53 protein-coding genes, 3 tRNA genes, 3 rRNA genes, 1 other RNA gene, 2 pseudogenes and 1 other annotated feature (2 of these 63 only partly in view) are annotated in these 57,671 nt (G+C 41.8%); of the genes and pseudogenes, 55 read left to right on the forward strand and 7 right to left on the reverse strand.

The genetic code is table 11. The annotated features are described in order from the left end of the window. On the reverse strand, window positions 1-530 hold the 5' portion of the coding sequence (locus NST57_RS00065; protein ID WP_046342789.1) for a YaaC family protein. 439 nt of this gene lie to the left of the window's left edge; only the first 530 of its 969 coding nucleotides appear in the window; the start codon lies at window positions 528-530; its stop codon lies off the left edge, out of view. A gap of 121 nt (window positions 531-651) precedes the next feature. Between NST57_RS00065 and guaB the strand changes: the two genes are divergently transcribed. Continuing rightward, window positions 652-2,118 carry an IMP dehydrogenase gene (guaB, locus tag NST57_RS00070; protein ID WP_142153513.1) on the forward strand — a complete coding sequence of 489 codons (1,467 nt, stop codon included), beginning with the start codon at window positions 652-654 and terminating at the stop codon, window positions 2,116-2,118. A gap of 160 nt (window positions 2,119-2,278) precedes the next feature. Next, window positions 2,279-3,604 carry a serine hydrolase gene (locus NST57_RS00075; protein WP_142153515.1) on the forward strand — a complete coding sequence of 442 codons (1,326 nt, stop codon included), beginning with the start codon at window positions 2,279-2,281 and terminating at the stop codon, window positions 3,602-3,604. Window positions 3,605-3,839: 235 nt separating this feature from the next. Here NST57_RS00075 and pdxR read toward each other — a convergent pair whose 3' ends face one another. Continuing rightward, on the reverse strand, window positions 3,840-5,318 hold the full coding sequence (gene pdxR, locus NST57_RS00080; protein WP_017359016.1) for a MocR-like pyridoxine biosynthesis transcription factor PdxR: 1,479 nt from the start codon (window positions 5,316-5,318) through the stop codon (window positions 3,840-3,842). Window positions 5,319-5,564: 246 nt separating this feature from the next. Here pdxR and pdxS point away from each other — a divergent pair, with 246 nt between their 5' ends. The 6 genes and pseudogenes from pdxS to NST57_RS00110 all read left to right on the forward strand — a co-directional run bounded on the left by pdxS (window position 5,565) and on the right by NST57_RS00110 (window position 11,543). After that, window positions 5,565-6,449 carry a pyridoxal 5'-phosphate synthase lyase subunit PdxS gene (pdxS, locus tag NST57_RS00085; protein WP_025206589.1) on the forward strand — a complete coding sequence of 295 codons (885 nt, stop codon included), beginning with the start codon at window positions 5,565-5,567 and terminating at the stop codon, window positions 6,447-6,449. A gap of 19 nt (window positions 6,450-6,468) precedes the next feature. Further along, window positions 6,469-7,059 carry a pyridoxal 5'-phosphate synthase glutaminase subunit PdxT gene (gene pdxT / locus NST57_RS00090; RefSeq protein ID WP_008342030.1) on the forward strand — a complete coding sequence of 197 codons (591 nt, stop codon included), beginning with the start codon at window positions 6,469-6,471 and terminating at the stop codon, window positions 7,057-7,059. A 53-nt stretch (window positions 7,060-7,112) separates the two neighbouring features. Further along, window positions 7,113-7,328: a binding site (T-box leader), on the forward strand. 48 nt (window positions 7,329-7,376) lie between these two features. Further along, entirely contained in the window at window positions 7,377-8,651 is a 1,275-nt protein-coding gene (gene serS, locus NST57_RS00095) for a serine--tRNA ligase (RefSeq protein ID WP_135227207.1), read from the forward strand. A 596-nt stretch (window positions 8,652-9,247) separates the two neighbouring features. After that, a pseudogene (locus NST57_RS20325) lies at window positions 9,248-9,583 on the forward strand (methyl-accepting chemotaxis protein); the annotation flags it as partial. A 262-nt stretch (window positions 9,584-9,845) separates the two neighbouring features. Then, window positions 9,846-11,203: pseudogene (locus tag NST57_RS00105) on the forward strand (IS1182 family transposase). Between the two features lie 247 nt (window positions 11,204-11,450). After that, a tRNA-Ser gene (locus NST57_RS00110) sits at window positions 11,451-11,543 on the forward strand. Window positions 11,544-11,626: 83 nt separating this feature from the next. Here the strand turns inward: NST57_RS00110 and NST57_RS00115 are convergent. From NST57_RS00115 to NST57_RS00130, 4 genes are all read right to left on the reverse strand, one after another. After that, on the reverse strand, window positions 11,627-12,286 hold the full coding sequence (locus tag NST57_RS00115; RefSeq protein WP_024719578.1) for a deoxynucleoside kinase: 660 nt from the start codon (window positions 12,284-12,286) through the stop codon (window positions 11,627-11,629). After that, window positions 12,283-12,906 (reverse strand): deoxynucleoside kinase, encoded by a 624-nt coding sequence (locus tag NST57_RS00120; RefSeq protein ID WP_341297812.1) that lies wholly within the window; start codon window positions 12,904-12,906, stop codon window positions 12,283-12,285. Before NST57_RS00120 ends, NST57_RS00115 begins: the two co-directional genes overlap by 4 nt. 79 nt (window positions 12,907-12,985) lie before the next feature. Next, entirely contained in the window at window positions 12,986-14,233 is a 1,248-nt protein-coding gene (locus tag NST57_RS00125) for a glycoside hydrolase family 18 protein (RefSeq protein ID WP_445818807.1), read from the reverse strand. 99 nt (window positions 14,234-14,332) lie between these two features. Then, window positions 14,333-14,887 carry an isochorismatase family cysteine hydrolase gene (locus tag NST57_RS00130; RefSeq protein WP_080987767.1) on the reverse strand — a complete coding sequence of 185 codons (555 nt, stop codon included), beginning with the start codon at window positions 14,885-14,887 and terminating at the stop codon, window positions 14,333-14,335. A gap of 79 nt (window positions 14,888-14,966) precedes the next feature. On the opposite strand from NST57_RS00130, the gene tadA reads away from it, so the two are divergent. The 25 genes from tadA (at window position 14,967) to rsmI (ending at window position 34,010) form a co-directional block, all read left to right on the forward strand. After that, window positions 14,967-15,443, forward strand: coding sequence for a tRNA adenosine(34) deaminase TadA (tadA, locus tag NST57_RS00135; RefSeq protein ID WP_142153522.1), 477 nt, complete (start codon window positions 14,967-14,969; stop codon window positions 15,441-15,443). Between the two features lie 76 nt (window positions 15,444-15,519). Next, window positions 15,520-15,784, forward strand: an RNA gene (ffs, locus tag NST57_RS00140) — signal recognition particle sRNA large type. A 330-nt stretch (window positions 15,785-16,114) separates the two neighbouring features. Then, entirely contained in the window at window positions 16,115-17,827 is a 1,713-nt protein-coding gene (dnaX, locus tag NST57_RS00145; protein WP_341297813.1) for a DNA polymerase III subunit gamma/tau, read from the forward strand. A 25-nt stretch (window positions 17,828-17,852) separates the two neighbouring features. Next, window positions 17,853-18,176 (forward strand): YbaB/EbfC family nucleoid-associated protein, encoded by a 324-nt coding sequence (locus NST57_RS00150; protein WP_008342011.1) that lies wholly within the window; start codon window positions 17,853-17,855, stop codon window positions 18,174-18,176. A gap of 15 nt (window positions 18,177-18,191) precedes the next feature. Continuing rightward, complete coding sequence (recR, locus tag NST57_RS00155) at window positions 18,192-18,788, forward strand: recombination protein RecR (protein WP_341297814.1); 597 nt, start codon at window positions 18,192-18,194, stop codon at window positions 18,786-18,788. 18 nt (window positions 18,789-18,806) lie between these two features. Beyond that, window positions 18,807-19,031 (forward strand): YaaL family protein, encoded by a 225-nt coding sequence (locus NST57_RS00160; RefSeq protein ID WP_008342008.1) that lies wholly within the window; start codon window positions 18,807-18,809, stop codon window positions 19,029-19,031. Window positions 19,032-19,097: 66 nt separating this feature from the next. After that, window positions 19,098-19,361 carry a pro-sigmaK processing inhibitor BofA family protein gene (locus NST57_RS00165; protein WP_341297815.1) on the forward strand — a complete coding sequence of 88 codons (264 nt, stop codon included), beginning with the start codon at window positions 19,098-19,100 and terminating at the stop codon, window positions 19,359-19,361. 319 nt (window positions 19,362-19,680) lie between these two features. After that, window positions 19,681-21,229 (forward strand): 16S ribosomal RNA (locus NST57_RS00170). A 96-nt stretch (window positions 21,230-21,325) separates the two neighbouring features. Next, window positions 21,326-21,402: transfer RNA gene (locus NST57_RS00175), tRNA-Ile, on the forward strand. A 14-nt stretch (window positions 21,403-21,416) separates the two neighbouring features. Continuing rightward, window positions 21,417-21,492: transfer RNA gene (locus tag NST57_RS00180), tRNA-Ala, on the forward strand. A 98-nt stretch (window positions 21,493-21,590) separates the two neighbouring features. Beyond that, window positions 21,591-24,521: ribosomal RNA gene (locus NST57_RS00185) — 23S ribosomal RNA — on the forward strand. Window positions 24,522-24,582: 61 nt separating this feature from the next. Beyond that, window positions 24,583-24,698, forward strand: a 5S ribosomal RNA gene (rrf, locus tag NST57_RS00190). The 16S, 23S and 5S rRNA genes sit together here with 2 tRNA genes alongside, the layout of an rRNA operon. Window positions 24,699-24,868: 170 nt before the next feature. Continuing rightward, window positions 24,869-25,060, forward strand: a complete 192-nt coding sequence (locus NST57_RS00195; RefSeq protein WP_017359334.1) for a sigma factor G inhibitor Gin — start codon at window positions 24,869-24,871, stop codon at window positions 25,058-25,060. A 128-nt stretch (window positions 25,061-25,188) separates the two neighbouring features. After that, complete coding sequence (locus NST57_RS00200; protein ID WP_142153527.1) at window positions 25,189-25,803, forward strand: 5-bromo-4-chloroindolyl phosphate hydrolysis family protein; 615 nt, start codon at window positions 25,189-25,191, stop codon at window positions 25,801-25,803. A gap of 21 nt (window positions 25,804-25,824) precedes the next feature. Next, window positions 25,825-26,889, forward strand: a complete 1,065-nt coding sequence (locus tag NST57_RS00205) for a toxic anion resistance protein (RefSeq protein WP_341297816.1) — start codon at window positions 25,825-25,827, stop codon at window positions 26,887-26,889. Between the two features lie 77 nt (window positions 26,890-26,966). Beyond that, on the forward strand, window positions 26,967-28,373 hold the full coding sequence (locus NST57_RS00210) for an aminotransferase class I/II-fold pyridoxal phosphate-dependent enzyme (protein WP_341297817.1): 1,407 nt from the start codon (window positions 26,967-26,969) through the stop codon (window positions 28,371-28,373). After that, window positions 28,370-29,008, forward strand: coding sequence for a dTMP kinase (gene tmk, locus NST57_RS00215; RefSeq protein WP_341297818.1), 639 nt, complete (start codon window positions 28,370-28,372; stop codon window positions 29,006-29,008). Before NST57_RS00210 ends, tmk begins: the two co-directional genes overlap by 4 nt. A gap of 79 nt (window positions 29,009-29,087) precedes the next feature. Next, window positions 29,088-29,417, forward strand: a complete 330-nt coding sequence (locus tag NST57_RS00220) for a cyclic-di-AMP receptor (protein WP_012008640.1) — start codon at window positions 29,088-29,090, stop codon at window positions 29,415-29,417. A gap of 12 nt (window positions 29,418-29,429) precedes the next feature. Further along, window positions 29,430-29,870 carry a YaaR family protein gene (locus tag NST57_RS00225; RefSeq protein WP_008341898.1) on the forward strand — a complete coding sequence of 147 codons (441 nt, stop codon included), beginning with the start codon at window positions 29,430-29,432 and terminating at the stop codon, window positions 29,868-29,870. A gap of 11 nt (window positions 29,871-29,881) precedes the next feature. Continuing rightward, window positions 29,882-30,871, forward strand: coding sequence for a DNA polymerase III subunit delta' (holB, locus tag NST57_RS00230; RefSeq protein ID WP_024719351.1), 990 nt, complete (start codon window positions 29,882-29,884; stop codon window positions 30,869-30,871). Window positions 30,872-30,873: 2 nt separating this feature from the next. Then, window positions 30,874-31,701 carry a PSP1 domain-containing protein gene (locus tag NST57_RS00235; protein ID WP_007496230.1) on the forward strand — a complete coding sequence of 276 codons (828 nt, stop codon included), beginning with the start codon at window positions 30,874-30,876 and terminating at the stop codon, window positions 31,699-31,701. A 14-nt stretch (window positions 31,702-31,715) separates the two neighbouring features. Further along, window positions 31,716-32,069 carry a DNA replication initiation control protein YabA gene (gene yabA, locus NST57_RS00240; protein ID WP_007496228.1) on the forward strand — a complete coding sequence of 118 codons (354 nt, stop codon included), beginning with the start codon at window positions 31,716-31,718 and terminating at the stop codon, window positions 32,067-32,069. A gap of 55 nt (window positions 32,070-32,124) precedes the next feature. After that, window positions 32,125-32,868, forward strand: a complete 744-nt coding sequence (locus tag NST57_RS00245) for a tRNA1(Val) (adenine(37)-N6)-methyltransferase (RefSeq protein WP_142153533.1) — start codon at window positions 32,125-32,127, stop codon at window positions 32,866-32,868. Continuing rightward, complete coding sequence (locus NST57_RS00250) at window positions 32,855-33,154, forward strand: GIY-YIG nuclease family protein (protein ID WP_148944817.1); 300 nt, start codon at window positions 32,855-32,857, stop codon at window positions 33,152-33,154. Before NST57_RS00245 ends, NST57_RS00250 begins: the two co-directional genes overlap by 14 nt. Then, window positions 33,129-34,010: a 16S rRNA (cytidine(1402)-2'-O)-methyltransferase gene (rsmI, locus tag NST57_RS00255; protein ID WP_142153538.1), complete on the forward strand. Its 882-nt coding sequence runs from the start codon at window positions 33,129-33,131 to the stop codon at window positions 34,008-34,010. Before NST57_RS00250 ends, rsmI begins: the two co-directional genes overlap by 26 nt. 44 nt (window positions 34,011-34,054) lie before the next feature. On the opposite strand, the gene NST57_RS00260 is transcribed toward rsmI, so the two are convergent. Next, window positions 34,055-34,345, reverse strand: a complete 291-nt coding sequence (locus NST57_RS00260; protein ID WP_087975202.1) for an AbrB/MazE/SpoVT family DNA-binding domain-containing protein — start codon at window positions 34,343-34,345, stop codon at window positions 34,055-34,057. A 515-nt stretch (window positions 34,346-34,860) separates the two neighbouring features. Between NST57_RS00260 and metG the strand changes: the two genes are divergently transcribed. The 22 genes from metG to NST57_RS00370 all read left to right on the forward strand — a co-directional run. After that, window positions 34,861-36,861, forward strand: coding sequence for a methionine--tRNA ligase (gene metG, locus NST57_RS00265; protein WP_341297819.1), 2,001 nt, complete (start codon window positions 34,861-34,863; stop codon window positions 36,859-36,861). 81 nt (window positions 36,862-36,942) lie between these two features. Continuing rightward, the gene (locus NST57_RS00270; protein WP_007496220.1) at window positions 36,943-37,710 is read left to right on the forward strand and encodes a TatD family hydrolase; all 768 of its coding nucleotides are present in this window, start codon (window positions 36,943-36,945) and stop codon (window positions 37,708-37,710) included. 244 nt (window positions 37,711-37,954) lie between these two features. After that, entirely contained in the window at window positions 37,955-39,157 is a 1,203-nt protein-coding gene (locus tag NST57_RS00275; protein WP_008341879.1) for a G5 and 3D domain-containing protein, read from the forward strand. Between the two features lie 161 nt (window positions 39,158-39,318). After that, window positions 39,319-39,879, forward strand: a complete 561-nt coding sequence (gene rnmV, locus NST57_RS00280; protein WP_008341876.1) for a ribonuclease M5 — start codon at window positions 39,319-39,321, stop codon at window positions 39,877-39,879. Next, window positions 39,872-40,750, forward strand: coding sequence for a 16S rRNA (adenine(1518)-N(6)/adenine(1519)-N(6))-dimethyltransferase RsmA (gene rsmA / locus NST57_RS00285; RefSeq protein WP_142153547.1), 879 nt, complete (start codon window positions 39,872-39,874; stop codon window positions 40,748-40,750). Before rnmV ends, rsmA begins: the two co-directional genes overlap by 8 nt. Before the next feature lie 287 nt (window positions 40,751-41,037). After that, window positions 41,038-41,922 (forward strand): sporulation peptidase YabG, encoded by an 885-nt coding sequence (gene yabG / locus NST57_RS00290; RefSeq protein ID WP_007496216.1) that lies wholly within the window; start codon window positions 41,038-41,040, stop codon window positions 41,920-41,922. 213 nt (window positions 41,923-42,135) lie between these two features. Next, the gene (veg, locus tag NST57_RS00295) at window positions 42,136-42,393 is read left to right on the forward strand and encodes a biofilm formation stimulator Veg (RefSeq protein ID WP_003217979.1); all 258 of its coding nucleotides are present in this window, start codon (window positions 42,136-42,138) and stop codon (window positions 42,391-42,393) included. Window positions 42,394-42,555: 162 nt separating this feature from the next. Then, window positions 42,556-42,741 (forward strand): small, acid-soluble spore protein, alpha/beta type, encoded by a 186-nt coding sequence (locus tag NST57_RS00300; protein WP_017366434.1) that lies wholly within the window; start codon window positions 42,556-42,558, stop codon window positions 42,739-42,741. Window positions 42,742-42,886: 145 nt separating this feature from the next. Further along, window positions 42,887-43,756, forward strand: a complete 870-nt coding sequence (gene ispE, locus NST57_RS00305; RefSeq protein WP_142153550.1) for a 4-(cytidine 5'-diphospho)-2-C-methyl-D-erythritol kinase — start codon at window positions 42,887-42,889, stop codon at window positions 43,754-43,756. A 55-nt stretch (window positions 43,757-43,811) separates the two neighbouring features. Next, window positions 43,812-44,645, forward strand: coding sequence for a pur operon repressor (gene purR, locus NST57_RS00310; RefSeq protein ID WP_008341862.1), 834 nt, complete (start codon window positions 43,812-43,814; stop codon window positions 44,643-44,645). A 38-nt stretch (window positions 44,646-44,683) separates the two neighbouring features. After that, a complete protein-coding gene (gene ridA / locus NST57_RS00315; RefSeq protein WP_142153552.1) occupies window positions 44,684-45,061 on the forward strand; it encodes a 2-iminobutanoate/2-iminopropanoate deaminase in 378 nt (125 codons plus the stop codon). Between the two features lie 223 nt (window positions 45,062-45,284). Next, the gene (gene spoVG, locus NST57_RS00320) at window positions 45,285-45,581 is read left to right on the forward strand and encodes a septation regulator SpoVG (protein ID WP_008357439.1); all 297 of its coding nucleotides are present in this window, start codon (window positions 45,285-45,287) and stop codon (window positions 45,579-45,581) included. 199 nt (window positions 45,582-45,780) lie between these two features. Next, window positions 45,781-47,151 carry a bifunctional UDP-N-acetylglucosamine diphosphorylase/glucosamine-1-phosphate N-acetyltransferase GlmU gene (gene glmU, locus NST57_RS00325; protein WP_142153554.1) on the forward strand — a complete coding sequence of 457 codons (1,371 nt, stop codon included), beginning with the start codon at window positions 45,781-45,783 and terminating at the stop codon, window positions 47,149-47,151. A 22-nt stretch (window positions 47,152-47,173) separates the two neighbouring features. Next, window positions 47,174-48,127: a ribose-phosphate diphosphokinase gene (locus NST57_RS00330; RefSeq protein WP_003217907.1), complete on the forward strand. Its 954-nt coding sequence runs from the start codon at window positions 47,174-47,176 to the stop codon at window positions 48,125-48,127. A gap of 139 nt (window positions 48,128-48,266) precedes the next feature. Then, window positions 48,267-48,893, forward strand: a complete 627-nt coding sequence (locus NST57_RS00335; RefSeq protein WP_142153556.1) for a 50S ribosomal protein L25/general stress protein Ctc — start codon at window positions 48,267-48,269, stop codon at window positions 48,891-48,893. Between the two features lie 140 nt (window positions 48,894-49,033). Further along, window positions 49,034-49,600, forward strand: a complete 567-nt coding sequence (gene pth, locus NST57_RS00340) for an aminoacyl-tRNA hydrolase (protein ID WP_142153558.1) — start codon at window positions 49,034-49,036, stop codon at window positions 49,598-49,600. 55 nt (window positions 49,601-49,655) lie between these two features. Continuing rightward, on the forward strand, window positions 49,656-49,886 hold the full coding sequence (locus NST57_RS00345) for an anti-sigma-F factor Fin family protein (protein WP_003217967.1): 231 nt from the start codon (window positions 49,656-49,658) through the stop codon (window positions 49,884-49,886). Between the two features lie 67 nt (window positions 49,887-49,953). Then, window positions 49,954-53,487 (forward strand): transcription-repair coupling factor, encoded by a 3,534-nt coding sequence (mfd, locus tag NST57_RS00350; RefSeq protein ID WP_341297820.1) that lies wholly within the window; start codon window positions 49,954-49,956, stop codon window positions 53,485-53,487. 139 nt (window positions 53,488-53,626) lie between these two features. Continuing rightward, window positions 53,627-54,163, forward strand: a complete 537-nt coding sequence (gene spoVT / locus NST57_RS00355; protein WP_007496196.1) for a stage V sporulation protein T — start codon at window positions 53,627-53,629, stop codon at window positions 54,161-54,163. Window positions 54,164-54,367: 204 nt separating this feature from the next. Further along, on the forward strand, window positions 54,368-55,972 hold the full coding sequence (locus tag NST57_RS00360; protein ID WP_341297821.1) for a putative polysaccharide biosynthesis protein: 1,605 nt from the start codon (window positions 54,368-54,370) through the stop codon (window positions 55,970-55,972). Beyond that, window positions 55,962-57,446 carry a nucleoside triphosphate pyrophosphohydrolase gene (gene mazG, locus NST57_RS00365; protein WP_341297822.1) on the forward strand — a complete coding sequence of 495 codons (1,485 nt, stop codon included), beginning with the start codon at window positions 55,962-55,964 and terminating at the stop codon, window positions 57,444-57,446. Before NST57_RS00360 ends, mazG begins: the two co-directional genes overlap by 11 nt. After that, window positions 57,443-57,671, forward strand: partial view of an RNA-binding S4 domain-containing protein gene (locus NST57_RS00370; protein ID WP_008341839.1) — the 5' portion only. Its footprint extends 32 nt past the window's final position; only the first 229 of its 261 coding nucleotides appear in the window; it begins with the start codon at window positions 57,443-57,445; the stop codon falls past the right edge of the window. The genes mazG and NST57_RS00370 overlap by 4 nt, the downstream gene beginning before the upstream one ends.

Genomic DNA, 57,671 nt, shown 5'->3' on the forward strand with positions numbered 1-57,671 from the left:
CCATTTGCTTGTTCTACCTTCACTAAAGTAGAGGGCTGTTTTTGAAACTCCAGAATATGACCCATTTCAGGTATTTTTGAAAGGAGATTGATCATCGTAAATCGCTCATCTTCAAGACCATTTAAATGAAATAAGTGCTTTAATACGTGCATACATAATCCGTTTCGCTGAATCTTTACTTCATCCTCACTAAAACGATAATGTTGCTTCTTTCTTTTTCTTGAGGTGACGCCATGAGCTAAGACAGAGGTTTGAGAAGGATAGTCGGGATCGACTGTTAGCAAACATGCCTTTAACAGCTGTGCCATTCCATAAAACAATAAAATCGGTTTTAGTTCAAGAGGAGCTGAAGCTGCTTGATCATAAAATGTATGACCATGCTTTAAAAAGTAAATAAATCGTTCACAGTTTTTATAGGCTTGCTGGTTTGCATCCTGAATGTTCCGTTTTTCGTACTGTTGAAATAGAAACTTTTGGGAAGTTTCAAGTGAGTAAAAACGTTTTAAATCCTTCCATCCTGAACTTTTCATCTTCTTCCTCAACTCTCTTTATATTTTCTAAAAATTGCAACTGTTTGTTGCTTCCTTGACATGCTGTTTCCTAGTTGATAATCTACATATAATATTTTGCCGAAAAGAGGGGGATTTACTAATGTGGGAAAGTAAATTTTCAAAAGAAGGTTTGACGTTTGACGATGTGTTGCTTGTTCCAGCAAAGTCTGAGGTGCTTCCGCGTGATGTCAATTTATCAGTTGAGTTAACAAACACTTTAAAGTTGAACATTCCAATTATTAGTGCAGGAATGGATACTGTGACGGAATCACAAATGGCGATTGCAATGGCGCGTCAAGGTGGTCTTGGAATTATCCATAAGAACATGTCTATTGAGCAGCAAGCAGAACAAGTGGACAAAGTAAAACGTTCAGAGCGTGGCGTTATTACAAATCCATTTTTCTTAACACCGGATCATCAAGTATTCGATGCAGAACATTTAATGGGTAAATATCGTATTTCTGGTGTACCGATTGTCAATAACGAACAAGATCAAAAGCTTGTTGGGATTATTACGAACCGTGACCTTCGTTTTATTTCGGATTATTCAATGAAGATTAGCGACGTGATGACAAAAGAGGAACTTGTGACAGCTTCTGTTGGAACAACATTAGAAGAAGCTGAAAAAATCCTTCAGCAATATAAAATTGAAAAATTACCTCTTTTAGATGACGAAGGAACTTTAAAAGGCCTCATCACCATCAAAGATATTGAAAAAGTGATTGAATTCCCTAACTCCTCTAAAGATGCACATGGCCGTTTAATTGTAGGTGCCGCTGTAGGTGTCACTGGCGATACAATGACTCGTGTGAAAAAATTAGTAGAAGCCAATGTTGATGTGATCGTTATTGATACAGCACACGGTCATTCTCAAGGTGTTCTAGACACTGTATCGAAAATCCGTGAAACATATCCTTCTCTTAACATCATTGCTGGTAATGTTGCAACAGCTGAAGCAACAAAAGCATTGTTTGAAGCTGGAGCAGATATTGTAAAAGTGGGAATTGGACCAGGATCGATTTGTACAACACGTGTTGTTGCAGGAGTCGGTGTACCACAAATCACAGCGATTTATGATTGTGCAACAGAAGCAAGAAAACATGGTAAATCTATTATTGCAGATGGTGGAATTAAATATTCAGGTGATATCGTGAAAGCATTGGCTTCTGGTGGACATGCTGTTATGCTTGGAAGCCTTCTTGCTGGTACATCTGAAAGCCCAGGAGAAACAGAAATTTTCCAAGGTAGACGTTTCAAAGTATATCGTGGTATGGGTTCTGTTGCTGCAATGGAAAAAGGAAGTAAAGATCGTTACTTCCAAGAAGATAATAAAAAATTCGTTCCAGAAGGTATCGAAGGACGTACACCGTATAAAGGACCAGTTGTTGATACTATTTACCAACTTGTTGGCGGTATTCGCTCTGGTATGGGCTACTGTGGAACACAGGACTTACGTACTCTTAGAGAAGAAGCACAATTCATTCGCATGACAGGTGCAGGTCTTCGTGAGAGTCATCCACATGATGTACAAATTACAAAAGAATCACCAAACTACACAATTTCTTGATATATTGTGACAATCAAATTACATTTGACAGGGTCTATGACTCTGTCTATTTTTTTTGTCTTTATTGTGATAAAATTTATACTGTTGTGTCGAAATAAGCCCTTGTGGATTAAATATATATGAAAAACGTCGAAAAAAGATGAATACGGAGGTATGACGATTGAACAGCAAGATGTTGAAACAGCTTATGGTCTCTATCCTTGCATTGGCATTGATTGTTACTGCATTTACCCCAATGTCCAAAGCAAAAGCGGCTGAAGATCCATTCAATGTGAATGCGAAAGCAGCCATCCTTATTGAAGCTTCTACAGGTAAAATTCTTTATAGTAAAAATGCAGAACAAAGACTGCCTATTGCTAGTATGGCAAAGATGATGACAGAGTATCTATTACTAGAGGCTATTGCTGAAGGCAAAGTGAAATGGGATCAAACATATACGCCAGATGATTATGTGTACGAAATTTCCCAAGACCGCAGTTTATCCAATGTTCCATTGAGAAAAGATGGTTCGTATACTGTCAAAGAACTTTATCAAGCAACGGCTATTTATTCAGCAAATGCAGCAGCAATTGGTCTAGCAGAGGTAATCGCTGGATCAGAATCAAAGTTTGTTGAAAAAATGAACGCAAAAGCAAAAGAACTTGGCTTAACCAATTACAAATTCGTGAATGCAACTGGATTAGAAAATAAAGACTTACATGGCAAACAGCCAAAAGGTACGGGACCTGATGAAGAAAGTGAAGTATCCGCAAAGGATATGGCTTTGCTTGCACAGCATCTCATCAAAGATCATCCAGAAATTCTTGAAACAGCAAGCATCGCGAAAACAAAGTTCAGAGAAGGCACAGATGATGAAATGGACATGCCAAACTGGAACTTTATGCTTAAAGGACTTGTGAAAGAATATGAAGGCGTAGACGGTCTGAAAACGGGCTCTACTGATTCAGCTGGTTCTAGTTTCACAGGTACAGCAAAACGCGGTGACATGCGTGTAATCGCAGTTATCCTTAATGCTAAAGGGAATCTTCATACAGCTCGTTTCGATGTGGCGAAAAAATTGTTCGATTATGCCTTTAAAAACTTCACGATGAAAGAAATGTACAAAAAAGGCCAACAGATCAAGGGAAATGAAAACATCGAAGTCGATAAAGGGAAAGATAAAGAAGTACCCGTCGTGACGAAAGAAGCTTTCTCTGTACCGGTTAAAAATGGTGACGAGAAGAGCTATAAAGCGAAAGTAAATATTGATAAAAAGAACCTAGAAGCTCCTATTAAAAAAGGAACGAAGGTTGGCATGCTGACGACTTCTTATTCTGGTGATGAGAAGGACTACGGCTATTTGAGTAAAGACCAATCAGGTGTTGAGCTTGTGACGAAAACAGGTGATGAAAAAGCAAACTGGTTCATCCTTGCAATGCGTGGTGTAGGTGGATTCTTCGCTGGCATTTGGGGCGGAATCGTTGACACAGTAAAAGGTTGGTTCTAATAAAAAAACTGCTCTCTATATGTGAGAGCAGTCAGCGTGAAGAGAAAGTGAGGGTTTTTAAGACAAGATGTCCACAAAACCCTCATTTTTGTCTTTTGAACTGTTCAAGAAACGATATATGGTGTTTTTCATTTGGAGTTTATTCAATATACGGTGTATTTAAAATTTCAAAAAACTGTCGAGGTTTTCTCGACAGCCTGACTGCTCTCTATATGTGAGAGCAGTTTTTTTATCGTTAAAAGAAAAGAGATTGTTTGTGGTTTTGAGGTGTAGACAAGGCCTGCTGAAAAATACCACATAACTTTTCCATCCCTTCTGTCAGTGCCTTTTCATTCACATAAGAAAAACTGAGACGTATATAATTCTGCTTCGGCTCCCCAGGATAGCAGACAGACCCAGGCAGGAAGGTGATTTGCTGCTTCCGTGCCTCATGTAATAGGGCACGTGTATCGACCCAGGAAGGAAAGCTAAGCCATAAATTGAGCCCGCCCTGTGGGATTTGCCACGTGACGTCCTTTGGTGCATGCTTTGTCAACACATCCATCATCAAATCGCGTCTCACCTTCAAGGCAGTTCTTAATTTTTTCGTATGATCGATCATCTTCTTGGATGTGAGAAACGGTAAGATCGCCTTTTGGGTGAGAAGTGGGCTCCCTAAATCATTATTGGCCTTTGCTGCTAATAAACGGTTAAATATAGAGCCTGACGCTGTAATAATTCCTATTCTGCATCCTGGAGCCAGTGTCTTGCTTAATCCTCGTAAATAAATGACGTGTCCATCGTGATCAAGGCTTTTAATAGGTGCCGGCGGTTTCTTTTCAAAATAAAGCTCACGATAAGGATCATCTTCTACAATGAGACAATCAATGCTTTGTGCCAGTAAAAGCAGCTGTTTTCTTCGTTTCAACGACATACTGGCGCCTGTAGGACTGTGAAAAGTAGGAATGGTATAGATGAGCTTTGGTTTATATTTATCACAAATGCTTTGAAGCTGTTTCATGTTCATTCCTTCATGATCGACAGGAACCGTAATAATTCGTGCTCCTCTCCCCATAAAGACATCAATTGCGCCTGGATAGGTGGGTGCCTCCATGACAACTACATCATCCGGCCCGATAAATGTACGTGCCACTAAATCAAGTCCTTGCTGAGAACCGCTTGTGACAAGAATATTTTCAGGAGTAGAAGGGACATCTAATTTTTCTAGAAAAGATTGAATGACTTGACGAAGCTGAAGGTCACCTTGTATTTCTCCGTATTTTGACATGATTTGAGGATGCCTGGCTAGGACATGCTGCATTTCTTTTTCTAAATACCGGTTAGGTAAAAGACCAGGATCAATCATAGAGGAAGAAAGATTAATGGCTTCTTCTACATAGTGATACTGAGCGAATTGAGACCTTGGTAAATAATCTGGGATCGATAATTGCCAATCGAAAGAAGTAGATGATTGAACTGGGATGTCAGTTTGCTCATGCTGCTCATTCACAAACGTACCTTTTCCTTGTACAGTCGTTAAAAATCCGTCGTCCTTAAGCCGTGTATAGGCTTTTGCTGCTGTGACAAGACTCACATTGAGCTGTTTCGCTAGATCACGTACAGTCGGCAGCTTATCGCCTTGCTGAAGCAGACCTGATTGAATGTGATCAACGATGGAGAAGTAAATCTGATTCGAAAGAGATGTATCTGAATGTCGATGGATATCAATATGCATGAGAATCCTCCAATGAGCGTGAAATTGTTATACATGGTTTCAGATTGTTATAGTTACATTATAACATGTCAAATACTCTTAAAAGAGGTAATGATGCTTTTTTCACTATAAAATCTTGATGTATAAGGGTTTATCCTTTTTTGTGAGCTAATTGAATTGTTATACTATTCTCTTTATTGTTATACTCTATCGCTTGTATGATAAAGGTGTTGAATCAATCGAATAGACAAATGGGAGGAAACAATTGTGAGCAATAAGGGAACTGAACGAGTAAAACGTGGAATGGCAGAAATGCAAAAAGGTGGCGTCATTATGGATGTCGTCAATGCTGAGCAGGCAAAAATCGCAGAAGAAGCAGGCGCAGTGGCAGTGATGGCACTAGAACGAGTACCAGCTGATATCCGTGCAGCAGGCGGTGTTGCCCGTATGGCAGATCCAAGAATCGTAGAAGAAGTACAAAATGCAGTAACGATTCCAGTCATGGCAAAAGCACGTATCGGCCACATCGTGGAAGCTCGTGTTCTTGAAGCACTTGGTGTTGATTATATTGATGAGAGTGAAGTGCTGACGCCCGCAGATGAGGAATTCCATTTAAATAAAAATGAATACACGGTACCTTTCGTATGTGGCTGTCGTGATCTAGGTGAGGCGACTCGCCGTATTGCAGAAGGCGCTTCAATGCTACGGACAAAAGGTGAGCCTGGTACAGGAAACATTGTAGAAGCTGTCCGTCATATGAGAAAGGTCAATGCTCAAATTCGTAAAGTGGCGGCAATGAGTGAAGATGAATTGATGACAGAAGCCAAAAATTTAGGCGCACCTTATGAATTATTGGTTCAAATTAAAAAAGAAGGAAAATTGCCAGTTGTAAATTTTGCAGCTGGAGGTGTTGCGACACCAGCAGATGCAGCATTAATGATGCAGCTTGGAGCAGATGGTGTATTTGTCGGCTCTGGTATCTTCAAATCAGACAATCCAGCTAAATTTGCAAAAGCGATTGTAGAAGCAACGACTCATTTCACAGATTACCGTCTGATTGCAGAGCTTTCTAAAGAGCTTGGAACAGCGATGAAAGGAATTGAAATTTCAAATCTACTGCCAGAAGAGCGTATGCAAGAGCGTGGCTGGTAATTAAGGGAGCGCGACGAACATGCTAACAATTGGTGTACTAGGGCTTCAAGGAGCGGTGAGAGAGCATATTCAATCCATTGAAGCGTGTGGCGCAGCGGGAAAGATCATCAAGCGGGTAGAGGAGTTAGAAATTGTTGACGGTCTCATTATCCCTGGTGGTGAAAGTACGACAATGAGAAGACTCATGGATACGTACCAATTCATTGAACCGATTAAAGCGTTCGCTGCTCAAGGTAAACCGATATTTGGGACTTGTGCCGGTTTGATTATGCTGGCAAAGCATATAGAAGATCGAGAAGATGCTCATCTTGGCCTGTTAAATGTATCTGTTGCACGTAATTCGTTTGGCAGACAGGTAGACAGCTTTGAAGCAGATGTAGAAGTGAAAGGACTGGATGCGCCGTTTACAGGAGTGTTCATCCGTGCGCCTCATATCATCAGCGCAGATGAGAGCGTAGAGGTCATGGCTGAGTATGACGGCAGGATTGTGATGGCGAAAGAAAACAATATCTTAGGTTGTTCTTTTCATCCAGAGCTGACAGATGACCACCGGTTAACACAGCTGTTTGTTGAGATGGTGGAGTCCTATAAAACGAAGCTCGCTGTATAAAACGGTTGAAAAGAGATAAAACTTATAGTACATTAAAATCACAATCAAAGATCGAAAAAGCGTTGACGGGAAATAGTAAGAAGCCCCTCTTTCTCAGAGAGCCGATGGTTGGTGAGAATCGGTGAAAGATGCATTCTGAATCCATCCTTGAGCGAAATGCTGAAACAAGAAGTAAGCATTTACGGTGATGCCGTTACAGAGGAAAGAGGAAAGCATGCTTTTGGCGTGTTTTCAATCAGGGTGGCAACGCGAGAGCTCTCGTCCCTTTCATGGGATGAGGGCTCTTTTTATTTTTCGATAAAAAAGGAGTGTTACACATGCTGGATATTAAACAACTGCGCACGGATTTTGATCAAATCAAAGAAAAATTAGCCCATCGAGGCGAAGATTTAGCGGATTTTGATAAGTTTGGTGAGCTGGATCAAAAAAGAAGAGAGTTAATCGGCAAAACAGAAGTATTAAAGAGCCGAAGAAATGAAGTATCACAGCAAGTGGCTGTTCTAAAAAGAGAAAAGAAAGACGCCGATCACATTATTCAAGAAATGCGTGAGGTAGGCGATGAGATTAAGAAGTTGGATGATGAATTAAGAACAGTAGAGGAAAGCCTGCAAACCATCCTGTTCTCAATTCCAAACATCCCTCATGATTCTGTACCAGTCGGTGAGACAGAAGATGACAACATTGAAGTGAGAAAATGGGGCGAACAGCCAGGCTTCTCATTTGAACCTAAGCCGCATTGGGATGTAGCGGATGAGCTGAAGATTTTGGATTTTGAACGTGCAGGAAAAGTGACAGGAAGCCGTTTTGTTTTTTATAAAGGGCTAGGCGCACGGTTAGAGCGTGCACTTTATAACTTTATGCTGGATTTACACGTAGATGAATTTGGTTTTACTGAAGTACTACCACCTTATATGGTCAACAGAGCAAGCATGACAGGAACTGGACAGCTTCCAAAGTTTGAAGAGGATGCTTTTAAAATTCGAGAAGAAGATTATTTCCTCATTCCAACGGCTGAAGTGCCAATTACGAACATGCACCGTGACGAAATTCTTGAAGGAGAGCAGCTGCCAATCAATTATGCAGCATTTAGTGCTTGCTTTAGATCAGAAGCTGGTTCTGCTGGCAGAGATACGCGCGGACTCATCCGTCAGCACCAATTTAACAAAGTAGAGCTTGTGAAATTTGTCAGACCAGAAGATTCTTATGAAGAATTAGAGAAACTAACAAACCAAGCAGAAAAAGTTCTTCAGTTATTGAACCTGCCATACCGTGTCATGAGCATGTGTACAGGAGATTTAGGCTTTACGGCTGCGAAGAAATACGATATCGAAGTATGGATTCCGAGTCAAAATACGTATCGTGAAATTTCTTCTTGCAGTAACTTTGAAGCGTTCCAAGCGAGACGAGCGAACATTCGTTTCCGCCCTGAGCCTAAAGCAAAGCCAGAACACGTCCACACATTAAATGGATCTGGTTTAGCGGTAGGAAGAACTGTTGCAGCTATTTTAGAAAACTATCAACAAGAGGATGGAACAGTGATCATTCCTGAGGTGTTACGTCCTTATATGGGAAATAAAGAAGTGATAAAATAGGATGCCGTCATGGCATCTTATTCTTTTTACCTAAACTTCTACAGCTTTTCTAAAATAAGCCGATAAAAGAACTAAAAGCATCTAGGAAAGAAGGAATAACCTTGAATAGGCTTGACTATTATGTTGAAATGGCTCAATTACTTAGAAAAGTTCTAGATGAAAGTGTCCTTTTCGGCATCACTGATACAGAGAAGGTACTTTGCTATTATCCATCGACCACAGTAGATTTTGGCATTAAAGTAGGGGACGCTTTAAACCCAGAGGACCAAAACGTGGCGACGACATTAAGAGGACAAGAATATGATGGGCATTTGCCAGAGTCTTTATATGGTTATGAAATTGCTGTAAAAGGTTATCCGATTTTTGATGAAGATAGAAAAGTGATTGGCTCTTTTTTAGTGGCTTTTTCACATCATCGTGAGAAGCAATTAAGCGGCTATATGGAACATATCAATAAAGTAGCGAAAGAGTTACAAGGTGGAATTGAGCAAATTGCTGCCCATTCACAGGAGCTTGCTGCGACAAGCTTAGAAATTAGTGAGCAGGCCGGAAGAGCAGAAGAGAAATCCGCAAACATTGAAGAAGTCGTCAAAACCATTGGTGGTATCGCGAGACAAACAAACCTGCTAGGACTCAATGCTGCAATTGAAGCGGCAAGAGCAGGTGAAAATGGAAAAGGCTTTGCTGTTGTTGCAGACGAAGTACGTAAGTTATCAGATGGATCAAAGGAAGCAGCTGAAACCATTAATGCATTTTTAAAAGAAATCCAGGACAGCATTGGCACTTTATCTGAAAACATCTCACAAATCAGCAGTTCAACGAACGAACAAGCTAAACAAGTGACAGACTTTACAAAGATTATCGAATCATTAAATGATTTTAAAGAAGAGATGAATCTTTTTATTGAAGACATTAGACAGGATACGAATTAAATGAAGAGTAGCCGATAATCGGCTACTTCAGCGTGTAGACAAACCCTCGCATTCTTTGTCAGTCCTGCGTGCTGGTGCTCACGAATGTCGAATTCGCTCCGCGCTAGTACTCGTCCTTTCTAGACTGCAAAGGTTTTCTATCACGCTGAAAAGAAGACAAAAGGCTAAAATAAAGTTCATTTTAGCCTTTTCAGCTTGTAGACAAAGTCTACAGGCTTTTTTGTATAATAAGGGTAATAACACTAATCTGTGGGGGATAAATATGTTATCGAAACGTGAAGAAGAAAGACGAAATCAATTAGAAGTAGTGGCTTTAGATGAATTAGTGCCTCAAGATCATCTTGTACGAAAAATTGATCAAGCGATCGACTTTGATTTCGTTTATGATCTTGTCAAAGATCATTATAGTTCTGACAATGGTAGACCAAGTGTTGATCCCGTTGTTCTCATTAAGATGGTCTTAATTCAATATCTATTTGGCATTCGCTCTATGCGGCAAACCATTAAAGAAATTGAAACCAACGTGGCTTATCGTTGGTTTATTGGATATGGATTTTCTGAGAAAATCCCGCACTTTTCTACCTTCGGTAAAAACTACGTGAGACGCTTCCATGATACAGATTTATTCGAACAAATTTTTTACCGAATCTTAAGAGAAGCGATGAAAAAAGGACTCGTTGACCCTTCTATTGCCTTCATTGACTCCACTCATGTAAAAGCGAATGCCAATAAGAAAAAACTTGAAAAGAAAATTGTTCGAGTAGAGACGAGAAGTTATCAAAATCAGCTTCATGAGGAGATCAATATTGACCGTGAAGAACATGGAAAAAAGCCTTTACCCCTACAGAATAAAGAAGAGACAAAAGAAATCAAGGTAAGTACGACTGATCCAGAGAGTGGCTACTATGTGAAGGATGAGCGAGAAAAATCATTTGCCTATTCATTTCATACGGCTTGTGATTCTAAAGGATTTTTATTTTAGGATCACTGGTCACTGGTGGAAATGTTCATGATAGTCGTATGTTGGATTCACTCGTATTAAAGGTGACAGAAAAAGTCGGAAAACCATTTGTAGTCGCAGTAGATGCAGGATATAAAACACCTTACATCGCTAAGTTTTTAATGGATCAAGAGATAAGACCTGTCATGCCTTACACTCGTCCAAGAACAAAAGCTGGTTATTTGAAAAAGAATGAATACGTGTATGATGCATATTTTGATTGTTACATTTGCCCCAACGGGCAAATTCTCTCTTATCGTACAACGACTAGAGAAGGCTATAAGCAATATGCGTCTGATTCAGAGGTATGTAAATCCTGCTCGTTTTTAAATAACTGTACACAAAGTCAAAATCACACCAAACAAATTCATCGGCATATTTGGCAGGACTATCTAGATGAAGCAGACCATCTGAGACTGACACAAATGAATAAAGACATTTATGCAAAACGGAAAGAAACAATAGAACGCGTTTTTGCGGATGCAAAAGAAAAGCATGGTATGCGTTGGACGAAACTTCGTGGACTCAAAAAAGTTTCAATGCAGGCGATGCTTACTTTCGCTGCCATGAATCTCAAAAAGCTAGCAAACTGGACATGGAAAGGACCATGTCCAGCCTAAGACAACAGATAAATTTTATCAAAATCAGTGAAAACCCCACTTTTACTTTAAGTAAAAGTGGGGTTTGTCTACGGTCTGAAAAGGCTAAAATAAAGTTCATTTTAGCCTTTTGTCAACAATCTGGAGCAGCCGATAATCGGCTGCTTTTTATAGGCTAAACATCATTCCAAAATCAAATGTTGAAATTTTTTTCGGAAAGATGTTGACTTAAAATAAGATGATATGATATATTAATTCTTGTCGATACGGAGGAATACCCAAGTCCGGCTGAAGGGATCGGTCTTGAAAACCGACAGGGGTGTCAAAGCCCGCGGGGGTTCGAATCCCTCTTCCTCCGCCATATTGATTTTACCTTAGTTGAATTGAAACGCATAAAAATTGGAAATTGTCAAACCGCTGCATTCAAGAAATGCAGCGGTTTTTTTATTTTGTGTTAGAGCGATTCTTTTGAATAACAGAAGCAATTTCATGAAGAATTGGATCAAGTGAGCTTTCGTCATGAAGTAAGTCATAATCTTCAATATTAATTTTAATCACAGGGCACAGGTCAAATTGTTCAATCCATTCTGTATATCGAGTGTACATTTCTTCCCAATATGCTCGATCGGTTTGAGTTTCCATCTCTCTCCCGCGCTCTTCAATACGATGTAATATATGATCTAAATCCCCATGTAAGTAAATTAGGACATCTGGGTGAGGGAAGTAAGGTGTCATCACCATCGCCTCAAATAGACTCGTATACGTTTCATAGTCTACCTCTGACATGGTACCTTTGTCTGCGTGCATTTTAGCAAAAATGCCAGTGTCCTCATAAATTGACCGATCTTGTACATAACCTCCACCAGACTCGAAGATTCGTTTCTGCTCCTTAAAACGTTCAGCTAGGAAATAGACCTGTAAATGAAAGCTCCATCTTTGAAAATCTGAGTAGAAAGGTTCTAAGTATGGATTATCATCTACTTTTTCGAGAGAAGTTTGAAATCCTAGCTTGTCCGCTATTGTTTTCGTCATGGTCGATTTCCCGACACCAACTGTCCCTGCAATTGTAATGACAGCATCCTTTGGTATTTCGATATTTTTCATAGTACTTGCTCCTTTATGTTCTGTACAATTTGCTGGTAATCTTGCTGTGAGGAAACGAAGTCTGTATGATCGCCTTCAATTGTAATGATAGGAAGCCCTGGGTCAGTTTGTTTTAAATGATCGATGGCTAACTCATAATCTTCAATCAGGGTTTTTAAATAAGCTGGATCAATGTCTTCTTCAAAAGATCGGCCTCTCATCTTTATTCTATCAAGTAAGGTGGGAAGGCTGGCTTTTATATAGATCATGGCATTTGGTTTAGGAAGATCATCTGTCAGCAAGTGATAGATCTTTTTATATTTATCCATGTGCTTTTTGGATAAGGTTCTTTCTGCAAATATCATATTTTTATAGACATGATAATCAGTGACAATCGGCTGCTGTTTTTTGATATAGTTTTCTTCAATAGATTCTAACTGTTTAAACCGATTGCATAGAAAGAACATCTCAAGCTGAAAGCTCCATTGGTCCATATCTTCATAAAATTTATCTAAGAATGGATTTTCTTCTACAATTTCTTTGACTAAAGGAAATTGAAATTCCTTTGAAAGCATTGTAGCCAAGGTTGTTTTTCCGGCTCCAATTGGGCCTTCCACTGCAATAAAAGGGGCAGGATACATAGGCGATCTCCTCTATCTATAAAGTTGTCAAACCAATGTATATTGTACCATACCCCTTCTGAGAGATAGAGCGAATGAATTACGATGTCGTTCTTTTTTCAATATTAAATTGATCTGATAACAACAACCAGTTTTGTGGGAAGGATAGACCTAATTTCCAGTAAGCAATTCCATTTAGGTTTAACTCTTTAATAAGATTAAATTTGGCTTGAATGGATCTTGCGTCTTCAAACCAAACCTCGTGTTCTTTGTTGTTAGCATCTGTATAACGGAAATAAGGTGCTTGTGCTGTTTCGTCATATAGAATGGATACATTATTCTCTCTAGCAATGGCGATCGCTTGTTGAGGGCTGACGGCTTTGGCGATAGGGCCTCCTTGAACATAAGGAAGCGTCCAATCATAACCATATAAATTCTGCCCCATCACAATTTTATTGGCAGGTATGACAGTCAGTGCATATTCAATGACTTGGCGTACGGGGCCGATTGGAGAGACGGCTTGTGCAGGCCCGCCGCTGTATCCCCACTCATAAGTCATCAGTACAACATGATCAACAATCTTACCAATTGCTTCATAGTCATGCGCCTCATACCATTTTCCTTTCTGTTCACTGCTTGTTTTAGGAGCAAGTGCCACAGAAATAGTCCAACCCTGTTGATGAAAACGAGTTGTTGCCTCTCTTAAAAATTGAAGGTAAGCTTCTTTATCGACAGGGCGTAAATATTCAAAGTCAAAATGGATTTCTTTTAGTTGATACTTTTGAGCAACGCGGACGATTTCATTTAAAAATGTCGTTTTGACAGATTGATTTGTTAAAAGGATTCGCCCGAGTTCATCACTAAATTTATCATTCTCTAGATTTGTGACTACCATGGATAAAACCGTTCTGTTTTGAGCGGCAATCTGAGGTAATTGATCTAACGGTGGTTCGCGAAGTGTGCCGTCTCTTTGCGCTTGAAAACTAAAGGCACCGAGATGGGTTAAGTATGGAGATGCCTCTCTGGCTGCTTGTTTTAAGTTTTCGCTGACTTGGTTTCCGCGTGGTTCTATATAAGCATTAGAATTAATATTTCTTTTCGGTCTTTGTGGAATATAAAGCAAAAAACGAATAGGCAATATGGCTTCAGGCCGAATCCGATTCACACGTGCCAATTCTTCTACGGAAATTTCAAATCTCCTTCCAATTTGATAAAGTGTATCATTTTGTTTGACTTCATAAAATTGACCTCTAATCGGGATGACAATTGTTTGTCCAACGACTAGTTGATTTGGTGTTTCGATGTCGTTGGTCCGAATGATTTCATTTGCCGTTGTTTTAAAACGCATGGCAATTTCATTTAATGTATCTCCTCTTTTGACAACATAAATTTGAATGGTCAACGCCCCCTTTGTTATTGCTAACAATTTATGAGGGTGATGGATAAATCATGTTTGATTTTCATCCGTGATCTCTTTAGTTGTTGTGATTTTGGCAAGAAGAACGTTCTCCATCATCGTTAAAGCGTACTCGTTGTCCCTATCATCATTTGAAGCAATACAATCTTTAGGTACAGTAAGGTTGTACTCTCGCATGTAAGCATCATTTGCAGTGAACAGGACACAGATGTTTCCGGCAATTCCAGTTAAAATAAGATCTTGCACACCTAATTCATTTAGGAGTGTCTCTAGTGCTGTTCCGTAAAAGGCAGAGTGCTTAGGTTTAATTAAGAAGTAATCATCTTTAGATGGTGCCATTTGCTCTAAAATAGGGGCACTTCTTTCGTTTTTGCATGTTTCCATAACAGCTTTGATATCAGCCTTCCAGAGTCCATAGTGGTCGTTGATATAGATAATTGGCCAATTTTTCTTGAAAGCGTGTCGTTTAAGGGCTAAAATTTTATTGGTCATTTGCTCTGTTTTTTCAGCGAGCACATGTCCCATTTCGAAATCAAAATTATTGATCATGTCAATAATAAGTAGTGCCTTTTGTTGTTTTGGCAAATCAAGACCCCCTTTAAAAGATTGTGATAATATGTTAACCTCAATATCCTTTAAAAAAACATGAAAAGAGAGCCGTGCTATGACGAAAGATGAACAGTTTATGCAAGAAGCTATTTCTGAAGCTTTGAAAGCAAAACAAATAGGAGAAGTTCCAATCGGTGCCGTCATCGTTGTTGATGATCAAATTGTAAGCCGTGCTCACAATTTAAGGGAAAGTGAACAGCGATCAATTGCTCATGCGGAATTACTTGCTATTGATGAAGCTTGTAAAATGACTGGTAGCTGGCGTTTAGAAGATGCTGTACTTTATGTTACACTCGAACCGTGCCCAATGTGTGCAGGCGCTATTGTACTTTCAAGAGTGAAAAAGGTCGTTTTTGGTGCCTATGATCCTAAAGGTGGATGTGCTGGTACTTTAATGAATTTATTGGACGATGAGCGGTTCAATCATCAGTCTGAAGTCGTTGGCGGTGTGCTTGAAAATGAGTGCGGTGAGCTGTTAAGTCAATTCTTTCGAGACCTCCGTCAGCGGAAGAAGCAGGCGAAAAGTAAATGAATGGATGTCGTTTGCAATTTTATCACTTTGAAGGTATACTTATGTCTGCGTCACTAACAATTTAATATTCATTTTGCCGTGCTAAGCGGGGAGGTAGCGGTGCCCTGTACTCGCAATCCGCTCTAGCGAGGCCGAATCCCTTCTCGAGGTTCGTTTACTTCAAGGTCTGCCTTAAATAAGTGGTGTTGACGTCTGGGTCCTGCGCAATGGGAATTCATGAACCATGTCAGGTCCGGAAGGAAGCAGCATTAAGTGAAACCTCTCATGTGCCGCAGGGTTGCCTGGGCCGAGCTAACTGTTTAAGTAACGCTTGGGGTAGCGAATCGACAGAAGGTGCACGGTAAATCAATATTAAATGTAACTCATCTAGTTTATCTAGGTGAGTTTTTTGTTGCTCTTGAAAGAATATATCAGTTGCTTTGTTTATACAAATAGCAAAAAAGCCTTTTTTGGGGTTAGGTATTTTTGGACAATCCACAAACAGAACAAATGTTCTCGTTGATCTAGCAGACATTTTCAGAAAGCAGGGAAATACGTTTTTTAATCAAGAAAAGTAAAAAGTCTTTAAAGGAAACGCCCTTTTTCGTTTATTAGAAAATAAAGGTGTACTTTTGAATTGATCGTTGCATCATGTATAATGAACATGATGATAAATGGAGGAGGGCGTATTTGTGAGTTATCAAGCTTTATACCGAGTGTTCAGACCTCAAGTTTTTGAGGATGTTGTTGGACAAGAACACATCACAAAAACGTTGCAAAATGCCCTTTTGCAGAAAAAGTTTTCTCATGCTTACTTATTTTCAGGTCCTAGAGGAACAGGTAAAACAAGTGCTGCTAAGATTTTTGCGAAGGCAGTGAACTGTGAAAAGTCACCTGTTAGTGAGCCGTGTAATGAGTGTGATGCCTGTAGAGGGATTACGACCGGTTCGATTTCAGACGTGATTGAAATAGATGCTGCCTCAAATAACGGGGTAGATGAAATTCGGGATATACGTGATAAAGTGAAATTTGCTCCTTCAGCGGTTACATATAAGGTTTATATTATAGATGAGGTACATATGCTCTCTATAGGGGCATTTAATGCACTTCTTAAAACGCTAGAGGAACCACCTGCTCATTGTATCTTTATTTTGGCTACCACAGAGCCTCATAAGATTCCTCTTACCATCATATCAAGATGTCAGAGATTTGATTTTAAACGGATCACGACAAAAGATATTGTTGGACGAATGGAGAAAATTGTAGATGCAGAAAGCCTAAATATACAAGAGGGTTCACTCGAGATTATTGCTAGTGCGGCAGATGGAGGCATGCGTGACGCACTCAGTCTCCTTGACCAAGCGATCTCATTTAGTGGTGAACAGCTCACAATTGATGATGCACTGCTCATTACAGGTGCTGTATCTCAGCATTTCATTAGTCAGCTTGCTGAAGCCATTTTTGAGCAAAATATTGCGATAGCTTTGGATACATTAAATGAATTGCTTCAACAGGGGAAAGATGCCGCTAAATTAATAGAGGATATGATCTTCTACTTTAGAGATATGCTCCTTTACAAAACAGCACCGGATCTTGAAGGTGTCCTTGAAAAAGTTAAAGTCGACGATAAGTTTGTGGCTCTTTCAGAACGTGTGGCACCTCAGTTTCTTTATGAAACGATTGAAGTGCTGAATAAAAGCCATCAGGAAATGAAATGGACAAACCATCCTAGAATTTTCTTTGAAGTAGCTGTGGTTAAGCTCTGTCAGTCAACGGCTGGTGCTGTATCATCTCCGGCTGATTCCGACCTAACAGCGTTAACGAATAAAATAGACAGGCTGGAACAGGAGCTATCTAGGCTAAAAGCTGAGGGTGTTCCAATGACTCAGTCTCAAAGTCCTCAAGAAAAAAAGGAAGCACCTCGACCTCAAACGAGTAATAAAAATGGCTATCGTGCACCTGTCGGCCGAATTCATGAGATTTTAAAAGAAGCGAAGCGGCCGGAGCTAGAAAAAATAAAAGGCAAATGGGGAGAGCTTCTTGCCCAATTAAAACAGCAAAATAAGGTATCTCACGCTGCGCTATTAACAGATAGTGAACCAGTTGCGGCGGCAACTCATGCCTTTGTTTTAAAATTCAAATTTGAAATACATTGTAAGATGGTGGCCGAAGATAAAAGTGGTGTTCGAACCAATCTTGAGCAACTGCTAGAATCTATGCTAGGAAAAAGAGTGGAATTAGTTGGCGTTCCAGACGCTCAATGGGGTAAAATAAGAGAAGAATTTTTAAGAGATCATCAGCCTGAAGAACAAGCAGATGGTCAGGCAGCTTCTGCTGAAGAAGATCCATTAATTGCAGAAGCAAAGAAGTTAGTAGGAACCGATTTAATTGAAATTAAAGATTAACAATTTGAAAGAGAGTGGTGTTCATATGCGCGGTGGAATGGGAAATATGCAAAAAATGATGAAACAAATGCAAAAAATGCAGAAGGATATGGCTAAGGCTCAAGAAGAGCTTGCAGAAAAAGTGCTTGAAGGTACGGCAGGTGGCGGCATGGTCACTGTAAAAGTAAATGGACAAAAAGAAGTCGTTGATGTGGCGATTAATGAAGAAGTTGTTGATCCTGAAGACATCGATATGCTTCAAGACCTTGTACTTGCAGCAACAAATGATGCATTGAAAAAAGTTGATGAACTAACGAATGAAACAATGGGTCAATTCACAAAAGGAATGAACATGCCAGGTTTATTCTAGGAGGAATAACTGAAGATGCAATATCCTGAACCAATATCAAAGCTGATTGACAGCTTTATGAAATTGCCAGGAATCGGACCTAAAACTGCGGTCCGTCTGGCTTTTTTTGTTCTTAGTATGCAGGAAGACGTCGTGTTGGACTTTGCGAAGGCACTTGTTAATGCAAAGCGTAATTTAATTTATTGTTCTGTTTGCGGACATATCACTGATCAGGATCCTTGTTATATTTGTGAAGATACAAGAAGAGATCAATCTGTTATCTGTGTCGTTCAGGATCCAAAAGATGTGATCGCAATGGAAAAAATGAAAGAATACAATGGTTTATATCATGTGCTTCATGGTGCTATTTCACCAATGGACGGAATTGGACCTGAGGATATTAAAATTCCTGACCTATTAAAAAGATTGCAAGACGATCAAGTCACAGAGGTCATTCTTGCAACCAATCCAAACATTGAGGGAGAAGCGACAGCCATGTATATCTCTAGATTGTTGAAACCATCAGGAATTAAACTCTCTCGCATTGCTCACGGACTCCCAGTTGGTGGAGACTTAGAGTATGCGGATGAAGTCACACTTTCTAAGGCTCTAGAAGGCAGACGTGAGATGTAGGAAGGAGAAGTACGGTACATGGGTTTTCTTCGCAGAAAATCAATTCGAAAAGAATTCGATGAGATATTAATTCAACAGCTTTTTAAGCAAAAGGAAGAATGGAACAGACAAAAAAAGCTTGTCGCAAACAGCGTTGAGCCTTCACCGGACATTCTATTCGAATTAAAGCTTGCTCAAGCGAAGTACTTTTTCTATCTGAGAGAAGCGAAAAAGAGAAATTTACGTTTAAACAACTGGAGGTAGCAGGTCTATTTTACATAGTCCTCTCATATGCTTGTACTATTCATATGAAGAGGAGATGAGAGGATTATGGAACCTGTTATTGTGATTGGTTCAATTTTGTTAGCTGTTTTATTGTTGTTTATGTCAGGTGTTCAAGCGAATCCATTCAAATGGTTAGGGCTTATCGGAATAAAATTTGTCGCAGGCGCTCTTTTTTTATTTTGTCTCAATTTATTCGGTGAGAGTTTAGGACTTCATATCTCCATTAACCCTGTAACGAGCGGAATTAGTGGTTTGTTGGGCATCCCAGGTGTAGCAGCTTTAGTCGTAATTGAAAAGTTTATTATTTAATGCAAAATGTTGTTGACTTTGATTATATATGGTGGTAAAGTAATATACGTCGCTGATGACGAAGATACGAAAAAACATAACAACAAAAAAGTTGTTGACACTAACAACTTGGACGTGATAAGATGTTCTAGTCGCTTCTGAAGCGGTAAACAAGTTCTTTGAAAACTAAACAAGACAAAACGTACCTGTTAATTCGAGTTTTTATAAAAAAATCCTATGATACATCATAGGTAGTCAGTCAAACTGGCGAGGCAGGAAATGATCACATGCTAAGTTCGCTACATCGTGTAGCAACGCATGTGTGATATGCATCCTGCATACCTCGGAGAGTTTGATCCTGGCTCAGGACGAACGCTGGCGGCGTGCCTAATACATGCAAGTCGAGCGGACAGAAGGGAGCTTGCTCCCGGATGTTAGCGGCGGACGGGTGAGTAACACGTGGGTAACCTGCCTGTAAGACTGGGATAACTCCGGGAAACCGGAGCTAATACCGGATAGTTCCTTGAACCGCATGGTTCAAGGATGAAAGACGGTTTCGGCTGTCACTTACAGATGGACCCGCGGCGCATTAGCTAGTTGGTGAGGTAACGGCTCACCAAGGCGACGATGCGTAGCCGACCTGAGAGGGTGATCGGCCACACTGGGACTGAGACACGGCCCAGACTCCTACGGGAGGCAGCAGTAGGGAATCTTCCGCAATGGACGAAAGTCTGACGGAGCAACGCCGCGTGAGTGATGAAGGTTTTCGGATCGTAAAGCTCTGTTGTTAGGGAAGAACAAGTGCAAGAGTAACTGCTTGCACCTTGACGGTACCTAACCAGAAAGCCACGGCTAACTACGTGCCAGCAGCCGCGGTAATACGTAGGTGGCAAGCGTTGTCCGGAATTATTGGGCGTAAAGGGCTCGCAGGCGGTTTCTTAAGTCTGATGTGAAAGCCCCCGGCTCAACCGGGGAGGGTCATTGGAAACTGGGAAACTTGAGTGCAGAAGAGGAGAGTGGAATTCCACGTGTAGCGGTGAAATGCGTAGAGATGTGGAGGAACACCAGTGGCGAAGGCGACTCTCTGGTCTGTAACTGACGCTGAGGAGCGAAAGCGTGGGGAGCGAACAGGATTAGATACCCTGGTAGTCCACGCCGTAAACGATGAGTGCTAAGTGTTAGGGGGTTTCCGCCCCTTAGTGCTGCAGCTAACGCATTAAGCACTCCGCCTGGGGAGTACGGTCGCAAGACTGAAACTCAAAGGAATTGACGGGGGCCCGCACAAGCGGTGGAGCATGTGGTTTAATTCGAAGCAACGCGAAGAACCTTACCAGGTCTTGACATCCTCTGACAACCCTAGAGATAGGGCTTTCCCTTCGGGGACAGAGTGACAGGTGGTGCATGGTTGTCGTCAGCTCGTGTCGTGAGATGTTGGGTTAAGTCCCGCAACGAGCGCAACCCTTGATCTTAGTTGCCAGCATTTAGTTGGGCACTCTAAGGTGACTGCCGGTGACAAACCGGAGGAAGGTGGGGATGACGTCAAATCATCATGCCCCTTATGACCTGGGCTACACACGTGCTACAATGGACAGAACAAAGGGCTGCGAGACCGCAAGGTTTAGCCAATCCCACAAATCTGTTCTCAGTTCGGATCGCAGTCTGCAACTCGACTGCGTGAAGCTGGAATCGCTAGTAATCGCGGATCAGCATGCCGCGGTGAATACGTTCCCGGGCCTTGTACACACCGCCCGTCACACCACGAGAGTTTGTAACACCCGAAGTCGGTGAGGTAACCTTTATGGAGCCAGCCGCCGAAGGTGGGACAGATGATTGGGGTGAAGTCGTAACAAGGTAGCCGTATCGGAAGGTGCGGCTGGATCACCTCCTTTCTAAGGATATATGGAGCAGCGTACGTTTTTCGTCTTGTTTAGTTTTGAAGGAACTTGCAAAAGATCCTACAACATCATATCTTCGATATGAAAGATGGGCCTGTAGCTCAGCTGGTTAGAGCGCACGCCTGATAAGCGTGAGGTCGGTGGTTCGAGTCCACTCAGGCCCACCATCTTCTATTAAATCGGGGCCTTAGCTCAGCTGGGAGAGCGCCTGCCTTGCACGCAGGAGGTCAGCGGTTCGATCCCGCTAGGCTCCACCAACGTGTTCTTTGAAAACTAGATAACAATAAGTAATACATTCACATTGAATGCAATGCAAAGTTCATCACACATAGTGATTCTTTCTAAAGTAAGAAATGGTTAAGTTAGAAAGGGCGCACGGTGGATGCCTTGGCACTAGGAGCCGATGAAGGACGGGACGAACACCGATATGCTTCGGGGAGCTGTAAGCAAGCTTTGATCCGGAGATTTCCGAATGGGGAAACCCACTGCTCGTAATGGAGTAGTATCCATACTTGAATACATAGAGTATGAGAAGGCATACCCGGGGAACTGAAACATCTAAGTACCCGGAGGAAGAGAAAGCAAATGCGATTCCCTGAGTAGCGGCGAGCGAAACGGGAACAGCCCAAACCAAGAGGCTTGCCTCTTGGGGTTGTAGGACACTCTATACGGAGTTACAAAGGAACGATATAAGCGAAGAGGTCTGGAAAGGCCCGCCAAAGAAGGTAACAGCCCTGTAACTGAAATGTTGTTCTCTCCAGAGTGGATCCTGAGTACGGCGGAACACGTGAAATTCCGTCGGAATCCGGGAGGACCATCTCCCAAGGCTAAATACTCCCTAGTGACCGATAGTGAACCAGTACCGTGAGGGAAAGGTGAAAAGCACCCCGGAAGGGGAGTGAAATAGATCCTGAAACCGTGTGCCTACAAGTAGTCAGAGCCCGTTAACGGGTGATGGCGTGCCTTTTGTAGAATGAACCGGCGAGTTACGATCCCGTGCAAGGTTAAGCAGAAGATGCGGAGCCGCAGCGAAAGCGAGTCTGAATAGGGCGCATGAGTACGTGGTCGTAGACCCGAAACCAGGTGATCTACCCATGTCCAGGGTGAAGTTCAGGTAACACTGAATGGAGGCCCGAACCCACGCACGTTGAAAAGTGCGGGGATGAGGTGTGGGTAGGGGTGAAATGCCAATCGAACCTGGAGATAGCTGGTTCTCTCCGAAATAGCTTTAGGGCTAGCCTCAAGGTAAGAGTCTCGGAGGTAGAGCACTGATTGGACTAGGGGCCCCTACCGGGTTACCGAATTCAGTCAAACTCCGAATGCCGATGACTTATCCTTGGGAGTCAGACTGCGAGTGATAAGATCCGTAGTCGAAAGGGAAACAGCCCAGACCGCCAGCTAAGGTCCCAAAGTATACGTTAAGTGGAAAAGGATGTGGAGTTGCTTAGACAACCAGGATGTTGGCTTAGAAGCAGCCACCATTTAAAGAGTGCGTAATAGCTCACTGGTCGAGTGACTCTGCGCCGAAAATGTACCGGGGCTAAACGTATCACCGAAGCTGCGGACTGTTCTTACGAACAGTGGTAGGAGAGCGTTCTAAGTGCAGTGAAGTCAGACCGGAAGGACTGGTGGAGCGCTTAGAAGTGAGAATGCCGGTATGAGTAGCGAAAGACGGGTGAGAATCCCGTCCACCGAATGCCTAAGGTTTCCTGAGGAAGGCTCGTCCGCTCAGGGTTAGTCGGGACCTAAGCCGAGGCCGAAAGGCGTAGGCGATGGACAACAGGTTGATATTCCTGTACCACCTCCTCACCATTTGAGCAATGGGGGGACGCAGGAGGATAGGGTAAGCGCGGTATTGGATATCCGCGTCCAAGCAGTTAGGCTGGGAAATAGGCAAATCCGTTTCCCGTGAAGGCTGAGCTGTGATGGCGAGCGAAATTTAGTAGCGAAGTTCCTGATTCCACACTGCCAAGAAAAGCCTCTAGCGAGGTGAGAGGTGCCCGTACCGCAAACCGACACAGGTAGGCGAGGAGAGAATCCTAAGGTGATCGAGAGAACTCTCGTTAAGGAACTCGGCAAAATGACCCCGTAACTTCGGGAGAAGGGGTGCTTCTTAGGGTGTTAAAGCCCCGAGAAGCCGCAGTGAATAGGCCCAGGCGACTGTTTAGCAAAAACACAGGTCTCTGCGAAGCCGTAAGGCGAAGTATAGGGGCTGACGCCTGCCCGGTGCTGGAAGGTTAAGAGGAGCGCTTAGCGTAAGCGAAGGTGCGAATTGAAGCCCCAGTAAACGGCGGCCGTAACTATAACGGTCCTAAGGTAGCGAAATTCCTTGTCGGGTAAGTTCCGACCCGCACGAAAGGCGCAACGATCTGGGCACTGTCTCAACGAGAGACTCGGTGAAATTATAGTACCTGTGAAGATGCAGGTTACCCGCGACAGGACGGAAAGACCCCGTGGAGCTTTACTGCAGCCTGATATTGAATGTTGGTACAGCTTGTACAGGATAGGTAGGAGCCTTGGAAACCGGAGCGCTAGCTTCGGTGGAGGCATCGGTGGGATACTACCCTGGCTGTATTGACCTTCTAACCCGCTGCCCTTATCGGGCAGGGAGACAGTGTCAGGTGGGCAGTTTGACTGGGGCGGTCGCCTCCTAAAATGTAACGGAGGCGCCCAAAGGTTCCCTCAGAATGGTTGGAAATCATTCGCAGAGTGTAAAGGCACAAGGGAGCTTGACTGCGAGACCTACAAGTCGAGCAGGGACGAAAGTCGGGCTTAGTGATCCGGTGGTTCCGCATGGAAGGGCCATCGCTCAACGGATAAAAGCTACCCCGGGGATAACAGGCTTATCTCCCCCAAGAGTCCACATCGACGGGGAGGTTTGGCACCTCGATGTCGGCTCATCGCATCCTGGGGCTGTAGTCGGTCCCAAGGGTTGGGCTGTTCGCCCATTAAAGCGGTACGCGAGCTGGGTTCAGAACGTCGTGAGACAGTTCGGTCCCTATCCGTCGCGGGCGCAGGAAATTTGAGAGGAGCTGTCCTTAGTACGAGAGGACCGGGATGGACGCACCGCTGGTGTACCAGTTGTTCTGCCAAGGGCATCGCTGGGTAGCTATGTGCGGACGGGATAAGTGCTGAAAGCATCTAAGCATGAAGCCCCCCTCAAGATGAGATTTCCCATTCCGCAAGGAAGTAAGATCCCTGAAAGATGATCAGGTTGATAGGTCTGAGGTGGAAGCGTGGTGACACGTGGAGCTGACAGATACTAATAGATCGAGGACTTAACCTATATTCTAATGTGAAAATTGAACATTGTTATCTAGTTTTGAGAGAACATTCTCTCCATCAGGTTTGGTGGCGATAGCGAAGAGGTCACACCCGTTCCCATACCGAACACGGAAGTTAAGCTCTTCAGCGCCGATGGTAGTTGGGGGTTTCCCCCTGTGAGAGTAGGACGCCGCCAAGCTTTTCAAAGGATCAGTTCCAGTCGGAACTGGTCTTTTTTGTGTTTTTAAAAAGGAACAAACACCCGATCTGACATGGATACATATACTAAACTACCATCTAAAACATTCTTAATTTTGTATACAATTGAAAGCGCTAGGGCATACTGAAGCTATAAGTGGAGGTGTCATAATGAGCAAAAAAGAGCGAGAAGCGATTTGTTTGATTTGTGAAGAGAAAAAAACAAAGGGAATTTATTTATATCATCAGTTTTTATGCCGAGATTGTGAACGAAAGTTAATTTCTACATCAACCTCGGATCCTAGTTATGCTGATTATGTAAGAAAGCTTAAAAATCTTCATACGCCGCCTTTATATTCATAGACCATTAGTTGGTCTTTTTTTATGGGCAATCGGGGATTGGGCCTGTTTTTTGGAACTTAGTTTGGACATCAACCGTAATAAATAATAAGATAAACAGAGAGCCTGATTATTCATAGGAGTCGATGAACATGAAATCAATTTTTTACACATTTGTATGGGCTGTTCTCTCTACTCTTTTTTCGCTGGTGATTTTAACTGTCAGTATTGGTGTTTTCCATCATCATGTTGGATTGTCGATACTGTATGCGATGATTGGGTGGGGTGGGGTGTTTGCAGGAAGCCGATGGGCTGCCTTCCAGTTGTTTTTGAAGAAACACGGACTGTCTCGCAGTGATTATGTATATATTAAACAGCACTTAAAAGAAGCCGGGCAAAAGCTGGTTCGTTTAAAGAAAGCTTTATTTGCTGTGAAGAACGTACAGACGATCAAGCATAATTATGAAATTCTTCGGCTTGCACGACGCATCTATACGATAACAAAAAAGGAACCGAACCGGTTTTATGATGCACAGCGGTTTTATTTTGAGAGTTTGGATACTGTTGTTGAATTAACTGAGAAATATGCACTGCTGTATAATCAGCCGAATCGCAGCCATGAGCTTGAAATGACATTAAGCCAAACTCGAGTTACGCTGACTGAGCTGCAAAAGCAATTGACGAATGATTTACAGCAAGTTTTAGGAAGAGATATAGAAGCACTTCATATTGAACTTGAAGTGGCCGATAAAATGATTAAAAAATAGAGATGAAAGGAGTCAGACTCGATGAAACCAGAAGATCCAGTCATACCAGCATCACCATCTACTACAGATCTTCCGTTTCGGGTGTTTGATACCTTATCTGATGAGGAAAAACAGGAGGCGCTGCAACGAGCTGAAAAGATCCCTAATCATCCACAAAAACTGCTTTTCTATGGTACACGTGTGCAGGAACGATTATTAGAACAATCAAAACAAATGATGCAATATGTGGAGAAAAAAGATATTGACCAAATCGGAGACGTTCTAGAAGCTTTTTTACAGCACCTGCATTTAGTGGAGCCTGAGGATTTATTGCCAAAGAATCGGGGCTTTTTTTTAAGGTTGTTTCAGCGAGAAAAGCGTTCTATTCAGGAGATCATATCTCGTTTTAAACAAGCAGAAGCACAGATAGAGAGATTGTCAGCAAGGCTTCGTTACGCAAGAGGTGTGTTAATTTCAGATCATAAGTTATTAGAGCGTTTATTTGAGGAAAATCAATCATACTTTCAAGAGATGACATTACAGGTTGCCGCAGTTGAAGCAAAGCTGACACTTTTAGAGCAACAGGCCCTAACAGAATCAAAGCCATCAAATGAGCGGACATTAGAGGAGCAATTGATGAGTCGGGAAGTCGATGAAGAAGAATATATGGAGAGATTAAAAGAACGGAAGTATGATTTGCTGTTGAGCCGTCAAATCGCACTACAATGTAATGCCCAAATTCGAATGATTCAGCATACAAACCATACATTAGCCAATCATATTCAATCAACTGTTTCCGCATCAATTCCTTTATGGATTAACCAAATGTCGATTGCGTTCAATCATATTCAGCAGCGAGCCAATTCAGCGCTAGAGCAGCGTATCCAGCAAACATATGAACAGGTATCGAAGCAGCAAGGACAGCTTCTTGAAGATGCATCCTTAACGCCTATAGATACGTTGAAAAAGGTTCAGCGCCAATTGGCCGAAACATTGCAGGAAACGTTGGAGGTAAAAGAACATGGGAGCCAAGAACGGGCTCAATTAAAAAGCAGCATGTATGAGGCAGAGCAGAAGCTGGTGAATCATAAACCATTAAAGGAATGAGAATCCATCTTTCAGTTCACTTGTTTGAACGTTATAATAGATATAAGTTATCGTTTAAGTGAAAAGGGTCGATTTGTTTGAAAACACCTTTATATACAGCATTATCACAACATGCGGAAAAGAAGCCCTATTCTTTTCACGTTCCAGGACATCACAATGGAGATGTCTTTTTTGATGAGGCACGGTCCTATTATGCATCCATTCTTCAGCTGGATGTGACAGAACTTGAAGGTCTAGATGATCTCCATCATCCGACCGGTGTAATTCAAGAGGCAGAGGATTTATTGGCAAATTTATATGGAGCTAAACAAAGTTTTTTCCTTGTGAATGGCACAACCGTTGGCAACTTGGCAATGGTGATGTCTGCATGTCAGGCTGGGGAGGGCATTTTCGTTCAGCGAAATTGTCATAAGTCTGTGTTCCATGCGATTGAGCTTGCGGGAGCGATGCCTATTATACTAGAAACCGAGAGTGATCCTCACATGCACGTCCCAACTCATGTGACGGAGGAAACAGTCAAACAAGCTATGGCGACACATCCTAACTGCCGGGCAATCGTTTTGACATATCCGAACTACTACGGACATGCAGCTGATTTATCAAGACTCATTCAAATGTGTCATGAAGCTGGCATCATTGTATTAGTTGATGAGGCACATGGTGCTCATTTTGTATTAGGCGGTGCCTTTCCTCCATCTGCCCTTTCCTATGGAGCAGACGTGGTGGTACAATCAGCACATAAAACCCTTCCGGCAATGACGATGGGGTCTTATCTCCATCTTCAAGGAGAACGAATTGATGTGAAGCGGATAAAGACGTTATTAACGATGCTTCAAAGCAGTTCACCTTCCTATCCAATTATGGCTTCGTTAGATGTGGCGAGAGCTTATGTGGAGGAGTTGAAGGGAAAAGGGTTAATGGACGAAATCATGAGAGACTTGGCAAATCTGAAAGCACAGTTCAATATGATCTCCAATCTCGAAGTGGTTGAGTCTGACTCTTTACCTATGGATCCATTAAAATGTGTCATTCGTTCAACAAAAGGGCTGACAGGCTATGAACTCAAAAAGGTGCTTGAGTCGGTGGAGGTTCACCCAGAACTTGCGGATGAACATCAAGTCTTACTCGTTTTTGGTCTAAGACAGACAAAGGACATTCCTTTTACAGCTATAGAGCAGGCTCTTCAGCAAAGTGATTCATTGCTTGTAAAAAAAGAGCCCCAAACGGGATCGCTCTTCTTAGAGGATGATCAGCAAAAGCGAGATGTAGAAGCTGTTCCATTTGAAATAGCAACTGGCCGGATTAGTGCAGAATCGGTCATTCCCTATCCGCCTGGCATTCCTTTGATGATCAAAGGAGAACCTATTGAATCAGATCAAATTGCGACGTTAAGCCGTTTGCTTGGGCATCAAGTTCATGTGCAAGCAAGTCAGGTGATTCATCAGAGAAAATTATATGTTTATATAGAAGAGGAGACACTATGAGCGGTATGTTTATTACGTTTGAAGGGCCTGAGGGTGCTGGAAAAACGACAGTGATTCGAAAAGTGTTCGAAGAAATGGAACGTCAAGGCTATGCAGTGATGGCAACACGTGAGCCGGGAGGCATCGACATTGCAGAGCAGATTCGTGAAGTCATTTTAAATGAAAAAAATACAAAAATGGATGCAAAAACAGAGGCATTGCTTTATGCAGCAGCTAGAAGGCAGCATTTGGCTGAAAAAGTAGAACCGGCATTGCAGCGGGGGGAAACTGTTTTATGTGATCGTTTTGTCGACAGCTCGCTTGCTTATCAGGGCTACGCGAGAGGGCTTGGGATTGAAGAAGTCAAATCCATTAATGATTTTGCCATTAATGGTACGATGCCGCAAATGACCATTTACTTTTCCATTACACCAGAGGAAGGTCTAAAGCGAATTGATGCCAATCAAGGAAGAGAAAAAAATCGATTAGACATGGAAACACTGAATTTTCATCAAATGGTCAGAGAAGGATATGAGTTGCTGATTGCGCAATCACCAGAACGATTCCGTGTAGTAGATGCGTCTCAGCCTGTTCAGGATGTCTTTAATGAAGTGTTTCAGCTGATTCAGGACACATTAAAGAAAAATCAAATATGACCTCATTCCCAATCGTTGTTATAATATAGAGGAAGACATCGGCATGTCACCTGTGCCTAAAATGAAGGAGGCCAATCAAATGAAATTAATTGTTGCCGTTGTACAGGATCAAGATAGCAGCAAGTTATTGAAAATATTGACCGAACATCAATTCGGCGTGACAAAATTAGCTTCGACTGGTGGATTTCTAAAGTCTGGTAATACGACTTTTATCATTGGTTGCGATGATGTCCGAGTGGATAAAGCGTTACAGCTAATCAAGGAAAATTGCCGTAAACGTGATCAAATGATCGCGCCTGTATCACCAATGGGTGGAAATGCAGATTCATATGTACCATACCCTGTTGAGGTTGAAGTTGGTGGAGCTACCGTCTTTATTCTGCCAGTTGAACAATTTCATCAATTTTAAGGATGGGTTGCTGTGAAAATTAATCAAGATATGCGGCTGCTTTTAGAAAAGCGTGAACTTCAAGCGATGAAAGGAAGCCAAACTTCAGCATCGTTTAAATCTTCGATGGAGACACAAAGCGGTAAAATGCGTTTAGAGCAGCTGACAGTTATGCTGAGCGATATCGAAGTTTTCGGCAAGAAACTGACAAAGTCACGAAACCTTAAAGATTTGGCTAGGTTTAAAGGACTTGTGAAACGCTTTGTAAAAGAAACAGTCGATAATGGATTAAATATAGAGACATCAAGGAGCTTTGACATTTATGGCAACACACGAACACTCGCTTTAGTCAAAGCATTAGATGAAAAGCTGATTGAGTTAACAGAGGATATGATGAACCAAGAGAAACCCTCGATTGATTTGCTTGAACGTATTGGAGAAATAAAAGGTTTATTGATTAACCTTTACACATAGAGAGTGATAACATGGCAATTAGCTGGGATGACATGAATGATTTACAGCCGCGCGTCATGCGGCTCATTTTTAATAGTATTGATAAAGACCGACTGGCTCATGCTTACTTATTTGAAGGAAAAAAAGGGACAGGAAAGCTAGATGCTGCGATGCTTTTAGCGAAGAGCTTTTTTTGTTTGGAAGCAGGAGTGAAACCATGTGAGTCCTGTCAAAACTGCAAAAGAATTCAGTCTGGCAACCATCCAGATTTACATCTAGTGCAGCCTGACGGTCAATCAATTAAAAAGGCGCAAGTGCAGGCTTTGCAGGAGGAATTTACAAAAGCAGGCGTAGAATCGCATCGGAAAATGTATATCATTCTCCATGCGGACAAAATGACGGTCAATGCTGCGAACAGTTTATTAAAGTTCCTAGAGGAGCCCAACCGGGAAACGATGGCAGTTTTAATCACTGAACAATCGCATAAAATGCTGGATACGATTATTTCAAGATGTCAGATGCTAAGCTTTCAGCCGTTGCAGCCGCAATCTTTGGAGCAGCAGCTTTTACAAGAAGGCGTATCTCAGGATCTCGCAAGGCTTTTGTCGAATTTAACCAATAATTTAGCAGAAGCACTCGAATTAAGTCGAAATGATCAGTTTGCAGAGTCTAGAGCGAAAGTGATAAAATTGTATGAAGTCTTACACCAGCGAAAAGAACATGCATTTTTTTATATACAAGATCAATGGATGCCTTTTTTCAAAGAGAAAGACCTTCAAGAAACTGGTCTTGATATGCTTTTATTTATATATCGTGATGTATTGTCGATTCAAATAGGAAATGAAGATAAAGTCATTTATCAAGACTTATTCCAGACAATGAAGCAGCACGCGCTGCATTCCACACAGCAGATGGTGACGAATCAGATCCTTGCTGTATTAGAAGCGAAAAAGAGACTTCAATCCAACGTGAATGCCCAAGGGCTAATGGAGCAATTGGTGTTGATGTTGCAGGAGGGATAAGCTTGTACAACGTAATTGGTGTTCGCTTTAAAAAAGCGGGCAAAATCTATTATTTCGATCCTAATGGATTTCATATAGAAAATGATAGTTGTGTCATTGTAGAAACAGTCAGAGGTGTTGAGTACGGGCAAGTGGTCATCGCCAATAAAAAAGTAGATGAACACGATGTGGTTCTCCCTTTGCGTAAGGTGATTCGCGTCGCAGACGAACGAGACCGGCTCATCGTTGAGGAGAACAAAGAAGCAGCGATGGCAGCCTTTGACACATGTCTTCAGAAAGTAAGCGAACACGGCCTGGAAATGAAGCTGGTCGATGTCGAATTTACATTCGACCGCAACAAGGTCATCTTCTATTTTACAGCAGATGGCAGAGTAGATTTCCGTGAACTGGTCAAGGATCTTGCATCTATCTTCAAGACGAGAATTGAACTTCGTCAAATCGGTGTAAGAGACGAGGCAAAAATGTTAGGCGGCATTGGTCCGTGTGGCCGTATGCTTTGCTGTTCAACTTTCTTAGGAGATTTTGAACCTGTGTCCATTAAAATGGCAAAAGATCAAAACCTCTCGTTAAACCCTACCAAAATTTCAGGGCTTTGTGGCCGTTTAATGTGCTGCTTGAAATATGAGAATGATGAGTACGAAACAGCAAAAGAACAATTACCGGACATCGGTGAAACGATTCAGACGTCTAATGGCTCTGCAAAGGTAGTAGGGCTTAATATTTTAGAACGAATTTTGCAAGTTGAATTAACCGGGCAAGAAAAAGTGATAGAATATACTTGGGAAGAATTATTACAAGAAGGCGTTGTATCTGCACAAACAACTGAGTAACGAGGTGTGCCACCTTGGATAAAAAGGAACTATTTGATACGGTGATTAATTTAGAAGAACAAATCGGTTCTCTTTATCGCCAGCTAGGTGATTTGAAAAATCATATCGGTGAAGTGATTGAAGAAAATCACCAGCTTCAGATGGAGAATCAGCACTTGCGTGAACGTCTGGATCAATCCGATCGAGATAAATCATCTGAGGCAGAGCATGATTCTGCCCAGAAGCCAAGTCATTCTGATATAGGAGAAGGTCATGATAACCTAGCTCGTTTATATCAGGAGGGTTTCCATATTTGTAATGTACATTATGGGAGCATTCGTAAAGAGGGAGACTGTTTGTTCTGTCTGTCATTTTTAAATAAAAAATGAGAAAAGGCTTCCGCTGAATCGGGAGCCTTTTTCACAGGAAAAGAAAGGATACATCATGGTTTCGTTAAGAGAAGATGAACGTTTAGACTACTTGCTCGCAGAAGATATGAAAATTATTCAAAGTAAAACGGTGTTCGCCTTTTCGTTGGATGCGGTGTTATTAGCAAAATTTGCGTATGTGCCGATTCAAAAAGGGGAGATCATTGATCTTTGTACGGGAAATGGCATCGTTCCATTGCTGCTTTCGACGAGATCCAAAGCCTCTATTACAGGGGTTGAAATTCAAGAACGCCTGTTTGATATGGCAAAGAGAAGTGTAGCGCATAATCAACTAGAGCAGCAGATTGAGTTGATTCATGGTGATTTGAATGACATGCCTAAACGGTACGGAAACCACAAAGTAGACGTGATTACTTGTAATCCGCCATATTTTAAGACTCCTTCTAAGGATGAAATCAATGAAAATGAGTATTTGGCGATCGCACGACATGAGATTCATTGTACATTAGAAGATGTCATTCGTGTTTCTTCCACTTTGCTGAAGCAAGGAGGCAAACTGGCAATGGTTCACCGCCCTGGACGTTTGCTTGAGATGATTGAAATGATGAAGAAATATAGAATTGAGCCAAAACGAATTCAATTTATTTATCCGAAACAAGGGAAAGAAGCGAATACCATTTTAGTGGAAGGGATGAAAGATGGAAAGCCGGATTTGAAAATCCTTCCGCCGCTGTTTGTTTATGGAGAAGATCAAGAGTATACAAAAGAAATCAGGACGATACTGTATGGAGAAGCATAGTCATTATTTCTATGTATTGAAATGTGCAGATGGTAGTTTGTACGCTGGGTATACAAATGACTTACAAAAAAGGCTGACTGCCCATAATAGTGGGAAGGGTGCAAAGTATACGAGAGCCAGACGACCGGTGGAACTTTATTATCACGAGTGCTTTTCAACCAAAAGAGAAGCCATGCAACAGGAATATCGTTTCAAAACATGGACACGTCGAAAAAAGGACATGTATATAGAAGAAAAGCAAACCAAAAAGGAGGCGGCACATGAAAAAGACACAGAAAAGCTTTGATGGTCAATCAGAATTGGGTATTCTTTATCTCGTACCAACCCCGATTGGAAACTTAGAAGATATGACGTTTCGAGCAATACAAACGTTAAAAGATGTAGACTATATTGCCGCAGAAGATACGAGACAAACGAAAAAGCTTTGTCATGTCTATGAAATTGATACCCCATTAACGAGTTACCATGAACATAACAAAAATAGCAGTGGTCACAAGTTAATCGAATGGTTAAAAGAAGGAAAGAATATTGCACTCGTGAGCGATGCAGGTTTACCGACGATCTCTGATCCAGGAGCCGAAGTGGTTCGAGACTTTACGGGCATCGGCGGCTATGTCATTCCGCTACCTGGTGCAAACGCAGCACTCACGGCGCTTATTGCGTCAGGAATCGCACCACAGCCATTTTTCTTTTACGGTTTTCTTGATCGTCAAAAAAAGGAAAAGAAAAAACAACTGGAAGCATTGAAGAAACGCCAAGAAACGATTATTTTCTATGAAGCGCCCCATCGGTTAAAAGAAACGCTGACTGTGATGAAAGAAGTGTGGGGGAACCGGAATATTGCCATTACGAGAGAACTGACAAAGAAATTTGAAGAGTTTATTCGTGGAGATTTAGAATATGCACTGACATGGGTGACAGAACAACAAATCCGTGGTGAGTTCTGTCTCGTCGTACAAGGAAATGATCAGGATGAAGAAGAATTGAATGAAGAAGCTTGGTGGAATTCTTTATCTGAAAAAGAGCACGTGATTCATTACATAAAAGAAGGGCTAACGTCAAAAGAGGCCATTAAACGTACTGCGGTCGAACGTGGTGTGCCAAAGCGGACGATCTATGATGCGTATCATATTGAACAATAAAGAAAGGTTCTTGCAAACGGTGCAAGAACCTTTTTATATAAAACTTATTTTTGTGATTGAAGTTGGTTTTGGATTTCGTTAATGATTTGCTCTGCACCTTCACGGCTAAGAACTAATTTACCATTAGCAAGTTTAAGGTTATCGTCTGATACTTCACCTGTTACTTGGCAAGTCATGTTTGGTTTATATTTTTTCAGGATAATTTTTTCATCATCAACATAAATTTCCAAAGCGTCTTTTTCTGCGATTCCTAACGTACGGCGAAGTTCGATTGGAATCACCACGCGTCCTAATTCGTCAACTTTACGTACAATACCTGTAGATTTCATCTTCATTCTCCTCCCAAAAAGTTCTTATTCTTAATATAATATTATCTTCGTCATTATTCGACAAATTCCTTACATTCCTAGCATAACAAGGTTTCCATAAATCGTCAATCATTTTGTTTACTATTGTTTGTAAAATATGACTCTTAAAGTCAAAAGACCTTGAAACTACTGGTGTATAAGGATTTTTCAGAATTTATCTGTAAAAATATGAGAAATGACGATAACAGATTAACAAGACTTTTGCCCTAATTTAGCCAATTGTAAATCTGGAAATAGATTTCATACGACAATATTCGACAAAATGTCGACAGGTTTGTCGTTTTTTTCGAAAAACTCCTCTTTTTCGATCTTTTCACCTTGTTCTATGTATATATGCTTGATCTTAAAGGCTAAGATGGTATCATAGAGGAAGCACAAGCGCAACAAATAATTGAATAATGCACATTTTAATGATTTTATAACCGCTCTCGTCCATTGGGCGGGAGTTTTTTGACATTTACACACAAGCAGGAGGTTCCGACATGCCGGAAAAGAAAAAAACGTTTTATCTGACTACACCTATTTACTATCCGAGCGGAAAATTACATATTGGACATGCTTATACGACAGTGGCAGGGGATGCCATGGCTCGATATAAACGTCTGCAAGGCTATGATGTGATGTATTTAACGGGTACAGATGAGCACGGACAAAAAATTCAGCAAAAAGCTGAAGAACAAAATATTACACCGATTGAGTATTTAGATCCGGTCGTTGCTGACATTAAATCATTATGGAAGAAACTCGACATTTCAAACGATGATTTCATTCGTACAACGGAAAAAAGACATACGAAAATCATTGAGCAAGTCTTCCAAAAGCTGCTTGATCAAGGAGATATTTATTTAGATCAATATGAGGGCTGGTATAGTATTCCTGATGAAACATTCTATACGGAAACACAGCTTGTTGATGTTGAGCGAAATGAGAAAGGGGAAGTCATTGGAGGGAAAAGCCCAGACAGTGGACACCCTGTTGAATTGATTAAAGAGGAATCATATTTCTTCCGTATGAGTAAGTATGCTGATCGCTTATTAGACTATTACGAAAAGAACCCGTCGTTCATTCAGCCTGAATCAAGAAAGAATGAAATGATTAATAACTTCATTAAACCGGGGTTAGAGGATTTAGCTGTATCAAGAACAACCTTTGATTGGGGCATTAAAGTACCTAATAATCCGAAGCACGTCATCTATGTATGGATTGATGCGTTATTCAACTACTTAACAGCGATTGGCTACGGAACCGACCAAGATGAAAAATATAAAAAATACTGGCCTGCCAACGTTCACCTAGTCGGGAAAGAAATTGTACGATTCCATACAATTTATTGGCCAATTATGCTGATGGCACTTGATCTGCCGTTGCCAAAACAAATTTTTGCACATGGCTGGCTGCTCATGAAAGATGGCAAAATGTCTAAATCAAAAGGGAACGTAGTAGATCCTGTTACGTTAATTGATCGCTATGGTCTTGATGCTCTTCGTTATTACCTGCTACGCGAAGTACCATTTGGTGCAGACGGTGTGTTTACACCAGAAGGATTCGTGGAACGTGTAAACTATGACCTTGCCAATGATTTAGGAAACTTGCTTAATCGTACAGTGGCGATGGTGCAAAAATACTTCGACGGTACATTAAGCAGCTATAAGGGACCAGTCAATGAGTTTGATGAGGAACTAAAAGCGGTAGCTGAACAAACGGTGAAAGCCTATGAAGAAGCGATGGAAAACCTCGAATTCTCAGTGGCTCTTTCAAATGTTTGGACATTAATCAGCAGAACGAATAAATATATTGATCAAACAGCTCCATGGGTGTTAGCAAAGGATGAAACAAAACGAAAAGAACTGCATTCTGTGATGTACCATTTAGCAGAATCACTCCGAATCACAGCCGTGTTGTTAACGCCATTCTTAACAAAAACGCCTGAGAAAATCTTCTTCCAGCTTGGAATTGAAGAAGAGAAACTCAAAAGCTGGGAAAGCATTCTTTCTTTCGGTGCGATCCAAAAAGCGACGGTACAAAAAGGTGAGCCATTGTTCCCTCGTTTAGAGGTTGAAGAAGAAGTGGCATACATTAAAGAGAAGATGCAAGGAAGTGCGCCTAAGGTAGAAGAAGAGTCAGTTGAAATAGAAGAAACTGAATTACCTGAACTGGGTGCCGAAATTGCCTTCGATGATTTCTCAAAAGTTGACCTTCGTGTAGCACAAGTATTGGAAGCAGCACCAGTGAAAAAAGCTGATCGTCTCTTAAAACTTCAGCTTGATTTTGGATTTGAAAAGAGACAAATTGTCTCAGGGATTGCCAAGCATTATCAACCAGAAGAATTGGTAGGGAAGAAGCTCGTCTGCGTAGCGAATCTCACACCAGTTAAACTGAGAGGGGAAATTTCCCAGGGAATGATTTTAACTGGAGAAACTGATGGTAAATTGCAGGTTCTTGAAGTAGATCAATCTCTAGCAAATGGAACAAAAATTTTATAATTCAACAAAGGTGTTCCACGTGTAACATTTCGTCGAACACCTTTTGTTTTTCAGAAGAATTGTCGAAAGGAGCAATCAACCATGTTATTTGATACACATGCCCACTTAAATGCTGAACAATATAATGAAGACTTAGAGCAGGTGATTGAAAGAGCCAAAAGTGAAAAGGTAGAGAAGATTGTGGTGGTCGGGTTTGATCGTCCAACCATTACGAGAGCGATGGAGCTAATTGAAGCATATGATTTTATTTATGCAGCCATCGGTTGGCATCCTGTTGATGCCATTGATATGACAGATGAAGATTTGGCTTGGATCAAAGAATTATCTCAGCATGAAAAGGTTGTTGCCATTGGAGAAATGGGTCTAGATTACTATTGGGACAAGTCGCCAAAAGATGTGCAAAAAGAAGTCTTTAGACGTCAAATTGCTCTTGCGAAAGAAGTGAATCTGCCAATTATCATTCATAACCGTGACGCTACGGAAGATGTAGTGACGATATTAAAAGAAGAAGGAGCGGCAGAAGTCGGAGGAATTATGCACTGCTTTACTGGCAGCCTCGAAATTGCAAAAGCGTGTATGGAAATGAACTTTTATATCTCATTCGGTGGACCTGTGACATTTAAAAATGCGAAAAAACCGAAAGAAGTTGTCAAGGATATTCCAAGCGATCGTCTTCTGATTGAGACAGACTGCCCGTATTTAACTCCAGCGCCATTTAGAGGGAAACGGAATGAGCCGAGCTATGTGAAATATATCGCAGAACAAATTGCTGAATTGCGAGAAATGAGCTTTGAAGAGCTTGCTGCATTGACAACAGAAAATGCGAAAAAAGTTTTCCGTATAAACTGACAGTATATGATGTCAATCCTTGTTTAAGCTTGTCCAATTGTGAAACATAACGAAAAAGTTCTACACGTTTGCGCCTCCTCATAGGATAAGTTGTCGATAAGTCTTTCTTCCCTTCCTTCCAAAAATCTCCCATAATAGGTTTACAATCGAGCATTTTTGTACAGTGGGTGGAAGGGTTGACAGGTTTTGAGATACTCTATATAATCTCTCCGAGGAGAAGGAGGCGTTTTTCATCGTACAAAAAATGAAAAATCTGTTTTCTGTCAAGCTAGGAAAAGGCAAGGTTTTATTTCTAGTCGCTTGCTTGCTTTTAGCTGGAACTGGGACGGCTTACGGTGCGCATGAGCTCACTAAGCAGTCTATTACCATTTCAATCAATGGCAAAGAGAAGACAATTCGTACACATGAAGAGACAGTAGCACAGCTGCTTTCAGACCTTGGAATAAGGACCAAGGCGGAGGATCATATCTCTCCAAGTCTAAATACAAAGATTCAAGACAACATGAACATTGTGTATGATGCGGCTATACCGGTTCATCTCACCCTAGATGGGAAAGAGAAAACGATATGGACAACAGATCAGACGGTTGGAGCATTATTGAAGAATGAGAAGATAGATATTGGGAAGCACGATCAAGTAACTCCAGGAAAGAATGACAAGATTAAAAAGAATATGGATCTTGTGGTTCAGCAGGCCTTCCAGGTCAGCTTAAACGATGGAGGAAAGGATAAGAAAGTGTGGACCACTTCGACTACGGTCGCTGACTTTTTAAAGCAACAAGAGCTGAAGCTCAAGAAGCACGATAAGATCAAACCTGCGTTACATAGTCACCTTTCTAAAAAAAGCGCAGATGTGAAGATCACTCGGGTGGAAAAAGTCACCGATGTAGTGGAAGAGAAAATTGCTTTTGATACCAAACATAAAAAGGATCGATCTCTTGAAAAAGGAAAAGAGAAGGTGCTTGAAAAAGGTGAAGAAGGTAAATTAAAGAAGCACTATGCCATTGTGAAAGAAAACGGCAAAGTGGTGTCTAAAGAATTAATTAAAGAGGTTACTGCAAAAGACAGCAAGGATCGTTTAGTGGCCGTTGGTACACAAGTGTCCAAGAAGGAACCTAAAGCGTCACCTGCGGTTTCAAGAAGTAATGAATCTTCAGGAAAAGAGTTCTATGTGACGTCTACAGCCTATACAGCGAGCTGTGCTGGATGTACGGGCAGAACGTCTACAGGCTTTAATTTAAAAGCAAATCCAGGTGCAAAGGTCATAGCAGTAGATCCGAGTGTCATTCCGCTGGGCTCTAAAGTGTATGTGGAAGGCTATGGGTATGCCGTTGCATCAGACACTGGATCTGCTATAAAAGGGAATAAAATTGATGTGTTCGTCCCAAGTAAGTCGGCAGCTTATCAATGGGGAAATAAACGAGTGAAAATTAGAGTGCTCAAATAAACACATCAAATCATTTATATGAACAGAGGGCTTTGCGCACCCTCTGTTTTTTTGGTTATAATAGAAGCACTGTTTTCTAATTAATTAGACGCAAAAACAGCATGGAAGGTTTCATTTTTTTTACAAAAAAATGAAGATTGTTTTTGCAAGCGGAGGAATACATGAAAATCAAAGAAATCATTGTGGTGGAGGGTCGTGACGACACTGCTAGAGTAAAGATGGCAGTTGATGCAGATACGATTGAAACGAATGGATCTGCCATTGGCGATACAGTCATTCAACAAGTGCGTCTTGCTCAGGAGACGAGGGGTGTTATCATTTTAACTGATCCTGATTTCCCTGGGGAAAAGATCCGTAAAACCATCGCAGAGGCTGTCCCTGGCTGTAAGCACGCCTTTTTACCAAAACACCTTGCGAAAGCGAAGCGGGACAAAGGAATTGGTGTTGAGCATGCTTCCTTGGATAGTATTCGAGAATGCCTTGCTCATGTCCATGAGGAAATGGAAGAATCAGAAAGCGAGATTACGTTAGACGATTTATTTGACGCAGGCCTTATCGGAGGCGAAGCATCAAAACGCCGCCGCGAACGATTAGGTGTGCTTTTAAATATAGGATATACAAATGCGAAGCAGCTGCAAAAGCGTCTTCACATGTTCCAAATAACGAAAGAGGATTTTATTGCGGCCTTAAAGACCGTCATGCAGGAGGAAGCCGATGAATAAAGATATTGCGACGCCCATCAGAACGAAGGAAATACTGAAGAAGTACGGTTTCTCTTTTAAAAAGAGCTTAGGGCAAAACTTTTTAATTGATACGAATATTTTAGATCGCATTGTCGATCATGCAGAGATTACGGATGAGACAGGTGTGATTGAAATTGGCCCTGGTATTGGTGCGTTGACTGAACAGCTCGCTAAACGGGCAAAGAAAGTGACGGCTTTTGAAATCGACCAGCGCCTATTGCCGATTTTAAACGATACGCTTTCTCCATATGATAATGTCACCATTATTCATCAAGATGTATTGAAGGCAGATGTAAGAAAGGTGATTGAAGAACAGTTTGCTGACTGTAAAGAAGTAATGGTCGTAGCAAACCTTCCTTACTACGTGACGACACCAATTATTATGAAATTGCTTGAAGAAAACCTTCCATTGAAAGGAATCGTTGTCATGCTGCAAAAAGAAGTAGCAGATCGCATGGCTGCTGTTCCTTCATCAAAAGAATACAACTCTTTGTCGATTGCGGTGCAATTTTATACAGAAGCGAAGACGGTCATGGTTGTGCCGAAAACAGTTTTCGTCCCACAGCCAAATGTGGATTCAGCCGTGATCAAACTAACTGTTCGTGAAACACCGGCGGTTTCAGTAGACAATGATACGTTTTTCTTTCAATTGATTCGTGCGAGTTTTGGCCAGCGCCGGAAGACATTGATGAATAACTTGATGAACAATCTGCCAGATGGCAAGAAACATAAAGCCATCATTGAAGAAGCCCTTGAAACAGCTGAAGTTGATGGGAAACGCCGCGGTGAATCATTGTCTATCGATGAATTTGCCCGTTTGTCCAATGTTTTACACAAAGCCCTTTCATAAGGGCTTTTCAGCGTGTAGACAAACCCCCGCATTCGGTGTCAGTCCTGCGCGCTGGTGCTCACGAATGTCAAATTCGCTCCGCGCCAGTACTCGTCCTTCCTAGACTGCAAAGGTTTTCTATCACGCTGAAAAGAAGACAAAGCTCTTTCATAAGGGCTTTTTTCTTTTGGTTTTCACCACTTCACCTGTTCAGGCATAGGCTAGAAAGAACAACACACCTGAAAGAAGAACAAGTGTAGCGTAAGACGATACCAACAGGATAAGAGCCTGATTGTGGAGTGAAAAGCATGCAATTTCAAATAGGAGATATGGTGACGAGGGCATCCTATCAGATGGATATTATGTTTCGTATCATTCGAATTGATGAGACAGACCAGCACGAAGCCACCGCCATTTTGCATGGGAATGAAGTGAGGCTGATTGCCGATGCGAAGATGTCAGATTTGGTCTTGATTCAAAAAGAGGAGCAGCTGACAAGAGAGAAGGACGATGAACGGAAAATTAACGAATCGCTCGACTTACTCAGGCAAGATTATCAGCTGCTTCGTGAAAAACAAGAGTATTATACGTCTGGACAATATCAGCATCAGGAGCAGTATTTTCATATGCCCGGAAAGGTTCTGCATTTAGATGGAGATGCTTCATACTTAAAGAAATGCTTAGATGTATATGAAAGAATCGGTGTACCTGTGTATGGTGTGCATTGCCACGAGAAGAAAATGCCAAGCATGATTGATTCATTAATTGATCAATATCGGCCTGATATTTTGGTCATCACAGGACATGATGCGTATTCTAAACAAAAGGGCGGTGTACACGATATCGGTGCATATCGTCATTCTCGTCATTTCGTTGAAACGGTTCAAAAGGCAAGAAGGAAGGTTCCGCATTTAGATCAGCTCGTGATCTTTGCAGGTGCCTGCCAATCTCATTTTGAATCATTAATTCAAGCAGGTGCTAATTTTGCAAGCTCACCCTCACGTGTCAACATTCATGCACTTGACCCCGTCTATATTGTTGCCAAGATCAGCTTCACTCCATTTGTAGATCGAATCAACGTGTGGGATGTGCTCCGAAATACACTGACGAGAGAAAAAGGTCTCGGAGGAATTGAAACAAGGGGTGTTTTAAGGGTAGGTATGCCATATAAAAGAGACCATGAATCGACATAACCCGACTGATTTCAGTCTGGTTTTTTTTATGCTCAAAAAGAAATTTCATATGAATACATAATTCACCGGAATTTGAGAAAAATAGGGAGGAGAAAAGGTAGAAGTTTGTCAAAATTATTTTGTTGACAATGGCTCGTGTTGGTTGATATAATTTAATTTTTATTTGACAAAAATGGGCCGTTGTTGTATAATTATCTCAGTGAGGTGGATGCAATGGCGAAGACTTTGTCCGACATCAAAAGATCGCTTGATGGTAACTTAGGTAAACGTTTGACGTTAAAGGCTAACGGAGGCCGCCGAAAAACAATTGAGCGTTCGGGCATTTTAGCTGAAACGTACCCTTCTGTTTTTGTGATTCAATTAGACCAAGATGAGAATTCGTTTGAAAGAGTTTCTTACAGTTATGCAGATATACTGACTGAGACGGTCGAATTAACATTCGATGATACCGCTAGCTCAGTCGCCTATTAATGGGCAGTGAACTTTTTGTTTACTGCTTTTTGTTTTGCCTTTTTTTCTGTATGGGAGGCTGTCCATTATTTGAAAGGGGTAAAAGGCAGGAATCGATGCAAAATAAGAAAGCCACGAATGAGTGGCGATGATTCGAATTCTCGACCAAAGGGGCTGTTTCGTTTGGGTAGACGCCGAGGCATTATGTCAGATGAGTTCAAATACGAGCTGGCGAAGGATCTTGGATTTTATGATACCGTCAAAAATGGAGGCTGGGGAGAGATTCGTGCGCGTGACGCGGGAAATATGGTCAAACGTGCCATTGAATTAGCTCAACAGCACATGGCTCAAGAAGAGAATCAACGATAAAGAAATGGTCAGGGATACCTCGGGTGTCTCTGACCTTTTTTGTTGAAAAGTGAGTGTGCTGAGCGTAAAAGCCAATATTCATCAGATCCATCAAATGTGATACAATATTGATACTTATGTTTAGATGGAGAAGTAGGTGAAATGTTTGCGTATTTTAGAAAAAGCACCGGCAAAAATTAATCTCTCACTTGATGTTCATGGAAAAAGACCGGATGGATATCACGAAGTGGAGATGGTGATGACAACAATAGATCTTGCAGATCGACTAGAGCTGACGGAGCTGGACAAAGACGAAATCCGTGTATCATCTCATAATCGTTTTGTGCCAGATGATCAACGGAATTTGGCTTATCAGGCAGCTAAATTGTTAAAAACAAGATTCGGTATTCAAAAAGGTGTATCGATTGTCATCACAAAAGCAATTCCCGTCGCAGCAGGTTTAGCTGGAGGCAGCAGTGATGCCGCAGCAGCGCTTCGCGGCTTAAACCGTTTGTGGAAGTTAAATCTCACGTTAGATGAACTAGCTGAGCTTGGAGCGGAGATCGGCTCAGATGTCTCTTTTTGTGTACACGGAGGGACAGCGCTAGCGACTGGACGTGGAGAGAAACTAAAGCATATTGCGACACCACCGCATTGCTGGGTGATTTTAGCGAAGCCGGTGATTGGGGTATCTACAGCTGAGGTCTACAGACAATATGACGCAAGCAAAGTAGAACACCCAAATGTACAGCGTATGATTAAAGCAATTGAAGCGAAAGATTATAAAGAGATGTGCGGCTCACTCGGTAACGTGTTGGAATCTGTGACATTAAAGATGTATCCAGAAGTAGATATGATTAAGAGACAGATGAAGCGTTTCGGAGCAGATGCTGTATTAATGAGTGGCAGCGGGCCTACTGTATTTGGCTTGATTCAATATGAATCAAAGGTGCAAAGAATATATAACGGACTGAGAGGATTTTGTGATCAGGTTTACGCTGTCCGCATGATCGGCGAACAAAATGCCCTTGATTAAATCCGTATATTAAGTTATATTATTCATAAATTATTCGGGTTCTGGGGGTAAGTTCATGAAGTTTCGTCGAAGCGGCAGATTGGTGGACTTAACAAATTATTTGTTAACCCACCCGCACGTACTAGTACCTTTAACTTTTTTTGCAGAGCGATATCAATCTGCGAAGTCCTCTATTAGTGAAGACTTAACGATTATCAAACAGACCTTCGAACAGCAGGGAATAGGGACTTTACTTACTGTACCTGGTGCTGCTGGCGGAGTGAAATATATTCCAAAGATTCATCTAAAAGAAGCAGACGAAGTCGTAAACGATATCGGAGAGGCATTATCAACTCCTGAACGTGTGCTTCCTGGCGGCTATTTATATTTAACTGATGTTTTAGGCAATCCATCGATTCTTGCGAAAATCGGTAAGCTTTTTGCGACCATTTTTGCGGATCGGCCGATTGATGTTGTCATGACTGTTGCGACGAAAGGTATTCCGATTGCCTATTCTGTTGCAGGTTATTTAAATGTGCCTGTTGTGATCGTTAGAAAAGATAATAAGGTAACTGAAGGGTCAACTGTGAGCATTAATTATGCATCAGGTTCTTCTAACCGAATTCAAACCATGTCACTTGCAAAGCGGAGCTTAGATAAAGGATCCAATGTGTTGATTATTGATGACTTTATGAAAGCAGGCGGAACCATTAATGGCATGATGAATCTTCTAGAGGAATTTAATGCAAATGTTGCAGGGATCGGTGTTTTATTAGAAGATGAAGGCGTAGATGAACGTCTTGTCGATGAATATGTATCGCTTTTAAAGCTTTCAACCATTGATATGAAACAGAAAATCATTGAGATCAATGAAGGCAATTTCCACGAATTTTTTCATTCGAAAGCTTAAGCTTTGATCAAACATGTATTTGAATGGGAGAGATTGATATGACAAAAGTTGTTCAAACCAAAAACGCGCCAGTAGCCATTGGACCTTACTCTCAAGGGATTATCGTCAATAACATGTTTTACAGCTCAGGGCAGATTCCATTAACGCCAGCTGGAGATTTTGTGAATGGAGATATTAAAGAACAAACACATCAAGTGTTCCAGAATCTTAAAGCCGTCCTTGAAGCAGCGGGCGCTTCCTTTGAAACAGTTGTGAAAGCGACGGTTTTTATTAAAGATATGGAACAATTCGCTGAAGTGAATGAAGTGTACGGTGAATACTTCCATACACATAAGCCAGCTCGTTCATGTGTAGAAGTAGCCAGACTTCCAAAAGATGCACTTGTAGAAATTGAAGTTGTGGCATTAGTGAAATAAACAGGCCATCTCTTTGGAGACCGTTTGGTTTCATTATATGTATGAAAAGACATCGTCATGATGTCTTTTTTCAAGCAATTGATGTAAGCGCCGCCATTAAAATGACAAAAAATGTATAAATATCCCGATATTTCAAAAAAGTTTAAAAAAAGAGCAGGAGAATCACCACAATCGTTGAATACCTAATTAATGCTTTTATATTGGGAAAAGGTGGTGAACTACTGTGGAAGTTACTGACGTAAGATTACGCCGCGTGAATACCGATGGTCGCATGAGGGCGATTGCATCCATCACGCTGGACCACGAATTTGTTGTTCATGATATTCGTGTGATTGATGGAAATAATGGGTTGTTTGTTGCAATGCCTAGCAAACGCACGCCTGATGGAGAGTTTCGTGATATTGCACATCCGATTAACTCAAGCACTCGGGGTAAAATCCAAGATGCTGTTTTAAATGAATATCATCGCTTAGGCGAAGAAGAAGAAACAATTGAATATGAAGAAGCTGGAGCTTCTTAATCATACGTGAATCCAAAAAGACAGCTTTAAGAGAAAATGGAATGTTTTCTTTTAAATGCTGTCTTTTTTGCGTTTTTCCTCACGATTCTTCTAGGTTTCAACCATTAGAAAATTAATGTACTTCCTCTTGTATCCTTGAAATCAGTCCTTATTTAGGATATATTTTTCTATGGATAATAGGGATATTGGAGGCCAATCAATGGATAAGCGGTTCGCAGTGATTTTAGCAGCGGGAAAAGGAACAAGAATGAAGTCAAAGTTATACAAAGTACTTCATCCAGTTTGCGGAAAGCCAATGGTCGAGCATGTGGCAGATCAAGCGTTAAAGCTATCTTTAGCCAAGCTTGTGACGATTGTCGGCCATGGAGCAGAGGACGTCAAGAAGCAACTTGGGGACAGAAGTGAATATGCACTTCAAGAAGAACAGCTGGGAACAGCACATGCCGTCAAACAAGCTAAATCGTTCCTCGCGCAGGAAAAGGGAACAACCATTGTCATTTGTGGAGATACACCATTATTGACAGCGGAAACAATGGAAGCCATGTTAAGCGAGCATCAAAAACAACAAGCGAAAGTGACGATTTTGACAGCACACGCGGATGACCCAACAGGCTATGGACGTATTCTTCGTGATGAAACAGGTGCTGTAGTAAAAATCGTCGAGCATAAAGATGCAAATGATGCTGAACGTCAAGTGAATGAAATTAATACTGGGACCTATTGCTTTTCAAATGAAGATCTCTTCCGTGTGATTGAGCAAGTGTCAAATGAAAATGCACAAGGTGAATACTATTTGCCGGATGTCATTGAAATTCTAAAGAATGAAGGACAGACAGTTGCAGCGTATCAAACACCGCATTTTGAAGAAACACTTGGAGTCAATGATCGTATCGCTCTATCACAAGCAGAGCAATTCATGAAGCGACGTATTAATCATCAGCATATGAAGAATGGTGTAACCTTGATTGATCCTGAGAACACGTATATCTCGCCAGATGCAGTTATCGGTGAAGATACAATGATTTATCCTGGGACGGTCATCAAAGGGAATGTAAAGATTGGTGCAGATGCTACAATCGGTCCGAACACTGAAATTGTTGATAGCGTCATCGGAGATCAGACAGTCATTAAGCAGTCTGTTGTCTGCGATAGTGAAGTTGGGGTAGATGTCACAATTGGACCGTTTGCTCATATTCGCCCGTTGTCGAAAATTGGCGATGAAGTGAAGATCGGGAATTTTGTCGAAATCAAGAAAACAGTTTTCGGTGACCGAAGCAAAGCGTCTCATCTAAGTTATATTGGAGATGCAGAGGTCGGTACGGATGTAAACCTTGGTTGTGGATCTATTACAGTTAATTATGATGGGAAGAACAAATTCTTAACGAAGATTGAAGATGGCGCCTTTATTGGCTGCAATTCAAATCTCGTTGCACCAGTCACTGTCGGTAAAGGGGCATATGTTGCAGCCGGTTCAACGGTTACAGAAGATGTACCGCAGGATGCACTGTCTATTGCTAGAGCAAGACAAGTCAATAAAGAAGATTATGTGAAAAATATTCATAAAAAATAATCCAAATACCCGGAGGTTTACCATGTCTAATCGTTATGCTGATGCGAATTTAAAGATATTCTCTTTGAATTCAAACCCTGAACTTGCCAAAGAAATTGCCGATCGTATCGGAGTTGATGTAGGAAAGAGCTCTGTTAAACGTTTTAGTGACGGTGAAGTCCAAATCAATATTGAAGAAAGTATCCGCGGCTGTGATTGTTATGTTATTCAATCTACTAGTGCGCCAGTCAATGAGCACATTATGGAGCTACTCATTATGGTAGATGCACTAAAACGCGCTTCTGCGAAAACGGTCAATATTGTCATCCCTTATTACGGATATGCACGTCAAGATCGTAAGGCAAAACCTCGTGAGCCAATCACGGCGAAGCTTTTTGCGAACTTACTTGAAACAGCAGGTGCTACACGTGTCATTGCACTTGATCTTCATGCGCCGCAAATCCAAGGTTTCTTTGATATTCCAATCGATAACTTAATGGCTGTGCCAATCTTAACAAACTATTTCGAACAGAAAAACTTGAATGATATCGTTGTTGTGTCTCCTGACCACGGTGGTGTTACGCGTGCGCGCAAAATGGCGGACCGCCTGAAAGCACCAATCGCAATTATCGACAAACGTCGTCCGAAGCCGAACGTGGCTGAAGTGATGAATATCATTGGGAACATTGAAGGCAAAACGGCGATTCTCATCGATGATATCATTGATACAGCTGGTACGATTACACTTGCTGCAAATGCACTTGTGGAAAATGGAGCGGCTGAAGTCTATGCTTGTTGTACTCACCCAGTATTGTCTGGACCAGCAGTAGAACGTATTACAAACTCTAAAATTAAAGAATTAGTTGTGACAAACAGTATTCACTTAACAGATGACAAGAAAGTTGGAAAATTCATTCCGCTTTCAGTTGGGCCTTTGCTTGCAGAAGCCATCATTCGTGTACATGAAGAAGAATCTGTGAGCTACCTTTTCAGCTAATTTTCTGATTGAAAAAGGCCCCTAGGCATCAGCTTGGGGTCTTTTTGCTGTGATAAATGAAAGCCAAACATGTTTAAAATGATTCAGTTATGGGTATTTATGAAAGTAGTGACAAAAAAGAAATAGGATGGTGCTGAATATGGCAACTTTAAAAGCAAATAAAAGAACTGATTTCAAACGTTCCACACTGCAAAAAATCCGTCATTCAGGACACGTTCCTGGTGTCATATACGGAAAAAATACAGACAACCTGGCTGTTTCATTAGACAGCATTGATTTATTAAAGACATTACGTGATGAAGGAAAAAATACAATCATCACATTAGACGTTGGCGGTGAAACAAAATCTGTGATGGTGACAGAATTGCAAACAGATCCGTTGAAAAATGAGCTTGTCCACGCTGATTTCCAAGTGGTCGACTTACAGCGAGAAATTGACGCAGACGTACCTGTACAACTCATTGGCGAATCCAAAGGGGTAAAGGATGGCGGTGTGCTTCAGCAGCCACTATTTGAGCTATCCATTACAGCGAAACCAAAGGATATCCCGCAAAATATTGAAGCTGATATTACAAACTTAGAAGTAAATGACGTACTAACAGTCGGTGATCTGTCTGTTCAGTCAACGTATCAAATGAATAATGATCCAGAAGAAGTTGTTGCTTCGATCTTACCACCTCAGCAATCAGAGGTTCCAGAGCCAGATAGTGAAGAGAAAACGCAAGAGCCTGAGGCCATTAAAGAAAAAGATAACAGCGAAGAATAACTGGTCAATTAGAGACGTAACCCTCCCGCGGTTACGTCTTTTGTGCTAGAATGAAAAGAATTCATACGTTTTGCATGAGGCAATCACATTGGCTCATTTTTTAGGCGTGTGCATGTGCGACAAAGGAGGTTATTGGTTTCATGATTGCGTTCGTTGGATTAGGTAATCCAGGCAAAGAATATGAAAAAACAAGACATAACGTCGGGTTTATGACAATAGATGAATTATCAAAAAAATGGGACATCCCATTAAATCAATCAAAATTCCATGGACAATATGGAACTGGGTTTGTTTCAGGTCAAAAGGTTCTACTTGTGAAGCCTCTTACATATATGAACTTATCAGGGGAATGTGTGCGTCCGCTGATGGATTACTATGATATTCCCCTTGAACATTTGAAGGTCATCTACGATGATCTTGATTTGCCAACGGGACGGATTCGTTTGCGTACAAAAGGAAGTGCAGGCGGACATAACGGAATCAAATCGTTAATTCAGCATTTAGGTTCACCAGAATTTGACCGATTCCGTATCGGCATTGGCCGTCCACAAAACGGCATGAAGGTCGTCGATTACGTGCTAGGACGCTTCTCAGAAGAAGAACAGCCTGATATCTCATCTGCTATTCAAGCATCTATTGAAGCTTGTGAAGCGGCTTTAACAAAGCCATTTTTAGAAGTGATGAATGATTTTAACAAGAAGGTATAAGAATGATAAGCAAAGCACATACTGATCATAAAATCTCAGCATGGGAGGATCACGTATGGCTTTGCACTATTACTGCCGGCACTGTGGTGTAAAGGTTGGCAGTCTAGATGAATCCGCTGTCCAAAGTGAAGCACTTGGATTTCATCACTTAACAAATGAGGAAAGAAACGATATGATTTCTTATAGGGAAAATGGTGATTTACATGTACAAACCATTTGTGAGGATTGCCAAGAGGCGCTCGAAAGAAATCCTGATTACCATCAGTATCATACTTTTATTCAATAAAAAGCTTTGGTGTAGATATTAGACCAAAGCGTTTTTCTGTTTTAAACAAGCAGGGAGGAGGAGCCAAATGAAAAACATACAATCATTTATCAAACAAAGTGATGATTTTCAGTCCATTTTTAACGGACTAAAAGAAAGGTTAAAAGAACAGCTGCTCGCCGGACTATCAGGCTCCGTCAGATCTTTATTTACAGCCGCCATATCAGACGAATTAAAGCGGCCGATGTTTATTGTGACACACAACTTATATCAAGCGCAGAAGGTGACAGATGATCTAGCCAGTGTGATGCCAGATCGCTCGGTCCTTCTTTATCCTGTCAATGAACTCATTGCATCTGAAATTGCTGTGGCAAGCCCTGAGCTTAGAGCGCAGCGTCTTGATGTATTGAATCGTCTCGCGAATGGAGAAAATCCGATTGTCGTGACTCCAGCAGCTGCAGTGCGTAGAATGCTTCCGCCTGTTGAGCTCTGGAAGGACAGTCAGATCCATTTAAAGGTTGGTGAAGAAATTGATTTGGAGGCGTTTTCAAAACAACTCGTGCAAATCGGTTATGACCGGACGTCCATGGTCGCTGCGCCCGGAGACTTTAGTGTACGCGGTGGAATCATCGACATTTATGCGTTAACGGAAGACCACCCGATCCGTATTGAGCTGTTTGATACAGAAGTGGATTCTATTCGGTCCTTCCACTCTGACACGCAGCGTTCATTGGAAACACTTCAAGAAATCAAGATTGGCCCGGCGAAAGAGCTGATTGTAAGAGGGCCTGAACGAGTGAGAGCGATTGAACAGCTTGACGAAGGTCTTGCCAGCAGCTTAAAGAAATTCAACTCGGATAAACAAAAAGAGCTGCTCCATCAGAATATTTCTGCTGATCGTGAGAAGCTGCTAGAAGGTATTGTGACACAAGAAATGACGAAGTATCTGTCCTATTTCTATGAAAAACCTGCTAGTTTGCTAGATTATACATCGCAGGATACGATTATCATTCTAGATGAAATCAGCAGAATTCAGGAGATGGAAGAACAGCTTGAACAGGAAGAAGCAGATTGGACAATTAGTCTGCTGGAAGAAGGGAATATCCTGCATGATTTAGCCCTTTCCTTCCCATTTCAAGAGCTGTTCAATCAGCAATCGAGGTCGATTCTGTACTATTCCTTATTTTTGAGACATGTTCAGCAGACCAATCCGCAAAATATCGTCAATGTATCTAGTAAGCAAATGCAGAATTTCCATGGGCAGATGAATGTGCTTGCAAGTGAAATTGAACGCTACAAAAAGCAGAATTATACGGTTGTCTTTTTAGGTGCGGATGAAGAGCGGACAGAGAAGCTGTCATCTGTCTTGCATGATTATGACATTGAAGCAGCTCTTGCTAAACCTGATGCTGAGCTTGTCAGCGGGCAAGTATATATTTTACAAGGTGAGCTTCAAACCGGTTTTGAACTACCTTTATCCAAGATTGCTGTCATTACAGAGGGTGAACTTTTCAAGAAACGTGTGAAGAAGCAGGCACGGAAGCAAAAGCTAACGAACGCAGAGCGAATCAAAAGCTATTCAGAACTGCAAGTGGGCGATTATGTGGTGCACATTAACCACGGGATCGGTAAGTATTTAGGAATTGAAACGCTTGAAATTGGCGGCATTCATAAAGATTATTTAAATATTCATTATCAAGGAAGCGACAAGCTTTATGTACCCGTTGAACAAATTGATCAGGTGCAGAAGTATGTAGGGTCAGAAGGAAAAGAACCAAAGCTGTACAAACTAGGTGGCAGCGACTGGAAACGTGTGAAGAAAAAAGTAGAATCATCTGTGCAGGACATTGCAGATGATCTGATTAAGCTGTACGCAGAACGTGAAGCAAGCAAAGGGTATGCCTTCTCGCCTGACCATGAGATGCAGCGCCAGTTTGAATCTGCATTCCCTTACCAAGAAACAGACGATCAAATTCGCTCGATTCATGAAATCAAACAAGACATGGAACGGGAGCGCCCGATGGATCGTCTGCTTTGCGGAGATGTGGGCTATGGAAAAACAGAGGTGGCGATTCGAGCGGCCTTCAAAGCCATTGCTGACGGGAAGCAGGTGGCACTGCTTGTACCAACAACGATCTTAGCGCAGCAGCATTTTGACACGATTATGGACAGATTCCAAGACTATCCTGTTAAAATCGCTCAGCTTAGCCGCTTCCGTACACGAAAAGAAACAACAGAAACATTAAAAGGGCTGAAAAATGGAACGATTGATATGGTCATTGGGACGCATCGTCTTCTTTCAAAAGACATTGTGTACAAGGATTTAGGACTGTTAATCATCGATGAAGAGCAGCGCTTCGGTGTGACGCATAAAGAGAAAATTAAACAAATGAAAGCCAATATTGATGTGCTGACGTTAACGGCAACGCCAATTCCTCGTACGCTTCATATGTCGATGCTTGGCGTACGTGACTTATCTGTTATTGAAACGCCACCTGAGAACCGTTTCCCAGTTCAAACCTATGTTGTCGAGTACAATGGTGCGTTAGTCAGAGAAGCCATTGAGCGAGAACTGGCAAGAGGCGGTCAAGTGTACTTCCTTTATAACCGAGTGGAGGATATTGAACGAAAAGCAGATGAAATCTCGATGCTTGTTCCAGACGCAAAAGTAAGCTATGCGCACGGGAAAATGAGTGAGAATGAGCTGGAATCCGTGATGATTAATTTCCTAGAAGGTGAATCGGATGTACTCGTTAGTACAACTATTATCGAAACGGGCGTAGACATTCCAAATGTGAACACGCTCATTGTTCATGATGCTGATAAAATGGGGCTTTCGCAGCTGTACCAGTTAAGAGGACGAGTTGGGCGCTCGAATCGTGTGGCCTATGCTTATTTCACTTATCGAAAAGATAAAGTGCTTTCTGAAGTAGCTGAGAAAAGACTTCAAGCCATTAAAGAATTCACTGAGCTTGGGTCAGGCTTTAAAATTGCGATGCGTGACTTAACGATTCGAGGAGCAGGGAATTTACTTGGTGCACAGCAGCATGGATTTATTGATTCTGTTGGCTTCGACCTTTACTCTCAAATGCTGAAAGAAGCCATTGAAGAAAGAAGAGGCGATACGACTGCTCAAGAAAAATTTGAGCCGGAAATTGATCTCCAAATTGATGCCTACATTCCAGATAGCTATATTTCTGACGGCAAGCAAAAAATCGAGATGTATAAACAGTTTAGAGCGATTGGATCTATAGAAGAGCGGAAAGAGCTTCAAGATGAAATGATTGACCGATTCGGAGAATATCCGCAAGAAGTGGCTGATTTGTTCACGATTGCGACGATGAAGGTGTACGCCGTGCAGGAACGTGTCGAGTTGATCAAGATGGAGAAAGGCATTGTCAGACTCACTCTCGATGAAAAAGCAAGCAGCGACATCGATGGTCAAAAATTATTTGAGCTTGGCAGTCAATATGGACGCGATATCGGTCTTGGAATGGAAGGCAGCAAGCTGATTATTTCTGTTCAAACGAAAGGCAAGAAAACAGAGGAGTGGCTTGAAGTCGTTCTTCGTATGCTTCGAGGTCTTCAAGATGTGAAAAAAGAAACCATTCCATCTTCATAAAATTTTGTTGGTCTCTCGTGTATATTACGTTTGATGTGACAGATACTAAACTCAGGGTCAAGTGGTGAATGTTGCATAAAGTGGACGCTTTTGTTCCATTCACCCAACACATCATCAAACGAAAGAGAGGCAGCAGTGAATGAAAGCAACTGGAATTGTACGCCGCATCGATGATCTAGGTAGAGTGGTTATACCGAAGGAGATTCGCAGAACATTGCGCATCCGGGAAGGAGATCCACTTGAGATTTTTGTCGACCGCGATGGAGAAGTCATTTTGAAGAAGTATTCACCGATTAGTGAGCTAGGAGACTTTGCGAAGGAATATGCTGATGCTTTATTCGACAGTTTGGGTCATTCTATCCTCATCTGTGATCGTGATACGTATATTGCTGTATCCGGCAGTTCAAAAAAAGAGTACTTAAACAAATCCATTAGTGATTTACTTGAACGAACAATGGATCAGCGTAATTCTGTATTAGAGGACAGCAAGAAAGAAATTCAGCTTGTGGATGGTATTGATGATGATGTATCAGCTTATACCATTGCACCTATTGTTGCAAACGGAGATCCAATTGGCGCCGTCGTTTTATTTTCTAAAGAGCGTTCAATGGGAGAAGTGGAGCATAAAGCGGCAGAAACGGCTGCTGGCTTCTTAGCCCGTCAAATGGAACATTAGGTCTAATAATTCTATATCATTTTGATAAAACGAAAGAATGCCGATGAAATCATCTGATTTTGTCGGCGTTTTTTATATGGGATGAAACAAAACAATGAATGTATCGTCTACTCCTTAGAAAGAAACAGCTTGCCAGTCACGTATGATATAATGAGTGCGTTTAAATGCAGGTATATTTTTTGATTGAACATAAAGGAGTCATCCATGAAGAATGCTGTGAATCAGCCGCATTGGCTTTTCCAAGGTGCGGTGATTTTAACCATCGCAGGCTTGTTATCAAAGGTACTGAGTGCCGTATATCGTGTCCCTTTTCAAAATATCGTAGGAGACACAGGTTTTTATATTTATCAGCAGGTCTATCCCTTTCTTGGCATTGCGATCATGCTCGGCACCACTGGTTTTCCTGTGATGGTGTCCAAGCTCCTGAGCGAGCATGGTGAGGAGAATCGCCGAATCATTACAAAGGTATCCTTGGTGTATATCACTTTGCTGAGCTTGGCCTTATTTCTTTGTCTATACATAGGAGCAGGCACAATTGCGAATCTCATGGCGGACAGTCAATTAATGTTGCTCATCCAGATGAGTTCGTTTGTGTTTTTATTTCTGCCGCTTACCGTGATGCTGAGGGGTGTTTTTCAGAGTGATGGGCTGATGCTCCCCACCGCGGTCTCTCAATTGGCTGAGCAACTCATCAGAGTAGGCGTCCTGCTTGTTTTATCTTTCTATTTTGTGAGACATGGCTATTCGCTTTATGAAACAGGAGCGGGTGCGGTGTTCTCTTCTATAGCTGGAAGTGCGGCTTCACTCCTTTTGCTTCTTTTCCTTTGGCTGACCTATCGGAAGCGGTCGTCAGTGAGCAAGACATTAAAACAGGCTACACTGCGGAAAAAAGATGTGCTGAAGAGTTTGGTGCTGTATACATTGACGATTTGTGTGAGTGGATTGCTGATCCTATGGATGCAAATGATCGATGCTTTTCACCTGTATGCGCTACTGCGCAGTGAGGGACTGAGTGAAGCAGCTGCAAAGGCGGCAAAAGGCGTATATGACCGAGGTCAGCCGTTCCTGCAGCTCGGGACGGTGTTTGCAATTAGTATTGGGACGTCTCTTGTTCCGTTTTTGTCGTCGGCCTTAAGAAAAGGGCAGCATGAAGCAATTCGTGAAAAAGTACGTACATCGTTTAAGGCAACATCGGTGCTAGGGATTGGTTCAGCTGTCGGTCTTATATGTATTTTATCGTCTGTGAACATCATGCTTTTTCGTAATGACTTAGGGACAGATGCGCTGCAAATATTTTGCATATCCATTGCCTTTACATCAATGGCGATTACGCAAACCGCTTTACTTCAGGGTCTGGGACATACTGTGTACCCGGCTGTTGTGGTCCTGATCAGTGTACTGGTGAAATGGGGGCTGACGCTGGCTCTTGTCCCGTTATTCGGCATTTATGGAGCCGCATGGTCGACTGTTTGTGGGTTTCTCGCCGCCGCTGCGCTCAATGCGGTGTATTTGAAGCATAAAGGGTGGATTTCAATAAGAGAGCTATTCCCAGTGAAAATTCTTTTATCAGCAGCATTCATGGCTGTCGTTTTAATTGGATATCAGGCATTGTTTTCTTGGGTCATTCCCTTTGAGAAACGTCCGTTTTCTGTTTTAGAGAGCCTGACTTCAGTTTTTATTGGTGGTTTCGCCTTTTTATATAGTATTCTTAAGCTAGACGTATTTACGGAAGAGGAATGGAGACTCATTCCATTAGGAGAAAAGATTTTATATTTTAAACAGATGAGAGGGAATCGAAATGGCAGGTAAGATTACAGTCGTTGGTCTTGGGGCAGGCGACATGGATCAGCTGACGCTCGGTGTATATAAGCAGCTGAAGCAGGCGGAAGAAGTATACTTGAGAACGCAGGATCATCCACTCACTGCAGAATTGATGCAGGAGGTCCCGTCTCTGACCTTTTTTGATGAGATTTATGAAAAGCATGATCAGTTTGATGCAGTGTATGAGGAAATCACAGACATTCTCTTCCGAGAGGCTGAGGAGAAAGATATTGTGTATGCAGTACCAGGTCACCCGTTTGTGGCGGAAAAGACAGTGCAGCTTCTTGTTTCACAACAGAAGAAGCGCGGGGTTGAGGTGTACGTGGCTGGTGGACAAAGCTTTTTGGATGCGACGTTTAATTCCTTACAGATTGACCCAATCGAAGGGCTGCAATTCGTTGACGCAGGGGATATGAGAGCGGATGATCTGAAGTTGACCCAGCATGTGCTGATCTGTCAGGTATATGATCAGATGACAGCCTCGAATGTGAAGCTGACCCTCATGGAAAAGCTACCTGACGATTATGAAGTCTTTATCGTAACGGCAGCTGGAAGCAGTCAGGAGCAGATTACAGGTGTTCCTTTATTTGAACTTGATCGAGATGTGTCGATAAATAACTTAACGAGTGTTTATGTACCTCCCATTCAAGATGAAAAGCTGCTCTATCAGCAATTTGACACTTTCCGCGATGTCATTCGTACATTAAGAGGTCCTGGCGGCTGTCCTTGGGATCAAAAACAAACGAATGAGTCGCTCAAACCATATTTAATTGAAGAATGTTATGAGCTGCTGGAAGCCATAGATGAAGACGATCCAGATCATATGGTTGAAGAACTCGGAGATGTACTGCTGCAAGTTTTACTCCACGCCCAAATTGGTGAAGATGATGGTTATTTCTCAATGGATGACGTCATCCAGCATGTCACAGAAAAAATGATTCGACGACATCCGCATGTGTTTGGTGATACGGATGTGTCTGAAGCATCAGATGTAGTCGCCAACTGGGAAAAAATCAAGCAGCAGGAAAAACCGGATCGTGCAGCTTCTATTTTGCAATCCATTCCAACGACTCTTCCAGCTTTAACAAAAGCCTATAAGCTCCAAAAGAAAGCAGCAAAAGTGGGCTTCGACTGGACAGAAGTAGAGGATATTTGGAACAAATACGAAGAAGAAAAGCAGGAATTCCTTGTGGAAGTGGCAGATAAGACGGATGAAGGTGCAACAAAGCAGATGAAGGATGAATTTGGGGATCTTTTGTTTGTTCTCGTCAACATTGGCAGATTTTATCATCTAGAGCCTGAAACCGCCCTCTCTTCTGCAAACACAAAATTCATGCGGCGCTTTCAGCATATTGAACAAAAAGCAAAGGACATAGGGCGTTCACTAGAGGACTTGACCCTAGAAGAAATGGACGATCTGTGGAACGATGCCAAACGCATAGAAAGAGGTGAACATACATGAGACTAGATAAATTCTTAAAAGTGTCTCGTTTAATCAAAAGAAGAACATTGGCAAAAGAAGTAGCTGATCAAGGGAGAATTTCTATTAATGGCACGCAGGCGAAAGCCAGCTCTGACGTGAAAGAAGGGGACGAGCTTCAAATTCGCTTTGGTCAAAAGCTTGTGACTGTTCAAGTCAACGAGTTAAAAGACACAACGAAAAAAGAAGAAGCTGCTGGCATGTATA

It is taken from the genome of Bacillus sp. FSL M8-0077 (assembly GCF_038050255.1).
GTDB lineage: Bacteria > Bacillota > Bacilli > Bacillales > Bacillaceae > Bacillus > Bacillus altitudinis.

Bases quoted from the DNA above. Each gene is read 5' to 3' on its own strand.
- NST57_RS00250 (WP_148944817.1), top strand. From the start codon at position 32,855: ATGGAGAAGCATAGTCATTATTTCTATGTATTGAAATGTGCAGATGGT.
- purR (WP_008341862.1), top strand. From the start codon at position 43,812: ATGAAGTTTCGTCGAAGCGGCAGATTGGTGGACTTAACAAATTATTTG.
- NST57_RS00335 (WP_142153556.1), top strand. From the start codon at position 48,267: ATGGCAACTTTAAAAGCAAATAAAAGAACTGATTTCAAACGTTCCACA.
- holB (WP_024719351.1), top strand. From the start codon at position 29,882: ATGGCAATTAGCTGGGATGACATGAATGATTTACAGCCGCGCGTCATG.
- NST57_RS00150 (WP_008342011.1), top strand. From the start codon at position 17,853: ATGCGCGGTGGAATGGGAAATATGCAAAAAATGATGAAACAAATGCAA.
- NST57_RS00165 (WP_341297815.1), top strand. From the start codon at position 19,098: ATGGAACCTGTTATTGTGATTGGTTCAATTTTGTTAGCTGTTTTATTG.
- rsmI (WP_142153538.1), top strand. From the start codon at position 33,129: ATGAAAAAGACACAGAAAAGCTTTGATGGTCAATCAGAATTGGGTATT.
- NST57_RS00330 (WP_003217907.1), top strand. From the start codon at position 47,174: ATGTCTAATCGTTATGCTGATGCGAATTTAAAGATATTCTCTTTGAAT.
- NST57_RS00260 (WP_087975202.1), bottom strand. From the start codon at position 34,345: ATGAAGATGAAATCTACAGGTATTGTACGTAAAGTTGACGAATTAGGA.
- rsmA (WP_142153547.1), top strand. From the start codon at position 39,872: ATGAATAAAGATATTGCGACGCCCATCAGAACGAAGGAAATACTGAAG.
- rnmV (WP_008341876.1), top strand. From the start codon at position 39,319: ATGAAAATCAAAGAAATCATTGTGGTGGAGGGTCGTGACGACACTGCT.
- ridA (WP_142153552.1), top strand. From the start codon at position 44,684: ATGACAAAAGTTGTTCAAACCAAAAACGCGCCAGTAGCCATTGGACCT.
- tmk (WP_341297818.1), top strand. From the start codon at position 28,370: ATGAGCGGTATGTTTATTACGTTTGAAGGGCCTGAGGGTGCTGGAAAA.
- veg (WP_003217979.1), top strand. From the start codon at position 42,136: ATGGCGAAGACTTTGTCCGACATCAAAAGATCGCTTGATGGTAACTTA.
- mfd (WP_341297820.1), top strand. From the start codon at position 49,954: ATGAAAAACATACAATCATTTATCAAACAAAGTGATGATTTTCAGTCC.
- mazG (WP_341297822.1), top strand. From the start codon at position 55,962: ATGGCAGGTAAGATTACAGTCGTTGGTCTTGGGGCAGGCGACATGGAT.
- NST57_RS00270 (WP_007496220.1), top strand. From the start codon at position 36,943: ATGTTATTTGATACACATGCCCACTTAAATGCTGAACAATATAATGAA.
- NST57_RS00245 (WP_142153533.1), top strand. From the start codon at position 32,125: ATGGTTTCGTTAAGAGAAGATGAACGTTTAGACTACTTGCTCGCAGAA.
- tadA (WP_142153522.1), top strand. From the start codon at position 14,967: ATGACGAAAGATGAACAGTTTATGCAAGAAGCTATTTCTGAAGCTTTG.
- guaB (WP_142153513.1), top strand. From the start codon at position 652: ATGTGGGAAAGTAAATTTTCAAAAGAAGGTTTGACGTTTGACGATGTG.
- serS (WP_135227207.1), top strand. From the start codon at position 7,377: ATGCTGGATATTAAACAACTGCGCACGGATTTTGATCAAATCAAAGAA.
- pdxT (WP_008342030.1), top strand. From the start codon at position 6,469: ATGCTAACAATTGGTGTACTAGGGCTTCAAGGAGCGGTGAGAGAGCAT.
- spoVT (WP_007496196.1), top strand. From the start codon at position 53,627: ATGAAAGCAACTGGAATTGTACGCCGCATCGATGATCTAGGTAGAGTG.
- NST57_RS00160 (WP_008342008.1), top strand. From the start codon at position 18,807: ATGGGTTTTCTTCGCAGAAAATCAATTCGAAAAGAATTCGATGAGATA.
- yabG (WP_007496216.1), top strand. From the start codon at position 41,038: ATGCAATTTCAAATAGGAGATATGGTGACGAGGGCATCCTATCAGATG.
- recR (WP_341297814.1), top strand. From the start codon at position 18,192: ATGCAATATCCTGAACCAATATCAAAGCTGATTGACAGCTTTATGAAA.
- NST57_RS00120 (WP_341297812.1), bottom strand. From the start codon at position 12,906: ATGTATCCTGCCCCTTTTATTGCAGTGGAAGGCCCAATTGGAGCCGGA.
- glmU (WP_142153554.1), top strand. From the start codon at position 45,781: ATGGATAAGCGGTTCGCAGTGATTTTAGCAGCGGGAAAAGGAACAAGA.
- metG (WP_341297819.1), top strand. From the start codon at position 34,861: ATGCCGGAAAAGAAAAAAACGTTTTATCTGACTACACCTATTTACTAT.
- NST57_RS00345 (WP_003217967.1), top strand. From the start codon at position 49,656: ATGGCTTTGCACTATTACTGCCGGCACTGTGGTGTAAAGGTTGGCAGT.
- NST57_RS00125 (WP_445818807.1), bottom strand. From the start codon at position 14,233: ATGCGTTTTAAAACAACGGCAAATGAAATCATTCGGACCAACGACATC.
- NST57_RS00275 (WP_008341879.1), top strand. From the start codon at position 37,955: ATGAAAAATCTGTTTTCTGTCAAGCTAGGAAAAGGCAAGGTTTTATTT.
- NST57_RS00205 (WP_341297816.1), top strand. From the start codon at position 25,825: ATGAAACCAGAAGATCCAGTCATACCAGCATCACCATCTACTACAGAT.
- NST57_RS00195 (WP_017359334.1), top strand. From the start codon at position 24,869: ATGAGCAAAAAAGAGCGAGAAGCGATTTGTTTGATTTGTGAAGAGAAA.
- NST57_RS00220 (WP_012008640.1), top strand. From the start codon at position 29,088: ATGAAATTAATTGTTGCCGTTGTACAGGATCAAGATAGCAGCAAGTTA.
- pdxR (WP_017359016.1), bottom strand. From the start codon at position 5,318: ATGCATATTGATATCCATCGACATTCAGATACATCTCTTTCGAATCAG.
- NST57_RS00115 (WP_024719578.1), bottom strand. From the start codon at position 12,286: ATGAAAAATATCGAAATACCAAAGGATGCTGTCATTACAATTGCAGGG.
- pth (WP_142153558.1), top strand. From the start codon at position 49,034: ATGATTGCGTTCGTTGGATTAGGTAATCCAGGCAAAGAATATGAAAAA.
- NST57_RS00360 (WP_341297821.1), top strand. From the start codon at position 54,368: ATGAAGAATGCTGTGAATCAGCCGCATTGGCTTTTCCAAGGTGCGGTG.
- NST57_RS00200 (WP_142153527.1), top strand. From the start codon at position 25,189: ATGAAATCAATTTTTTACACATTTGTATGGGCTGTTCTCTCTACTCTT.